The sequence below is a fragment of the Roseateles oligotrophus genome (genome assembly GCF_025717515.1).
Taxonomy (GTDB): Bacteria; Pseudomonadota; Gammaproteobacteria; order Burkholderiales; family Burkholderiaceae_C; genus Paucibacter_A; species Paucibacter_A oligotrophus.
Map to the genome: position 1 here is coordinate 1 of NZ_JAJIRN010000010.1, position 56,224 is coordinate 56,224.

Annotated in this window: 54 protein-coding genes (1 of these 54 cut by a window edge); 24 read left to right on the forward strand and 30 right to left on the reverse strand. The window is 63.5% G+C overall.

What is annotated here, in order from left to right:
* Nucleotides 1–112: 112 nt before the first annotated feature.
* The 6 genes from LNV07_RS20895 to LNV07_RS20920 all read right to left on the reverse strand — a co-directional run bounded on the left by LNV07_RS20895 (nt 113) and on the right by LNV07_RS20920 (nt 7,769).
* Nucleotides 113–1,744, reverse strand: a complete 1,632-nt coding sequence (locus LNV07_RS20895) for an oleate hydratase (RefSeq protein ID WP_263573129.1) — start codon at nt 1,742–1,744, stop codon at nt 113–115.
* A gap of 112 nt (nt 1,745–1,856) precedes the next feature.
* The gene (locus tag LNV07_RS20900) at nt 1,857–3,293 is read right to left on the reverse strand and encodes a wax ester/triacylglycerol synthase family O-acyltransferase (protein WP_263573130.1); all 1,437 of its coding nucleotides are present in this window, start codon (nt 3,291–3,293) and stop codon (nt 1,857–1,859) included.
* A gap of 587 nt (nt 3,294–3,880) precedes the next feature.
* Nucleotides 3,881–4,519 carry a hypothetical protein gene (locus LNV07_RS20905; protein WP_263573131.1) on the reverse strand — a complete coding sequence of 213 codons (639 nt, stop codon included), beginning with the start codon at nt 4,517–4,519 and terminating at the stop codon, nt 3,881–3,883.
* Nucleotides 4,519–5,067, reverse strand: coding sequence for a type II toxin-antitoxin system Phd/YefM family antitoxin (locus LNV07_RS20910; protein ID WP_263573132.1), 549 nt, complete (start codon nt 5,065–5,067; stop codon nt 4,519–4,521). Before LNV07_RS20910 ends, LNV07_RS20905 begins: the two co-directional genes overlap by 1 nt.
* 105 nt (nt 5,068–5,172) lie before the next feature.
* Entirely contained in the window at nt 5,173–6,561 is a 1,389-nt protein-coding gene (locus tag LNV07_RS20915; RefSeq protein ID WP_263573133.1) for a transposase, read from the reverse strand.
* A gap of 206 nt (nt 6,562–6,767) precedes the next feature.
* Nucleotides 6,768–7,769, reverse strand: coding sequence for a sensor domain-containing diguanylate cyclase (locus tag LNV07_RS20920; RefSeq protein ID WP_263573134.1), 1,002 nt, complete (start codon nt 7,767–7,769; stop codon nt 6,768–6,770).
* Between the two features lie 184 nt (nt 7,770–7,953).
* Between LNV07_RS20920 and LNV07_RS20925 the strand changes: the two genes are divergently transcribed.
* On the forward strand, nt 7,954–8,154 hold the full coding sequence (locus LNV07_RS20925) for a hypothetical protein (protein WP_263573135.1): 201 nt from the start codon (nt 7,954–7,956) through the stop codon (nt 8,152–8,154).
* Nucleotides 8,155–8,260: 106 nt separating this feature from the next.
* Entirely contained in the window at nt 8,261–8,833 is a 573-nt protein-coding gene (locus LNV07_RS20930) for a hypothetical protein (RefSeq protein ID WP_263573136.1), read from the forward strand.
* A gap of 33 nt (nt 8,834–8,866) precedes the next feature.
* On the opposite strand, the gene LNV07_RS20935 is transcribed toward LNV07_RS20930, so the two are convergent.
* A complete protein-coding gene (locus LNV07_RS20935) occupies nt 8,867–9,379 on the reverse strand; it encodes a CAP domain-containing protein (RefSeq protein ID WP_263573137.1) in 513 nt (170 codons plus the stop codon).
* Between the two features lie 155 nt (nt 9,380–9,534).
* On the opposite strand from LNV07_RS20935, the gene LNV07_RS20940 reads away from it, so the two are divergent.
* The 8 genes from LNV07_RS20940 (at nt 9,535) to LNV07_RS20975 (ending at nt 17,863) form a co-directional block, all read left to right on the forward strand.
* Nucleotides 9,535–10,806 (forward strand): efflux RND transporter periplasmic adaptor subunit, encoded by a 1,272-nt coding sequence (locus tag LNV07_RS20940; RefSeq protein ID WP_263573138.1) that lies wholly within the window; start codon nt 9,535–9,537, stop codon nt 10,804–10,806.
* Between the two features lie 4 nt (nt 10,807–10,810).
* Entirely contained in the window at nt 10,811–11,518 is a 708-nt protein-coding gene (locus LNV07_RS20945; protein ID WP_263573139.1) for an ABC transporter ATP-binding protein, read from the forward strand.
* A gap of 12 nt (nt 11,519–11,530) precedes the next feature.
* Nucleotides 11,531–12,688 (forward strand): ABC transporter permease, encoded by a 1,158-nt coding sequence (locus LNV07_RS20950; RefSeq protein WP_263573140.1) that lies wholly within the window; start codon nt 11,531–11,533, stop codon nt 12,686–12,688.
* Entirely contained in the window at nt 12,685–13,854 is a 1,170-nt protein-coding gene (locus LNV07_RS20955) for an ABC transporter permease (protein WP_263573141.1), read from the forward strand. The genes LNV07_RS20950 and LNV07_RS20955 overlap by 4 nt, the downstream gene beginning before the upstream one ends.
* A gap of 77 nt (nt 13,855–13,931) precedes the next feature.
* A complete protein-coding gene (locus LNV07_RS20960; protein WP_263573142.1) occupies nt 13,932–14,822 on the forward strand; it encodes a protease-associated domain-containing protein in 891 nt (296 codons plus the stop codon).
* Nucleotides 14,823–15,047: 225 nt separating this feature from the next.
* On the forward strand, nt 15,048–16,757 hold the full coding sequence (locus tag LNV07_RS20965; RefSeq protein WP_263573143.1) for a PEP-CTERM sorting domain-containing protein: 1,710 nt from the start codon (nt 15,048–15,050) through the stop codon (nt 16,755–16,757).
* A gap of 102 nt (nt 16,758–16,859) precedes the next feature.
* The gene (locus LNV07_RS20970; protein ID WP_263573144.1) at nt 16,860–17,276 is read left to right on the forward strand and encodes a hypothetical protein; all 417 of its coding nucleotides are present in this window, start codon (nt 16,860–16,862) and stop codon (nt 17,274–17,276) included.
* A gap of 188 nt (nt 17,277–17,464) precedes the next feature.
* The gene (locus tag LNV07_RS20975; RefSeq protein WP_263573145.1) at nt 17,465–17,863 is read left to right on the forward strand and encodes a hypothetical protein; all 399 of its coding nucleotides are present in this window, start codon (nt 17,465–17,467) and stop codon (nt 17,861–17,863) included.
* Between the two features lie 116 nt (nt 17,864–17,979).
* Here LNV07_RS20975 and LNV07_RS20980 read toward each other — a convergent pair whose 3' ends face one another.
* The 12 genes from LNV07_RS20980 to gspG all read right to left on the reverse strand — a co-directional run bounded on the left by LNV07_RS20980 (nt 17,980) and on the right by gspG (nt 31,624).
* Nucleotides 17,980–21,084, reverse strand: a complete 3,105-nt coding sequence (locus LNV07_RS20980) for a S8 family serine peptidase (protein ID WP_263573146.1) — start codon at nt 21,082–21,084, stop codon at nt 17,980–17,982.
* A 39-nt stretch (nt 21,085–21,123) separates the two neighbouring features.
* Nucleotides 21,124–21,864: an NF038120 family PEP-CTERM protein gene (locus LNV07_RS20985; protein WP_263573147.1), complete on the reverse strand. Its 741-nt coding sequence runs from the start codon at nt 21,862–21,864 to the stop codon at nt 21,124–21,126.
* Nucleotides 21,865–22,253: 389 nt separating this feature from the next.
* On the reverse strand, nt 22,254–22,778 hold the full coding sequence (locus tag LNV07_RS20990; RefSeq protein WP_263573148.1) for a type II secretion system protein: 525 nt from the start codon (nt 22,776–22,778) through the stop codon (nt 22,254–22,256).
* Between the two features lies 1 nt (nt 22,779).
* Nucleotides 22,780–23,193 (reverse strand): type II secretion system protein, encoded by a 414-nt coding sequence (locus LNV07_RS20995; RefSeq protein WP_263573149.1) that lies wholly within the window; start codon nt 23,191–23,193, stop codon nt 22,780–22,782.
* A gap of 2 nt (nt 23,194–23,195) precedes the next feature.
* Nucleotides 23,196–23,663, reverse strand: a complete 468-nt coding sequence (locus LNV07_RS21000) for a type II secretion system protein (protein WP_263573150.1) — start codon at nt 23,661–23,663, stop codon at nt 23,196–23,198.
* A gap of 4 nt (nt 23,664–23,667) precedes the next feature.
* Entirely contained in the window at nt 23,668–25,842 is a 2,175-nt protein-coding gene (locus tag LNV07_RS21005; RefSeq protein WP_263573151.1) for a secretin N-terminal domain-containing protein, read from the reverse strand.
* A complete protein-coding gene (locus tag LNV07_RS21010) occupies nt 25,839–26,405 on the reverse strand; it encodes a hypothetical protein (protein WP_263573152.1) in 567 nt (188 codons plus the stop codon). The genes LNV07_RS21005 and LNV07_RS21010 overlap by 4 nt, the downstream gene beginning before the upstream one ends.
* Nucleotides 26,402–26,977 (reverse strand): GspMb/PilO family protein, encoded by a 576-nt coding sequence (locus LNV07_RS21015; protein WP_263573153.1) that lies wholly within the window; start codon nt 26,975–26,977, stop codon nt 26,402–26,404. Before LNV07_RS21015 ends, LNV07_RS21010 begins: the two co-directional genes overlap by 4 nt.
* The gene (locus LNV07_RS21020) at nt 26,974–28,398 is read right to left on the reverse strand and encodes a PilN domain-containing protein (RefSeq protein ID WP_263573154.1); all 1,425 of its coding nucleotides are present in this window, start codon (nt 28,396–28,398) and stop codon (nt 26,974–26,976) included. Before LNV07_RS21020 ends, LNV07_RS21015 begins: the two co-directional genes overlap by 4 nt.
* A complete protein-coding gene (locus tag LNV07_RS21025; protein ID WP_263573155.1) occupies nt 28,391–29,935 on the reverse strand; it encodes a GspE/PulE family protein in 1,545 nt (514 codons plus the stop codon). Before LNV07_RS21025 ends, LNV07_RS21020 begins: the two co-directional genes overlap by 8 nt.
* The gene (locus tag LNV07_RS21030; RefSeq protein ID WP_263573156.1) at nt 29,932–31,128 is read right to left on the reverse strand and encodes a type II secretion system F family protein; all 1,197 of its coding nucleotides are present in this window, start codon (nt 31,126–31,128) and stop codon (nt 29,932–29,934) included. Before LNV07_RS21030 ends, LNV07_RS21025 begins: the two co-directional genes overlap by 4 nt.
* A 40-nt stretch (nt 31,129–31,168) precedes the next feature.
* Entirely contained in the window at nt 31,169–31,624 is a 456-nt protein-coding gene (gene gspG, locus LNV07_RS21035) for a type II secretion system major pseudopilin GspG (RefSeq protein ID WP_263573157.1), read from the reverse strand.
* A gap of 255 nt (nt 31,625–31,879) precedes the next feature.
* Here gspG and LNV07_RS21040 point away from each other — a divergent pair, with 255 nt between their 5' ends.
* Nucleotides 31,880–32,878: a sulfurtransferase gene (locus LNV07_RS21040; RefSeq protein ID WP_263573158.1), complete on the forward strand. Its 999-nt coding sequence runs from the start codon at nt 31,880–31,882 to the stop codon at nt 32,876–32,878.
* Nucleotides 32,879–33,449: 571 nt separating this feature from the next.
* Nucleotides 33,450–33,887: an SRPBCC family protein gene (locus LNV07_RS21045; protein ID WP_263573159.1), complete on the forward strand. Its 438-nt coding sequence runs from the start codon at nt 33,450–33,452 to the stop codon at nt 33,885–33,887.
* A gap of 139 nt (nt 33,888–34,026) precedes the next feature.
* Here LNV07_RS21045 and LNV07_RS21050 read toward each other — a convergent pair whose 3' ends face one another.
* The 8 genes from LNV07_RS21050 to LNV07_RS21085 form a co-directional block, all read right to left on the reverse strand.
* Nucleotides 34,027–34,326, reverse strand: coding sequence for a hypothetical protein (locus LNV07_RS21050; protein WP_263573160.1), 300 nt, complete (start codon nt 34,324–34,326; stop codon nt 34,027–34,029).
* A gap of 179 nt (nt 34,327–34,505) precedes the next feature.
* A complete protein-coding gene (locus LNV07_RS21055) occupies nt 34,506–34,892 on the reverse strand; it encodes an MAPEG family protein (protein ID WP_263573161.1) in 387 nt (128 codons plus the stop codon).
* Nucleotides 34,893–34,927: 35 nt separating this feature from the next.
* Nucleotides 34,928–35,995 carry an alpha/beta hydrolase family protein gene (locus LNV07_RS21060; RefSeq protein WP_318013780.1) on the reverse strand — a complete coding sequence of 356 codons (1,068 nt, stop codon included), beginning with the start codon at nt 35,993–35,995 and terminating at the stop codon, nt 34,928–34,930.
* 125 nt (nt 35,996–36,120) lie between these two features.
* The gene (locus LNV07_RS21065) at nt 36,121–37,263 is read right to left on the reverse strand and encodes a helix-turn-helix domain-containing protein (RefSeq protein ID WP_263573162.1); all 1,143 of its coding nucleotides are present in this window, start codon (nt 37,261–37,263) and stop codon (nt 36,121–36,123) included.
* Nucleotides 37,264–37,302: 39 nt separating this feature from the next.
* On the reverse strand, nt 37,303–39,003 hold the full coding sequence (locus LNV07_RS21070; protein WP_263573163.1) for an AMP-binding protein: 1,701 nt from the start codon (nt 39,001–39,003) through the stop codon (nt 37,303–37,305).
* A 132-nt stretch (nt 39,004–39,135) separates the two neighbouring features.
* On the reverse strand, nt 39,136–40,452 hold the full coding sequence (locus LNV07_RS21075) for a tryptophan--tRNA ligase (protein WP_263573164.1): 1,317 nt from the start codon (nt 40,450–40,452) through the stop codon (nt 39,136–39,138).
* A gap of 97 nt (nt 40,453–40,549) precedes the next feature.
* Complete coding sequence (locus LNV07_RS21080; RefSeq protein ID WP_263573165.1) at nt 40,550–41,557, reverse strand: aldo/keto reductase; 1,008 nt, start codon at nt 41,555–41,557, stop codon at nt 40,550–40,552.
* Entirely contained in the window at nt 41,554–42,393 is an 840-nt protein-coding gene (locus LNV07_RS21085; RefSeq protein WP_263573166.1) for a PhzF family phenazine biosynthesis protein, read from the reverse strand. Before LNV07_RS21085 ends, LNV07_RS21080 begins: the two co-directional genes overlap by 4 nt.
* Nucleotides 42,394–42,515: 122 nt before the next feature.
* Between LNV07_RS21085 and LNV07_RS21090 the strand changes: the two genes are divergently transcribed.
* From LNV07_RS21090 to LNV07_RS21100, 3 genes are all read left to right on the forward strand, one after another.
* A complete protein-coding gene (locus tag LNV07_RS21090; protein ID WP_263573167.1) occupies nt 42,516–43,427 on the forward strand; it encodes a LysR family transcriptional regulator in 912 nt (303 codons plus the stop codon).
* 234 nt (nt 43,428–43,661) lie between these two features.
* Nucleotides 43,662–44,627 (forward strand): SDR family NAD(P)-dependent oxidoreductase, encoded by a 966-nt coding sequence (locus tag LNV07_RS21095; RefSeq protein WP_263573168.1) that lies wholly within the window; start codon nt 43,662–43,664, stop codon nt 44,625–44,627.
* Nucleotides 44,628–44,739: 112 nt separating this feature from the next.
* Complete coding sequence (locus LNV07_RS21100; protein WP_263573169.1) at nt 44,740–44,865, forward strand: hypothetical protein; 126 nt, start codon at nt 44,740–44,742, stop codon at nt 44,863–44,865.
* Between the two features lie 136 nt (nt 44,866–45,001).
* On the opposite strand, the gene asd is transcribed toward LNV07_RS21100, so the two are convergent.
* Nucleotides 45,002–45,862 carry an archaetidylserine decarboxylase gene (gene asd / locus LNV07_RS21105; RefSeq protein WP_263573170.1) on the reverse strand — a complete coding sequence of 287 codons (861 nt, stop codon included), beginning with the start codon at nt 45,860–45,862 and terminating at the stop codon, nt 45,002–45,004.
* 76 nt (nt 45,863–45,938) lie between these two features.
* A complete protein-coding gene (locus LNV07_RS21110) occupies nt 45,939–46,709 on the reverse strand; it encodes a substrate-binding periplasmic protein (protein WP_263573171.1) in 771 nt (256 codons plus the stop codon).
* Between the two features lie 176 nt (nt 46,710–46,885).
* Here LNV07_RS21110 and LNV07_RS21115 point away from each other — a divergent pair, with 176 nt between their 5' ends.
* From LNV07_RS21115 to LNV07_RS21130, 4 genes are read left to right on the forward strand one after another with little or no spacing between them, the layout of a single operon-like run.
* Complete coding sequence (locus LNV07_RS21115; RefSeq protein ID WP_263573172.1) at nt 46,886–48,040, forward strand: saccharopine dehydrogenase family protein; 1,155 nt, start codon at nt 46,886–46,888, stop codon at nt 48,038–48,040.
* Between the two features lie 23 nt (nt 48,041–48,063).
* Entirely contained in the window at nt 48,064–48,537 is a 474-nt protein-coding gene (locus LNV07_RS21120) for an SRPBCC family protein (protein WP_263573375.1), read from the forward strand.
* Nucleotides 48,530–48,928, forward strand: coding sequence for a DoxX-like family protein (locus LNV07_RS21125; RefSeq protein ID WP_263573173.1), 399 nt, complete (start codon nt 48,530–48,532; stop codon nt 48,926–48,928). Before LNV07_RS21120 ends, LNV07_RS21125 begins: the two co-directional genes overlap by 8 nt.
* Nucleotides 48,925–49,395, forward strand: coding sequence for a DUF2269 family protein (locus LNV07_RS21130; protein WP_263573174.1), 471 nt, complete (start codon nt 48,925–48,927; stop codon nt 49,393–49,395). The genes LNV07_RS21125 and LNV07_RS21130 overlap by 4 nt, the downstream gene beginning before the upstream one ends.
* A gap of 49 nt (nt 49,396–49,444) precedes the next feature.
* On the opposite strand, the gene LNV07_RS21135 is transcribed toward LNV07_RS21130, so the two are convergent.
* Complete coding sequence (locus LNV07_RS21135; protein ID WP_263573175.1) at nt 49,445–50,050, reverse strand: DUF2087 domain-containing protein; 606 nt, start codon at nt 50,048–50,050, stop codon at nt 49,445–49,447.
* A gap of 269 nt (nt 50,051–50,319) precedes the next feature.
* On the opposite strand from LNV07_RS21135, the gene LNV07_RS21140 reads away from it, so the two are divergent.
* The 5 genes from LNV07_RS21140 to LNV07_RS21160 form a co-directional block, all read left to right on the forward strand.
* Nucleotides 50,320–52,380, forward strand: coding sequence for an aminotransferase class V-fold PLP-dependent enzyme (locus LNV07_RS21140; RefSeq protein ID WP_263573176.1), 2,061 nt, complete (start codon nt 50,320–50,322; stop codon nt 52,378–52,380).
* Entirely contained in the window at nt 52,373–53,230 is an 858-nt protein-coding gene (trhO, locus tag LNV07_RS21145; protein WP_263573177.1) for an oxygen-dependent tRNA uridine(34) hydroxylase TrhO, read from the forward strand. The genes LNV07_RS21140 and trhO overlap by 8 nt, the downstream gene beginning before the upstream one ends.
* A 103-nt stretch (nt 53,231–53,333) precedes the next feature.
* Nucleotides 53,334–54,194, forward strand: a complete 861-nt coding sequence (locus tag LNV07_RS21150; protein ID WP_263573178.1) for a dioxygenase family protein — start codon at nt 53,334–53,336, stop codon at nt 54,192–54,194.
* A gap of 45 nt (nt 54,195–54,239) precedes the next feature.
* Nucleotides 54,240–54,965 carry a response regulator transcription factor gene (locus tag LNV07_RS21155; RefSeq protein WP_263573179.1) on the forward strand — a complete coding sequence of 242 codons (726 nt, stop codon included), beginning with the start codon at nt 54,240–54,242 and terminating at the stop codon, nt 54,963–54,965.
* Nucleotides 54,962–56,224, forward strand: the 5' portion of a protein-coding gene (locus tag LNV07_RS21160) for an ATP-binding protein (RefSeq protein ID WP_263573180.1). Its footprint extends 3 nt past the window's final position; the window shows 1,263 of its 1,266 coding nt (coding positions 1–1,263); the start codon lies at nt 54,962–54,964; the stop codon falls past the right edge of the window. Before LNV07_RS21155 ends, LNV07_RS21160 begins: the two co-directional genes overlap by 4 nt.

The window sequence follows — 56,224 nt, forward strand, 5'->3', positions numbered from 1 at the left end:
TGTGGCCTGCGCAGGGTTGTCCTGAAACGCCTACGCGGCGTATCTACCTGCATACGCCAAGCCGTTACCGGCAGGCACCGGACGCTCACGGATCCCTGGGCAGGGTCAGACATCACTGCAGGATTGCTCGCAAGGCGCTCGCCCACTGAATCGGATTAAGAACGCCCGTATACACCGGGGTTACTTCCTTCTCGACGTTCAACAACCGGTACACGCCGATCTGGGCCGATCGGGTTGAATAGTCCACCAGGAATACGCAGTCGTCGGGGATCTCGACGAACTGTCCCAGAAGCGCCAGATTCACCGACCCTTTGGGAACGACCAGGGGTCGGTCGGAGATTTTTCTTGGACTGAATTGGCTCGTGGCATAGGGAAGTGTCGTTGGAATACTCGTCGTGACTTCCTTTATCCTGTCCAGATCATCGATGAACCCCAGATGGCAGACCAGTTCCGTGAGCAGCTCCTCCCCCGTCGATTCAGTCATTGTTTTCTTGATGTAATTTCCCTGGGTGTTCCCGTAGAGGCCATATCCGAACATGACAGTCGTGTCCGGGGGCTGATTCCTGAAGTGCGGTTGAAAGGGAACATGCAAACCCAAGCCCCAGTTCGAGTCGATACAGGACAGTATGTGTTGCTGTCCCTGGATCTTGACCCTCGAGTATTTCCTGATCCTTTCAGCAAGCAGCGGCCCCTTCGTCGTGACGGTAAAAACACCCCATTGGGTCTGGTCGACGTCACCGCTGAAGGCCTCGGGGTTTCCCAAGTCGGGCACCTTTCTTGCCATTCTTTCCCAGAGCGTCCAGGCGCCGTCCATCTTGTCGGTCACCAGGCCCGGAGCCTTGTTCATGCTGCCCGTGCGTGAATCGGCCACTTTCGAGCCGATGGTGATGAAGACAAAGTCGCCGGGGGCCACGGCGATTTCCGCGCTGTTGCCGTTCCTGAGAAGGTGCAGTTTCTCGACTGATTTTCGGGTCTTCGAAGACCTGAAGTCCACATCGGTGACCCTTGCACCGGTCTGGATGTCGACCCCTTGTTTCGACAGCCATCTCTCGATCGGCAGGACGATGCATTCGTAATTGTTGTAAGGGGTATTCCAGCCGCCTATGAGCGTCGTGATATTGGGGGCTTCGTGGAAGAAGCGTCGCAGGTAGCGCCTGCACTCCATGAGGCTGTGCCAGGGCTCGAAGCCGAACATGGAGGCGAACAAGTACCAGAAATTGGTCTTGAAGAACGAGGGGCGGAAGTAGTCATCGATCCTCTTGCCATCGACAGCCTCTTCGAACATCAAGATGAGGGCGATGATGGCGATTCGGTCGATGTGGTCCAGGCCGAGCTTTGTGTGATCGACCCTGGCCCCCTCCTTTCCCACGAGCCTGGTGACGCTGTTCAGACGGTGGGTCTTGTTGAATGCGTATATTTCGTCTTTGACGCTTCTCCACGGCCGCCGGCTCTCGAGGTATTTACCCCCGGACTTCTCCATTTCGTCCTGATCAGCAAGACACGGGATTGCCGAAAGCATGTCGAAGTAACACTGGTAGGCCTTTTCGTTGATGAGCCTTGCCCCCCGCATCGAGTAACTCTTGTTGCGACCCCACTTGCCATCGAGCGCTCCGCCAAGAACATCGCGCTCTTCGAAAAGATGGATATTCTCGCCCTTGATCCCGCCGTCCCGGATTGCGAATACGGCCGCGGACAGACCTGCAATCCCCGCGCCGACGATGTAGATTTGACGCTGCTTCTTCATGATGCGATCTATCTCCGCTTGTCTCCGCTCAGTCGTCGATGAAACCTGCCCATCTAGGTGTGCGCACGCTTCATCATGAGTTCCTTGTCGTCGGTCGATGCCGGCAGGCGGGTCAGGCCGCCGTCCGGTGCGCGGTGCTCGGCCGCGCTCGATTCGTCTTCGCGGCCAGTTCGTCGAGCGCCGCGGCGAGCGCGCTCGTCAATTCGTGTTCATCGGGCACCGCCGCGCGTGCCGTCGTGAAGCCGAAGCCCAGCGCGCCGGCGTAGCTCATCACCGTGATGTTCAGCCCCAGGCCGTGGTCGACGATCGACATCGGCCAGTAGGTGCTCATGCGCGCGCCGGCCGCATACAGCGGCACGTCCGGCCCGTGGATGTTCGAGATCACCACGTTGGCCAGCGGCGGCATGACCTCGCCGATGTGCGCCCGCCCGTAGAACTCAGCCAGCCCGTGCAGGACCCAGGGCAGGCCGATCGACGGGAAGTCCAGCGGCACCACGCCCTTCGCACGATGCACCATCGTCTTCACGGCGCCGGCCGTTTCGTGGATCGCGCGCAGGCGGCACAGCGGATCGGCGATGTGCGTGTGCAGGCTGACGACCGGCATCGTGGCCCGGATCGTGTATTCGGTGTCACCCGCCTCGCGCAGCGAGATCGGCATCGCCGCCGTCAGCGGCTGGCGCGGGACGCCGCCATGCTGCACCAAGTAGCGCCGCAGCGCGCCGCCGCACAGCACGAGCACGACGTCATTGAGCGTGACGCCGTGCGTGAGCGCGAGCGCCTTCAGCGCCTGCAGCGGCAGCGACAGCGCGGCGAAGCCACGCTCGGCGGTGATCTGCCCGTTCAGCAGGGTGTGCGGACCAAAGGTGCAGTTCCGCCCCGGCGGCCGCCTGCCGGCATGCGCCGACGGGCCGAACATGCCGGTGAGCGTGCGCACCAGGTCGGGTAGCTGCCGGACGAGCTTGACGTACTGACCGGCGTCGTGGCGCAACGCGGCCGCCGCGAGTTCGAACACCCCCGGATGTTCGGCAGCGGCGGCGCCCGTGGCCCTGGCGCGCCGCACTCCGGCCGGCCGCGGCGACAGGTCGAACAGCGTCTTCACCAGCATCACACCGGCCTGGCCGTCGAGCGCAGCGTGGTGGCCCTTGATGTAGTAGCCGACTTGGCCGCTGGCCAGGCCGTCGATCACGAACAGTCGCCACAACGGCCGGCGGCGGTCCAGCGGCTCCGCGTGCAGCAGCGCGGCACAGTCTTCGAGCTGCTCGAAGTTGCCCGGCGACGGCAGTGTCACGCGCCGGACGTGGTAATCGAGGTCGACTGCATCGTCCTCGACCCACACCGGATTGGCAAAATGCAGCGGCATCTGCGCCAGCTTGCGGTGGAGGACCGGCACCAGATGCAGGCGCCGACCGAGCTCTCGCTTGACCGCAGCGTGGAAATCGCGGCGGTAGCCTGGGGGGAGATCGAACAGGCTCAGCGACGCGATGTGCATCGGTGTCTGTTCGGTTTCCAGATGTAGGAACGTCGCGTCGACGCCGCTCAAGGCTTTCATGACTCCAGGCTCCTCCAACGTCCGGCGGTCATCCCCTGACCCCCTCCGTCAAACGCAGGGCACCACCACCACGACAGACCGATTCTGGAACGACCCGCTCGCCCGACGATGATGCAGATCAATCGCACGGCGCGCGAGGACAACTCCTTTCGCTGTGAGTTCAATTCATAGGGGCGCGCGCAGGTGCACTCGGAGGGGATGGGCAGGCAGCCCGAGGTAGGGGGTTGACGATTCGCTCGATGACCCGCGTCTCCAGGATCGTGGCGAGATCTTCAGCTCGCTCCCGCATCTCGGGCAGTGTTCCAAGTCGAGCTCGGACAAGCGATCGAGCGCACGGTTGCCCAGTTCATCCATTGACCGGCTCCATACCGGCCTTTCACCAGTGCCCGTTCATGGCCGGGAGCGTGAGGCCGCATCATCGCCAGTAAGCCGCCTTTGGCCAAAACGGTTGGCGAACCCAACGTCAGCTATGCGGTGCTTGTTCGAACTGTCGGCCTGCCGCAGACCCGGACATTTCGAGGGCACAGACTGCGCAGCAACTCAGTGCCCATTGTTGTCGCCCACCGCGCGCGATCGCGCGCTCTAGATCACCGCTTGCGTTCGAAGTCGCGAGCCGCCTTCACGATTGGCTTGGCCCAGTCTGGCGTGCGCTCAAGGTCCTCAAGGGCACGGGGAAAACTGACAGCGCCGTCTTGTGCGTGCAGGACCAGCATCGGGTTCGATACTGGGGCTCCCGGCACCGCATCGGTGCTGTTATCGAAAACGCGCAACTCGCTCAACTTGGGCATCAAGTCGATGAGATTCAGCGGCGCGCGAACCCAGCGCTCGCGGATCTTGGCCTCTGGAATGTCGTGTCCGCCAGCTACTACCCGGGCGGCCACGCGGGCGATGTGCTTCTCCGGCGAGGCCAGACCGCAGAACCAGACCAGAACGTCGTGCGTCCGAGCGGCCGCGGCAATCTTTTGGGTCATCGTCGAGCCGCCCAGGGTCGTCTCGAAGGCGTGACTGAGCCCCGCCGCAACGGCCCGGTCGATCAAGTTCACGCCGTGTTGCCACGCGCACGCATTGGCCTCGCCGGCGGACATACCGCCCTGAACGAGTATGCGGGTGTAGGTATCGGGGTTAAACCAAGTCAGCCCAGCCCTGCGCAGCATGATGTTGCCGCCGATGGAGCTTTTGCCTGCGCCATTGACACCGGCCAGGACCAGAAGAACGGGCCGCCCCATCAGAAGCTTTGTCCTGCAATGACCTCGCCATGCAAGTCGAGCGGCACGCTAAAGGCCTGCCGCAGCCTGTCACTGGCATCTGGCTGCTTGAGCACCGCCAATTCCTCATCGAAGGCACGCGTCAGTTGATCCAACTTACTCTGGTCATCGCGCTGGACACGCTCGGCCAGTTCGGTGAGCAAACTGTATTCACGCAAAGACAAGATCACGGCCTCGGGCCGTTCGTGGTTGGTCATCAACACCTTCCCCGTGGCATCGACGGCATTCATCACACCACGCCAGCCCTCACGCTTGACGTCCGAGATGGGCTTGCGCTGCAGGCGCGCAAACAGCTCCTCGCTTGCAGGCTGAATAGCATTGGCCATGATCGGATCCCCCAAGGAAAGTCGCAGACTGATCGTATTATGGGCCAAATACCCGATTCGTTTGGCAATGGCCCAAATTGGCCAATTTAGGCCAATGTGTCGCTGTACGGACGACACTTTCGTCGGCCGGAGGGCGAATGCCCGCAATGGGCATATTCTGTTGAAAAAGTCGTTGATCGGCACGAACGTGCTGCTGCCAACGCGAAGGCGAATGCGCGCAGCTCACCTTTTCTTCGTCTGAACCAGGTCTTTCGACCCGGTTTTGAGGTTAATCGGTGGGGTTTCGCCTCAAGCGGGCGCACCTGTGCCTTGTGGCGGTGGGCCTTGCGGCACCCGCATTGCCAAACGACGCAGGTTTTGCACCACCGCGGCCATCGTGAACTCGTCCATCGCGCCACTAAGTCCTCGCAGGCGCAAGCGATCCAGCCGCAGGATTCGCTTCAGGTGAGCAAACAACATTTCCACCTTCTTGCGTTGGCAGCGTGAACGCTCGTACTGCTCGGTGGTGGCAATCTTGCGCCCTACATCCCGGGCGGCTTCGTGAACGCTCCGCGCGATCTTGCGCATAGGGGTGTTGGGGCAGCAGCGCTGCTTCTCGGGGCAGTTGGTGCAATCTTTTTGGCTGGCACGGTAGATCACCGTGTCGGCCTTGGTGATGTGGCTGCGCTCAATCTTGAAGACGCGCCATTGGCTGCGCAGAGGGCGACCTTGTGGGCAGGTGTACTCCTTGGCCTGCTCGTCCCAAGTGAACTCGTTGCTTGACAGTGTGTCGTCATCGCGCTGAGTGCGGTCCCAGACAGGCACATGGGGTTCGATGCCCTTTTCGTCCACCATCCAACTCAGCATGGGCGCCGTGCCGTAGGCCGTGTCGCCGATCAGCCGCTCGGGCTTGAGGCCGAACTGCTCCTGCACGCGATCAACCATCAGTTTGGTCGACTCGACCTCGGCGGTGCGGTGCGCCGGCGTGGCCTGGACGTCCATGATCACGCCGTGCTCGGCATCGATGAGGTAGTTCGTCGAGTAGGCGAAGAACGCAGGTCCGCCCGTTGCCGCCGTCCAACTCGCTTGTGGGTCGGTCAGCGAAATCTTCTTGGGTAGCACTTTGCCAAGGGCTTCGTCGTCCAATCCCTGCAGGTACTCGCGCACGGCGCGGGTGCATAGCACCGGATCTTTCCAGTCGACAGTCTCGGTGCCGGGTACACCGCGCTGGCTGCTGGCATCGGCCGCCACGATGCTGGCGTCTACTGCAAAGCCCTCGGCCTTGACGAGGCCGGCTGCCATGCAGCGACGCACGACCTCATCGAACAGCCAGCGGAACACGCCGCTGTCACGGAAGCGTCCATGGCGGTTCTTCGAGAAGGTGGAGTGATCGGGCACGGCGTCTTCTAGGCTCAGGCGACAGAACCAACGGTAGGCCAAGTTAAGGTGCAACTCCTCGCACAGCCGGCGCTCGGAGCGGATGCCGTAGCAGTACCCGACGACCAACATACGGAGCATCAACTCGGGGTCAATGGACGGGCGGCCGATCTGGCTGTAGTGCTCGGCCAAGTGCTCCCGCAGGCCAGCGAAGTCGAGGCAGCGGTCAATGCCGCGCAGCAGATGATTCTGGGGAATGTGGTCTTCAAGGTTGAACGAATAGAACAACCGATCCTGCCCACTCGCTTGTCGTCCCATCATCTCGGTGCCCTCCAAGATTCGATTTGCTAACGCGTTAATTGTACGGCATTCAACCTAATCGAGGTGGGGACTTTTTCAACAGAATAGGCACCAAGCTGCCGGCGGCAAACCACCTTGGTCGCACCTGAGTCACCTGACTTTGAATCCTGCATCTGGCCCGACTCCGGGCTCGAAACATCGGCAGGGTGCGGGCGGATTCCAAAGGACTAAAACAATCCTTTTTGCAGGGCTGGCACAAACATGTGAAACGTATTGCGCCCCGCCTTCTTTGCCTGGTACATGGCTGCGTCGGCAGTGGGGCACAGGTCATCGAAGCCTTGCTGCCCTTCGTTCATCAAGGTTGCGCCGATGCTGACGGTATTTGTGCATTGAATCTCACCAAGCACATATGGCTGGGCGAGAGACAGCAATATCTTCTCGGCAATAGCACGCGTCTTTTTCGCTGCTTCGATGGCGTCTGTGCCGAGGTTTTCCAACATCACCACAAACTCGTCACCTGAAATGCGCGCCACCGTGTCGGCCTCTCTTACCGCCAACCTCAGGCGGGCCGCGATTTCCTTCAACAACAGATCACCCACCTCGTGCCCGTACTGATCATTGACGGCTTTGAAATTGTCCGCATCCAGAAACAACAACGCTCCGATTTGCTGGGTTCTCTTGGCGCTATGCAGTGCCTGACTCACCCGGTCTATAAGAAGGCGGCGGTTGGGGAGTTGGGTCAACGCATCAGTCATCGCCATCTGGTGCAAGCTCGCGTTCAGCTGCTCCAATTGTTCCTTTTGGCCGGACAACTCGAGGTTTAGTCGCTTCAGCTCTTCCTCTTGTTGTCGCCTTGCGTGGATGTTGTAAGTTACGCCAATCAAGTGCTTAGCGTCCGGTTGATCCGCTCGTTTGACGATTTTTCCGCTGTTGGCGTACCAAACCCAAGCGCCCGACTTCGCTCTTATTCTGAATTCGCATTGGTATTTGGGCGTCTTTCCGCTCGCGTGGTCATTGAGCGCATTTCTCATCCGGTCGACATCCTCTGGATGAATGATCGCGAAGATGTTGTCCATGCAGTCGCCCGCTTCCTGCTCGGTGTACCCGAGTTCTGCATAAACCTTGGTGGCTTTTCGGGTGACCTTACCGCTGACGAGTTCGTTTTCCCAAACGTCCAAGTCAGCCGTCTCCATGACCACTTTTAGGAAATCTTCCCGTGGCATCTTCATTGGTTGTGTCTTCCTTGCAATGTCATGGCGTTGGTACTCGAAAGAGAAATTTAACTACATCGAGAAAAGTTTGGCGTACGGTGGAGGGTTAGCAGCGCAAAATATGCCGACATTGTCGGTCTAAGCATCAGCTGTTCTGCGACGTTCAAATGGCCTGAATATGCCGCCCATAAAGCCTTCTCCCTTGCGCCGTCTGCTCGCCCAGCGTCCCATCCGCCTCGAGCATGAGCAAGCCCGCGCTCTGATCGCCAGCATTGATGCTGGCGGCATCCCTTTGTACCCTGCCAAGGTGAACCAGATCGCACGCGAGTTGGGCTTGGAGGTCTCGCGTGATGCGCCGGTGGAGGCCACTGTCGCGCGCCTGCGCAAGCTGCTGCAGGGGTGAGCAACTCGTCAAAGAACATGCCCCCAATATTCGATCGATCTCCCGCCAAATCACCATTGAACTCGGTGCTTGGCTTTCTGATCCCTGCCTATTTGCGCAGATTGCTATGAACGATTCGGACGACCCGCTATGGCTGAACAGCCCCATCAAGCTGCGCATCTTTCGGGCCAGCTGCTACCTGTTGGTGCTCAGCATGGGCATTGGCTTGATGTGGGCCATCACGGGCTCGGTCTGGGGCGCCCTGGCCGGCGCCACAGCTGCGGTTTTTTGCCTTGCCAGCGCACAGCAGTGGATACCGAACTGGATTGAAGCGGTGTTGCGCGGCGCTGGCGCCTGGCAGTGGCGTCACCGCGAGGGCGTGCACTACAACTTTGCCGGCGTGTCGCTGGATGTGTATGACGACGGTCACCACATCTGGCTGCATGAGCGCGGTCTGCGGGAGTTGTTGGCGCTGGAACGCGACCCGGCCCAAGCCTTCAAGGCCCGTTTTACCGGCCAATGGCGCGAGACCCATGAGCTGGGCCTGAAAGGTGTCGGCCTTTGGCTGAACGTAGCGGCCGTGCACCAGCACCTCGCCGAAGCACGCGAGCGAATGGACCCCAAGCGCTTGAAACTGCGCGCCTACTTGGACCGCGAGATTCTGCAACCCGCGGCGAAAAGGCGCGAGCGCGGGCTGTGAGCCGGAGCGCGCTTGGCGATCAAGCCCGGCGCTTCAATCGCGAACGCTGCGCCCGAGATTCATCACCCAGTAACGCCCATATTTGCCGGGGCCGCTGGCGCAGGCCAGTGCGACGTCTTGAAACTCGGCCTGCATGATGTTGTCGCAATGCTTGGCGCTGCTGCTCCAGGTTTGCAGCACCTCGACCAGACTCTCCTGGCCGGCGGCCAGGTTTTCGCCAACCCGGAAGGCAAGATAACCGTTGCCGCGCAGTCGTTCGCGCAAGGTGCGCCCATTCAGGGCCAGATGGTTGAGCTGATCGCCCTGCGCCAACTCCGCCGCATGACCCTGGGCCGCCTGCTCCAGCCTAGCCTCCCAACGCAAGGGGCCGGCGGCGACAAACGACTGTTGCCCGCAGGTTTGCGGCTGGGCTCTAAACGCATTCAGATAGTTGAGCACTTGCTCGACCGCCACCTGGTCCTGGCAGCCATGCTCCGCGGCTTGAGCCAGCATGGGCGCAAGCCACAAGGGCAGCAGCAGCAAGATAAACGGGCTATTTAAAAGCATGGACTAGGCAGCAGCGATCGCTCGACGAAGGGCGAATCGTACCCGGCCGGCTACCGTTGGCGCCATGCAGAGGTGTTTCATCGCAGCCCCGGTCAAAGCAGCGGCGAACGTGGCAACATCCACCCCGTTCATCAAATCCTAGGCGAATCCCCACCATGGACGACGCAACTCCCGCATCTTTGGGTCAATTGAAAATTGACCGCCAGGCGCCGACAAGCAAGATCAAACGTCGACGCAAGACCAGGCCCTTGGTGTTGGGCGGCGCGTTGGCGCTGGGTCTGGCGGCTCTGGTCTTGATGCCGTCCAAGCCCGAGGTGCAGACCAGCACCGTGCTGCAAAGCTACCCCTCGCAGCAATACCTGCAGCTAACGGCCTCCGGCTACGTGGTCGCGCAACGCCGCGCGGCGGTGGCCTCCAAGGGCAGTGGCCGCTTGGTCGAGCTGCATGTGCGCGAGGGCAGCCTGCTCAAGAAGGGCGATCTGATCGCCCGCCTCGACGCCAGCGATGTGCAGGCCGCGATTGGCACGGCCATGGCGGGCGTGCGGCAAGCCGAGGCGGGCGTGCGCCAGGCACAGGCGCAGGCCCGCTTGGCAGATGTGGAGCTGGGCAATGCCGAGGCCGAAGCACAGCGCAGCAAGAGCTTGCAAGCGCAGGGCTTTGTGTCCGCGCAGGCGTTTGACGCCAACCAACGCCGGCTCGATGCCGCCCGCGCCGCACAGGTGGCCGCAATGGCCAGCGTTGCTCAGGCGCAAGCCAGCCTCGGCCAGGCGCAGGCCTTGCTGAATGTACAGAACGTCAACCGTGAGCAGACCGAAATCCGCGCGCCGTTTGACGGCGTGGTGCTGAACAAGAACGCCAATGTCGGCGACATGATCACGCCCTTCTCGAACGCTTCGGGCTCGCAGGGCGCCGTCGTCACCATGGCCGATCTCAGCACGCTGGAGGTCGAGGCCGATGTGTCGGAAGGCAGCCTCGCCAAGGCGACCAAGGGCCAGCCGGTCGAAATCACGCTCGACGCCTTGCCCGAGAGGCGCTTCACCGGGCAGGTGGCCGGCATTGTGCCGACGGTGGACCGCGCCAAGGCCACGGTGATGACCAAGATCCGCTTCGACCAGCTCGACCCGCGCATCCTGCCGGAGATGAGCGCCAAGGTCGGTTTCCTGTCCAAGGCGCCGACGCCGGCCGAGCAGCAGCCGGTCTTGGCCGTCAACCCCAAGACCCTGCTCGAGAAGGACGGCAAGCAATGGCTGCTGCGCATCAAGCGCGACGGCGACAAGGAGTTGCTGGAGGCGGTCGAGGTCAAGGCGGGCCGCAAGCTCGGGGATGTGGTCGAGGTGACCGGGCCGCTCAAATCGGGCGAGCGCATCGTGCTGGCACCCAGCGCCAAGCTCAAAGACGGCGGCCAAGTCACATTGGCGACCAAGTAGCATCATGAGTGAAGCAAGCGCCTTGATCCGCATCCGCGATCTCTCCAAGTCCTACCGGCGCGGCGGGCAAGAAATCCCGGTGCTGCTGGACATTCAACTCGATGTGCCGGCCGGCGACTTCATCGCCTTGATGGGCCCCAGCGGCTCGGGCAAAAGCACCTTGCTCAATCTGATTGCGGGCATCGATCAGCCCAGCAGTGGCCGCATCGAGATCGGCGGCATCGACATCGCCACGCTCAGCGAAGCCAGCCTGGCCAACTGGCGCGCCGCCCATGTCGGCTTCATCTTTCAGTTCTACAACCTGCTGCCGGTGTTGACGGCGTTCGAGAACGTCGAACTGCCCCTGCTCTTGACCGATCTGTCGGCCAAGCAGCGCCGCGCGCATACCTTGGCGGCGCTGGAGATGGTCAGGCTGTCCGATCGAATGGATCATTACCCGAACGAACTCTCGGGCGGTCAGCAGCAGCGGGTGGCGATCGCCCGCGCGCTGGTCAGTGACCCGACCCTGATTGTCGCCGACGAGCCGACCGGTGACCTCGACCGCGTCACCGGCGCCGAGATCCTGGACCTGCTGCAGCAGCTCAACCGCGATCTGGGCAAGACCATCGTGATGGTCACCCATGACCCCAAGGCCGCCGCGCGCGCAAGCCGCATGGTGCATCTGGAAAAGGGCGTGCTGGTCAGCGAAGATCAAATGAACGCGCAGGCCTGATCAAGCGTCACCATGTTCATCTTCAAGCTCCTGCTCAAGAACGCCTTTCGGCACAAGCTGCGCACGCTGCTGACCATGGTCGGCCTGGTGGTGGCGATCTGTGCATTTGGCCTGTTACGCACCATCATCAGCGCCTGGTATGCCGGCGTCGAGGGCAGCAGCAGCACGCGCCTGGTGACGCGCAGCGCGATCTCGCTGACCTTCCCGCTCCCGATGAACTATGCGCAGCGGCTCAAGGGCGTGGACGGCGTGAGCAGCATTTCCTGGTCGAACTGGTTCGGCGGCGTCTACCAGACCGAGCGCAATTTCTTCCCGCAGTTCGCCGTCGATCCGGTCAGCTATCTGGCGCTTTATCCCGAGTACCGGCTCAGCGATGAGGAGCGGCTGGCCTTTTTGCGCGACCGCCAGGGGGCCATCGTCGGCCGCAAGCTGGCGAATAAATATGGCTGGAAAATTGGCGACAAAATCCCCATCCGAGGCACCATCTACCCGGGCACCTGGACATTCACCTTGCGCGGCATCTGGGACGGTGCCGAGGCCAAGACGGACGAGAGCCAGTTGCTGTTTCACTGGGCGCTGTTGAATGAATCGATACGCAAGCTGGCGCCGAAGCGCGCCGACTTTGTGGGCGTCTACATGCTCGGCATCAAGGACCCGCAAAACGCGGCCTTGATTTCGCAGCGGGTTGACGCCGGCTTCAAGAACTCGCTGGCCGAGACCTTGACCGAAACCGAATCGGCCTTCCAGCTCAGCTTTGTCTCGATGAGCGAGGCGATCCTGCTGGCGATCGAGGCGGTCAGCTACATCATCATCGTCATCATCATGGCGGTGATGGCCAACACCATGACGATGACCGCCCGCGAGCGCCTGGCCGAGTACGCCACGCTCAAAGCCTTGGGCTTTGCGCCCGGCTTTGTCGTCAAGCTGCTGTTTGGCGAAAGCCTCATGATCGCGCTGCTTGGCGGTCTGGCCGGCATTGCCCTGACGCTGCCGCTGGCGGCGGGTTTCGGCAAGGCCATAGGCTCCTTGCTGCCGGCGTTTCATGTCTCCGGCCTAACGATGACATTGCAGATGCTGGCGGCCTTGGTCGTCGGTGCGGTGGCGGCCGCCTGGCCGGCGTGGAAGATGAGTCGGATTGATATTGTTCAGGGGCTGAGGCACGTCGCGTGAAACAGATTCCGCTCTCCTATATCGCGCGCAACCTCTGGGTGCGCCGCGTCACCACCTTGCTGACGGCCGGCGGCATGGCGCTGGTCGTCTATGTGTTCGCCACCGTCTTGATGATGAGCGAGGGCATCCGCGCGACGCTGATCGCGACCGGCCAGCCCGACAATGTGATCGCCTTGCGCAAGGGTGCCGGTGCCGAGATCAATAGCGGCGTCGACCGCGTCCAGGCCAATATTCTGGAGAGCCTGCCCGGCATCGCCACCGACGCCGATGGCCGACCGCTGATCACCAAAGAGCCGGTGGTGCTGAACAATCTGCCCAAACGCGGCAGCGGCAAACCCAGCAATGTGACGGTGCGCGGCACGAGCGAACGCGGCCTGCAATTGCGCCCGCAGGTGCAGATGATGTCTGGCCGCATGTTCCGCCCAGGCAGCTCGGAGATCATCACCGGCAAGGCCATCGCGAGCGGCTTTCAAGGCGCGGGCCTCGGCGAGACGCTGCGCTTTGCCGGCCGCGACTGGACGGTGGTCGGCGTGTTCGACGCCGGCCGCACCGGCTTTGACTCCGAGATCTGGGGCGACTCCGAGCAGATGCTGCAGGCCTTCCGGCGCGGCGCTTTCTCCAGCGTCGTGTTCCGACTCGCCGATGCGAGCCAGTTCGAGGCGATCAAGGCCAGGCTTGAGGATGACCCGCGGATGACGGTCGAGCTCAAGCGCGAGACGGTGTTCTACGCCGAACAAAGCGAGGCGCTGGCCAAGTTCATCAGCATTTTGGGCACGGCGCTGTCGGTGATCTTTTCGATCGGCGCCATCGTCGGCGCAATGATCACGATGTTCGCGGCGGTGGCCTCGCGGGTCGGCGAGATCGGCACCTTGCGGGCCTTGGGTTTCCAGCGCGGCGCGGTGCTCTTGGCTTTCATGCTGGAGTCGCTGCTCTTGGCCTTGGTCGGCGGCGTGATCGGCCTTGCCGCCGCCTCGCTGATGCAGACGGTGAATATCTCGACCACCAATTTCCAGACCTTCTCGGAGCTGGCCTTTCAGTTCAAGCTGACCCCGGCGATTGCCTGGCAAACCCTGCTGTTCTCGCTCTTCATGGGCTTTGTCGGCGGCTTCATACCGGCCTGGGGCGCGGCGCGGATGAAGATCGTGGATTGCTTGCGGGCCGCTTGAAGCCAGCGCCAGCGTCGCGCGGTCGGCCGCTGCGATGACATTCAAGGTTAGCCCTAGCTCCACTCCCAAGAGAGGGGGTGCAACCCAAACCCGGCACGCTGTACTCCTACGCCCTGGCCAACAAGATCGCCGGCGCCTACCTGGGCACCGCCAATGCCGCGCAGATCAACGCCAACTTCAACAGCAACCTCGGCAACGCCGGCTGCCTGGATGGCACCTTCTTCTATCTCGGCCTGGACAGCAACCACGGCGCGAATATCGACTTCGTGGTCACGCTCCTGCACGAGATGGGTCATGGCATCGGCTTCCAGACCTTCACCAATGGCAGCACCGGCGCGCAAAACGGCGGCTACCTGGCGATTTGGGATCACTTTCTGTACGGCTCGACGGCCGGCAAGCTCTGGAAGGACATGACCAACGCCGAACGCCAGGCCTCGGCCCTCAGCATCGACAAGCTGGCCTGGACCGGCGCCGGCGTCACCATCCCTTCGGTGCGTATCACCCAAGCCGATGGCGTGGCGCTGCTGGGCCAGTTGGCCAAACGCACCCGCACCTCATCGGGTGTGGTGGGCGCCTTCAACCTGGTCGGCTCACAATACTCGGGCGCCGACCCGCTGGGCCGCATGATGATGTTTGCACCCAACCCCTACCAGAGCGGCTCCTCGGTGTCTCACTTTGACACCTCGGCCTTCCGCAACCAGCTGATGGAACCCGCCATCAGCGGCGACCTGACCCAGTCGGTGCTGCTGCCGCAAGACCTGACCTTCAAGTTGCTGCAGGACATCGGCTGGAAAGTTCCGACGAACGCGGGCCGGGCAGGAATGCTCGGCTTGCCTGGATCAAAACGGCAGGGTGTGTTGAGCACCCTGCCGTTTTTTCATTGCCGCCTTCTGCCGCCCATGCTCCTAGTGGAATTCCCTCGTCGGCGTTTCCACCTAGGGGAATATCCCTGCGACTCGAAACACTAAACCCCCTCGTTTAAGGGGGGGCACTAAAGCTCGCATCTCGATACCCTGACGGCAGACACAAACCGTTGATCGCCGGCCACCCGGCGGCCTGCAAGGTGTTGGTCGCCATAGTTAGAAATTAACCAGGAATTTGCTGGCTAAGGCGATGCGCAGAGTCCAGCAACCGACCAGGAATGCGGGCTACTTCGGGTCAATTGATCCAGTTTTTCAGAGAAATCCCTATCCATGAACAAAATTCAATCTACATCAAAATACCGGCTGGCGTCTTTGGCAGTCGCTGTATTGACGTTGGTCGCCTCACAAGCCCAAGCGCAGGTCGCCAAGCCCTATTTCGAGTTCAAGAAACCCAAAGCAGTTCTCTCCAGTCTGGATGTATCGGTTGGCGACATTACTCCGGCTAGCCAGGTCTTTAACGCCAGCGGCGCCTATGTGATGGGCTTTGAGGGCATCAGCCAATACGACCTGACGGCATTGGGGAAAAACGCAATCCCGCCCGATACCATTGGCGCGGTTGGCGCGAACCAGTACATGACGACGACCAACGGGGTCTACGGCGTCTATGACAAGTTCACCGGCGTGCGCACCTCGCGCGTGACGGACACCGCATTCTGGGCCGCAGCCGGCCAAGTCGGGGCCAGCGGTGACTCGCGCGTGATGTACAACTCAACGGCCAATCGTTGGATCGCGATGTCCTTCGGCGCCAATGTCAAGGATTTGCAGATTGCCGTTTCGGACACCTCCGACGCCTTGGGCAGCTGGAAGTCCACCAAGTTTGAAGGTTATGCAGGTATGGGTTTCGGCGGCACCGCCGACTACCCAACCCTGGCGCTGGACCGCAATGCGGTCTATATCGGCACCAATAACTTCGCCCCTGCGACTGCTGGCGGCGCCAACAGCTTCCGTGGCACCACGCTGAACGTGATCCCGCTCAACAGCCTGTTCAGTGCAGCGCCATCGACCGAGAACATGACGCGCTTCTTCACGCCTTATGACGGCGCACCTGGCGCCATCAATGCGGATCGTGGCTTTGCTATCCAAGGCGTCAACAGCAACAAAGCCGGCTCCTCGGGCAAGGTACTCGCCACCTCACTGTTCAACGCCGACACCATGACCTACAAGGTCAACGGTTTGCTGCCGAATTCGGCCACAGCGGCATCCTTGTCTGCTTCGGTAGGCATCGGCGAAAAGGGCTTTGAGTCGCCCAGCGATGCGCACCAGCCTTCGGTCGCCATCGCGGCCAATCGCAATATCGTAGCCGCCGGCGACGAGCGCACCAGCAGCTCCATCTATGAGGCCAATGGCCGCATTTACATGGTCAAGACGGTCGACCCGACCGTCAATGGCGTGGCCGATGAATCACGGATCCGCTACACCGTGCTCGACGCCAACACCAACGCCATTCTTGACCAAGGCGATATCGGCCAGGCCGGCTACGACTACTACCAAGGTTCGATCGCCGTCAACGATGCGGGCCAAGTCGTGATCGGTTACAACCGCTCCGGCCTTGACGCCCTCACCGGCAAGATCAGCTTTATGGGCCAATCCTTCAGCACGGGCGTCGATGGTCATTTGATCTCCAAGAGCGGCGAGCTGCTGCTCAAGGAAAGCCTGACCGACGACTATCACAACGGCAGCGTCTTCGGTCAGGCCTCGGTCGGCCGCCAGCGCTGGGGTGACTACAGCTCGGTATCGGTAGATCCAACAGACTCGAGCAAGTTCTACCTGATCGGTGAGTTTGCGCGCGAGTACAACAATGACGCGGGCGGCCATCCAGGCGGCAGCGGTGGTTCGCGTTGGGGCACCTGGGTTGCGGTTATCGACGCCAACGTGGCGGCCGTTCCTGAGCCAAGCACTTGGTTGATGCTGGTTTGCGGCATGAGTGCCGTGGGCTTTGTGGCAAATCGTCGCCGTCGCAACGAAGGCAGCGCCAGCTAAGAAGCCAAGCGCAGTTCTTTAAATAGTTCAAACGCGGGCCGGGGTTATCCTCGGTCCGCGTTTTTGTTTTTTGGCGATCAGTTTCGAACACAAGAGGTTGATATGAACGAGCGGCATTTCAAGTTAGGTTTTTTCGGAGGGCTGATGATGGCAACACAGATGGTTTGCGCCGCTTCAGCGGATCCCGCAATCGACGGCACCTGGGGCGGCGATCGCCTGCAGCTGACGATAGACGCCAAGGGCGGGCGGCTGGAGTCCGACTGCGCCAGCGGTGGTTTTGCCGGCCCCTTGGTCTTGGGCAAGGATGGCCGCTTTGTCGCATCCGGGCACTTTACCCAGCACCAAGCCGGCCCCGATCGTGCCGACGCCGACACAGCAGCGACCCAGGCCAGCTACGTCGGCGAGGTCAAGCCAGACGGATCGAGCATGACCTTGTCGATTAAGTCGGCGGGAGCGGAGCCCGCACAGGTTTTCACCTTGCGCAAAGGCGTGAAGGTCAAGCTGGTTCGCTGCCTTTAAGCTTGGTCCTTGCTCGCTCCAATGCCGAAGCAAGCCTTTGTTCTGCACAGATACAACCGGGGCTTGCCAGCGCGCCGCAACTGGGCGAGCATGTCGGCATGAATCTATCAGCCAGAACACATCGCCTGCTCTGCAAGAGCGGTCTCATCGGCCTTCTGATCGCAACGGCCGCTTGTGCCGAGCAACCCATGAGCAACGCCAACCCGAATCCAAAGGCAGACATCAAGGTTCAAGGTCAGGCCGAACCGGCCAGCCAGAGCTTGTGGCGGCAAATCCAGGCCGAGGTCGGCGACGCCGCATGCGACGGCCCGCAGCAATGCCACAGCATTGCCATTGGCGCCAAGTCCTGCGGCGGGCCGGACAGTTATCTGGCCTGGTCGAGCAAGCATACGGATGCGAAGAAACTACGCAGCCTGGTCGAGCGCCATGCCGAGGCACGCAGAGCCGAAAACGCGGCCTCGGGCATGGTGTCGGACTGCCGCCTGGTCACCGATCCGGGTACGCGCTGCTTGCCTAACTCCAAGGGTCAGGGCGTGGTTTGTGTGTTGAATGAGGGCCACCGGGGCGGTGGCGGGTCCGCCATCTAAGCGCATTTCTTGCTTCAATAAAAGAAGGGCTGCATGTCGCAACATGCAGCCCTTCTTGCATTTTTGCCAAGCCTCGGGGTGGGCGCATGGCCCACCCTAGCACGGCAGATCAGCGCTTACTTGCTCAGCTTCACAGCCTTGTCACTCTGCGCCAAAGGAGCAGCTCCGGTCTCGACACGCAAGGCGGTCGTGGCTTGCACCTTGCCGCTGGCGTCCAGGAACTGGGCCGCACCCAAATAACGCTCGCTATTGGCAAGACCCGACCAGCTCATGCCGACCACCGCATTGCCACCCGACACAACCTTGCCTGGCAATGCGACCTTGAAGTTGCCGCCCATGTCGGCGCTGGTCACGAGCCAGCTCGACAGCTGGTAGCTCATCGAAGCCTCTGGGCCGGCATACGCATGCACGCAAACCTTGTAGTTACCAGCCTCAGGGCTGGTGATTTGCATCGCTTCGTTCGAGCCACCATTGCCCGAGTCGCCCACCTTCACGCCGGCCGCGTTGACCATCACTAGGTCAAAGTCGTCCGCAGCGCCATGGCTGGTGTCTTGGTTGCGCAGGGCGAAGCGAGCCACCACCGTGCCGGCAGCGATCGTCACCTGGTGCACCTTGACGTTGGCGGTATCGACACCGGCCTTGCAAACGTTCAAGGCATTGGCGGCGTCATTCGGCGCGAGCGTCACGCTTTCACCCAAGCTTGCGGCCTTCAGCCCACCCTTGATGGCCGTCATGCGGCCGGCAAAGCCGGTCTTGACGTTAAACAGCTTGCTGCCGCTGACGCGGTCGCTGGTCAACTCGGCCGGGGCGACGATGGCCTTGCCGACCTTGGCGGTCAGCGGGCTCTTGACCACATGGCCGGCGCCGTCGCTCCAGGTCACCGAACCATAGTTCCACTCGTTATCAACGGCGGTGGTGGCGGTGATCTTGACCGTGAACGTGGCCTTGGCACCAGGTGCCAGGGTCAGCGTCGAAGGCGTTACCACGGTCGTGAAACCGGGCAAGCTGGCGCTAGCGGTATAGGTGGCGGATGCCGCGCCGACATTGGTGACCGTGCGGGTCATCGTCACCGGCACAGTGCCCAAGACATTGCCGACCGTCATCGAAGGCAGGTTCAGGTTATAGGTCTCGTCGAGCGCGCCGCCTACGCAAGCGGCACCGCTCAAGCTGCCAACCTTGCACTGGTACTTGGTGTAGTCCGCAGCGCCCAGATCAAAGACCAGGCCTGGATCGGCGGCCTTGTTCGGGTCCACATGGCCGGCACCTTGCGACCATGGCGTCATGCCGTTTTGCATGCCGGTCAGGCCGTCATCCAAGGTGTTGTAGGTGGTCGTCATCAACGCCGACTTGATCATCGCAGGCGTCCATGAAGGATTGCGCTGCTTCAGCAAGGTCGCCAAGCCGGCCACGTGCGGCGAGGACATCGACGTGCCTTGGTAAGAAGCCCAAGCCGGCAGGCCAGCGGCTGCGCCGCTTTCGATCGCGAGCTTCTCGGCTTCGGTAGCGCCGGGCGTCACGCTGGCGACCACGTCCACGCCAGGCGCGGTCAGGTCGGGCTTGAGCACATTGCCATCAAAACGGTTCGGGCCGCGCGAGGAAAAGCCGGCCATCTTCGGCGCGGGCGTGGTGCCGATGAAGAACTTCGTGATCGCAGCTGTTGGCGTTGCAGCTGCCGCATAGGTTTTGACCAAGGCGCCGTCGGCGGCGCTGATGTGGACGGACGGAATGCTGTGAGCATCCGCGACCAGGCCGGAGCCGTTATCGACCAGCACCATGCCGACACCGCCGGCGTTTTGCACGGCCAGGCTCTTGTCGACACGGGCATTACCGCCGCGAGTGCAGACCACCACCTTGCCGGCCACCTTGGCCGGATCCAGCAAAACCTGACCAGCCGGCGCTGCGGCGCTGTAGCAGAGGTTGGCATTGCCGCCGCCAACACCGGCTGCTTCGGCCAGCAACATATCCGTGGCAGTCAAATCATTCAGACTCAGCGTGGCGCCGGTATAGGCGGCACCATTGCCCAGGGTTACCGTGCCCTTGAAGGCGCGATCATGGGTGGACGCAGCGACCGTCGTCAGCCATGGGCTGATGTGAGCCACTTCATTGGCCGGGCCGCTATTGCCGGCCGAAGCAGCGACAAACACGCCCGCATTGGTAGCGCGCAAGAACGCTTGCTCGGCAGAGTCATTGACGCTGGTGCCGCCGCTGATCGAGAAGTTAATGACGTTGACGCCGTCTTTGACCGCTTGATCGATCGCGCTGACGATGTCGGAGCTGGTGCAGCTGTTCTTGCCGCCGGTTGGCTCGGTCGCCAGGGGGAAGGTCCAGCAGACCTTGTAGGACGACACGCGGGCACGCGGAGCCATGCCGGTAGCAACACCCATAGGCACGCCGTTGACGACGGCCGTGGCACCCCAGTTGCCGGCCACGGTCGAGGCCGTGTGGTCACCGTGGCCGCCATGGCCGACGCTGCCGCCGATCGAGTCACGGGCTGAATTGTCGAATTCGGTCCAGTGGAAGGTCGGGTAGTTAGCGTGCATGCCGGCGCTGAAGTAGCGTGCACCGACTAACTTGTTATTGCACTTGATGTTGCCGGCGGTGTCGCAAGTGCCGCTGAAAGTTGCCGGCGCAGGGCCGTAGTTCTGCGCGTCGGCAGGGTTGAAGCTGGGCACGCCGTTGGCGTCCACGCGATCGGCAAAGGCTGGGTTCTCGGGCCAGATACCGCCGTCGATGATGCCGACAACCATGCCTTCGCCGGCATTGCTGCGGCCGGACAACTGGCTCCACAGGCCGCCGGCCTTGTCCAGCCCCAGGAAGGTCGAGGTCGAAATCGTCAGCAACTGACGCATCTCATCCGGCTGCACCGACAGCACGCCGGCATTGTTCTTCAGCGTCGCGACTTCGGCGTCGGTCAGCAGCGCGGCAAAGCCGTTCAGCACCGTGGTGTAACGGGCAAACACCTCGGCATTGGCCACCGTCGAGGCGACCAGGTTCTGCTGCTCACCCAGGTATTGGACATAGTCCTGCACCGCAGCAGACTCGAAGTTGATGCGGGCAGTGGTGGCACTGCGGGTCTGTGCTGGGGCCAGTTGGGGAGCGCTGGCGACGGGCTGCGCTTGCAGCTGGACGATGTAGGCGCGGCGGGCTTCCTGGGCTTGTGCGCTGGCGGCAAGGCCGGCCAACAGAGCCACGGCGGCCAGGGAAATTGGACGAAGTTTCATTGATCTATTCCTTGAATGTGTTTGACTTGACCGAGACGCTCAGGCGGCCTTGCGGCGACGGGCGATGGCGCCGACGGCGGCCAGACCCAGACCCATCAAGGCCCAGCTGCTTGGCTCGGGCACGGCTGCGGTCATCGTGATGTTGTCGATAGCGTAATTGGCCAAATTGGCGCTGCTTGTGCAGCTGCCGGCGGCATTACAGGCATAACCGCGAATCCGGATGTAGTTGACATCCACGTTGGCAATGCTGGCCGGCGCCACCAGGCTCGCGAAATTGAAGGTGCCGCCTGTGGGCCCAGCCAAAGGCATCTGGACGCCGGAGAACAGCGTTGCATTCGCGGCACTAAATCCTGCGATGACCAGAATCCCGCTGAGGGCGGGGTAGATGGTGCCGTTGACTTCGCCGACGCCGATGATGGAGGCATCCAGTCCGGTCATGCGGAAATTGGCCCCGTCATTGCGGCCGAAATAGAAGTAGCCGTCATCCACCATGCCGATGAATTTGCTGCTATTGCCCTGTGGGCAGCTCATGCCAGGGCCGCAGGTATCGGCCAGATTGCTGCCATCGATGACGCTCCCCACCAAATCGCCAGCCACGGCGCCGACGCCATAAGACTCTGTCCAGAAGTCGCCGAAAATGTTTTGGCCACCGGCACCTGTAATGAACGGTGAGTCTTGTGGCTGCTCGAAGTCCAGCACCGCCGCCTGGGCCAGGCCCAAGCTGGCCAACATGGCGGCCGCAGCCGTCGCCTTGATCATCATCGACATCTTGATCTTCATTTTTTGCCTTAAGTCCCAATGGTGGGGGTGAAGTGATCCACTGTTTGACTGGCACCGATGATTCTTGAAGATAGCAAGAGACCGGAGCAGCCGACCGTTCTAGCCATGAGTGAATGTTGTTAGCTCAGCTCATTGCTCGAGAGGTTTGGATTCTGCCGAGACAGGCCTGCAACTCCATCCCGAATTGCCCGCCCCCCATGCCGGGGGGGAGAGGGTTTTTACCGAGCCCGCGGAGGCAATTCGAGTCATTTCAGCGGTTATAGACGAGCCTGCTTTTTTCACCAGGATCCACCTGACATCCGGGTTATCCCCCGATGTCACGGTTTGGCGAAAAAACATCGCACCGAAAGAGTGTCTTCAGCGGGGCTTTCGATTGGCCGCTGGCTTGATCAAGGAATTGGGCTTGACGCCGGACCAGGGCTTGGGATGGCCATGTTTTCCGGCGAAGCAGCGCTGGCGTCACCGGCGGCCTTGTTCGTGTTGGCCGCAAACACCCAGTCTTGCGCCGTGGCGATCGCCGTGCCGTCGGCTTGTAGCTGCCGCAGCAGCGGCCGCTCGGAGCGGCTGTGCACGGCCGAGAAGGTTTTGGGGTTGGCCACATCGGGCACCAGCACCCAGTCGGCTTTGCCGGTAAAGGGGTCGGCATAGGCGCGGCGCAAATGGTGGTGGGTCTTGGGGCCGCGCCGGTCGGCGAGCAGATCCTCCAGGCTGCCAGGGTATTGCGCCAGGCCCGGCGAGGTCTTCAAGTAACTCGCTATTGCCTGGGCAATCTCATTGCCTCGAAACTCCAACTCGCGTTCGCGCTCGCGCTGCGCGGCGGTGCTCCAGGCTTGACCCAAGGCCGCCAAACCCGCCGCCGTGATGGCGACGAAGAAGAGCAGGCCGAGATAAGTGAAGCCTCTTTGCCTGGACATCTCACCAATCCGCAAATAGCCGCCCATCGCTGGCGCGGCCGGCGGCGCCGCTGCGCACGTCGTAGACCTGTCCGGTCGCGACCGCATCGGGCGGCGGCGCCAGCACCACCCAGGCCTCGCGGCTGCCGGTCAGCGGGTCCTCGGGGATCTCGCGGATATAGCGGGCCGTGGCCAGCTCCTCCAGCGAATCGGGGTAACGGCCTTTGTCGGCGGCATATTGATCGAGCGCGTCGCGCATGGTGCTCAGCGAGCTGCGCAACGCGGTTTCTTTGGACTTTTGCAAGCTATTGAAATAACGCGGTGCGGCGATCGAAGCCAGCAGCGCCACGATCGCCATCACCACGATCAACTCGATCAGCGTGAAGCCGCGCGCCCTCGGGGGGCCGTCCATATACTCAGGGGCGAGGGGTTTCATTTCTACCAATCCTTGTAGCGCGAGCCGTCCAGCGCACGGCGCTCGGAGCGCGAAAAAACATCGAACACATCGCGACCGGGGCGAGGCTCATCGGGCGGGCTATCGGCGGCCCGCTGGCCCCAGGTTTCGGCCGGCGCCAGGCTGGGGTCGGCGAACGGGTCGCGCGGCAGCCGGCGCAGCAAATAGAGCTTGCGGCCATCGACGCTGCGCGCATCCGGCACGCCCGCCACCAGCGACTGCAGATTGGGCGGGTAGCCGCTGTCCTCCGGGCTGGCCTTTATCTGGCCGGCCTCGACGGCTTTTTTATAGGCGTCAAGCGCGCCACGCAGCGTCCGCAAGCCGGCCCGCAACTCATGCTCGCGGCTGCGCTGCACCGTCAACTCCAGCAGCGGCCGCGCCGAGCCGGCCAGCATCGCCATGATGGCCAGCACGACCAGCATTTCAATCAAGGTGAAGCCGCGCTGGTACATAAGGTCAGCGTGGCGCATCCACGGTCAACAGGCCCGAACCTTCCATCCGCACGGACGCGCTCTCGCCATTGAGCCCGCTGGCGGACAGGCCGCTCAGGCCGATATTGAGCACCTGGCCGTTGGCGGCCGGCAAGGCCCGCAACACCACCACCCGCTCACCGCGCGGCGCCAACTCGACCGGCAAGCGGCCCGAGTTGGCGCCGGCACTCGCCGCCGCCGGCTGCAGCCGGGTCGGGTCATATTCCAGCTCGCCCTTGACGGTCAGGCCGGAGTCGTTCTTCAGCGTCACCGAAACGGTGCCACCCGCGGCGACCTGCGGCGTCACGTCCAGATGCACGGTCGCCTCCTGATTGACGGCCTCGGCCGCAGCTGCGGCGGCCGGCGCGGGGCGCGCCAGCGCAGCCGCTTGGCCGGCCCCGACCGGCGCCACACCGACCTTGGTATTGGGTTTCAACAGACTGCTGAAAGCGCCCGGCGAAGCGTCGGTGCCGCTGGCCATGCGGGTCATCGCCACATCCGGCAAGGCCAGGCTGCGCACGATGCGCGGCGTGATCAAGAGCACCACCTCGGTCTTGTTGCGGGTGGAGTTCTGCACACCGAACAGAGTACCCAGCACAGGCATCTCCGAGAGGCCGGGGATGCCGCTGGCCGAGCGGCGGTCTTCGTCGCTGATCAAGCCGGCCAAGACTTGCGTCTCGCCATCGTTCAAACGCAGGGTGGTGGAAGTCTGGCGGGTGCCGATCTCATAGGCGGTGGTGCCGCCGGGGCCGGTCACCTGACGGATCAGATTGCTGACCTCCAGGCCGATCTTGATCACCACATCGTTGTCGAGCTGGATGCTGGGCTCGACATCAAGCTTCAGGCCGATATCCAGATAGCTGACATTGGCCGCCACCGAGGTGGAGCCGGTGAAATTGGTGGTGGTGGTGAAGACCGGCACCTTCTGGCCGATATGGACCTTGGCCTTTTCCCGGTTGCGCACGCGAATCTTCGGGTTGGCGAGGATGTTGCCATTGCCCGAGGTGCCGCGAATCGTCGCCGCCACGGCCGGGTTGGCGATCGTCGCGCGGAAGTCATTGTGGCGACCCAGCTCGACCTGCCCCTCCACAAAGGGCAAACCAAAGTTAACCTTGTCCGGCCATTTCAGGCCCAGGTCGGTGACGCGGTCGGTCGACAACTCCATCACCTCGACCTCCAGCATCACCTCGGGCTCGGGCAGGTCGATCGAGGCGATCAACTTCTCGACCAAACGCATCACTTCGGGGGTGTCACGCACCACCATCAGGTTGAGGCGCTCGTCGATATGGATGTCACGCACCTTGGTGATGGTGCGCACCATCGCCTGTACCTGCTTGACATCGGCGTTAGCCAAGAAGAGCGTGCGGGTGATCAGCTCCTGATGCTCGCGCTGTTTGGCGGCCGTATTGGGGAAGATCAGCACCGAGCTGTCGTTCAAGAGCTTGCGGTCCAGCCCTTGGGTGGACAGCAGCACGCGCATCGCCTCGTCAAGCGAAACATTGCGCAAGAAGATCGTCACCTTGGCGTCGGCGCGCACGTCCTTGTCGAAAACGAAGTTGATATTCGAGCTGCGCGACAAGGCCTCAAAGACCTGGCGCAGCGCCGCATCGCGGAACTCCAGGGTGACCGGCTTCTGGAACGCCGGCCCCATGTCCGTCGCGGCGGCCTCCAGCGGCCGCGCCTGTGCCGATTGGCTCAACAGCAAACGCGCGCCGGCGTGGCCGGGCGACTCGGCCAGAATCTCGCGCGCCAAGGCCTCGGCCCGATCCGGCTTGCCATCGCGCAGCGCCTGGCGGGCCAGCACCAACTTGGTCTCCTGACGCCGGCCGCGCTCCAGCTCGGCCTCGAACCAAGTAATGCGTGGATTCTTGGCGTCCACTTCGCGCAGGCGCTGCAGCGCCTCGGCGGCCTCGTCCCAGCGGCCGGCCGAGCGCAAGCCCTCGATTTGCACCAACAACCTTGTGGTCAGCTGCGAGGCGATGCGCAGCTGCGCGACACGCAGCGACTGCTCATGCGGGTCGAGCTTGCGCGCGTCGTCAAGCACGGCGTAGGCTTGAGGTAACTGATTAGCTCGCACCAAATCATCCGCTTGGCGCAGCGCCGGATGCGCGCAGGCCGCCAGCATTGCGGCGACGGCCAGGGTCAAAATAAAGGACTTCATGAGGGCTTGAACGAAATGGTTTGGTTGAGCTTGGCGGGCAGCCAGGTCAGGCTGAGCCCGCGTTCGGTGACGTGATCGACCCGCCATTGGCCGTCGATCACGTCGCCGGCCTTGACGGCCAGGCTGCGTACCGGGCCGGCCAGCAGGGCCTGCGCTTGATCGCCTTCGACCAGGCGGCCGATCAATTGATAGGGGAAGGCCGGCGCCACCGGCACAGGCGGAGGCGCCGGCGCTGCGGCAACTTGCTTGGGGGCGGGCGGCGGCGGTGGTGGCGCCCAGGCCGCGAAGTAGCCTGCGGCGGGCACGGCCCAAGCTTCGCGTTCGACAGCGGCCCAGTTGGTGGGAACCAAGGGCTCTGCGGTCGAGGGCGCAGTTGCGCGCGCAGCCGCCGGCAGAGCAGATGAAGGCGTAGCGGCACGCCGCTCACCGGCCACCGGCTTGGCCAGCGACTCCTCGCCATCCGGGCTCAAGGCCGACCACAGCGTGGCCGCCAGGGTCAGAGCCAGCGCGACACCCAGTGCCAGGCGACGCTGGTTTGAACTTGCTTGCTGCGCCTGATTCATGATTTGCCGCCTGCGCTACGGGGGTCGATGCGGGCATGCAGCGACCACAGCAGCTCGGCCTCCAGTTCGGGCGCATTGGGGTTGTTGCGGCGCAGCTTCAGCGCATCGAGGCTGAGTGCGGGGTCATGGCGCAAGGCCGCATCGATAAAAGCGCGCAGCTGCGCATAGCCGCCGGTCAAGGGCATGCTGATGCGCAAGCGCTCCAAGCCGGCGCCGGCGTCGACCGTCAGGCGGTGCTCGGTGCGCGCGCTGACCAGCCCCATGCGCAGGGCGATTTCGAGCAAATCCGCCAGACGTTGCTGGCGCGACTCGGCCTTCGGCAAGGCCTGCTGCCATTGCTGCGGCGTCGCCGGCGGCGCGCTCGGGCCATTCAGCAAGCCCGCCGCGCGCTGGCTGCGCAATTGGCTTTTCAAGCCATCGGCCTCGGCCCGCAAACGCGCGCCCTGCTCGACCCAGCGCTGGCCACCGAGCAAGAGCAAGGCGGCCAGCAGCAGTGCAGCAGCACCGAGCAGACCGGGCCAGCCCAAGCCCCTGACGGCTCGTTTCAATTCGATCACGTTCATGCCCTTCATGGCCTTTCGTCCTTGGGCGCGGAGGCCGCCAGCGGCGCCAACTCGAGCTTGAGCAGGCTCGGCCGCAGCTTGGCGCTCAACTCGAAGCGCTGGCCGACCAGCCCTTGCTCGGCATTCTGAAAACGGCTCAAGACCACATCGCGCCAAGCCGGCGCGGCGGCCAGTCGGTCCACCAGCGACAGCGCGGCGGACTTATCCTGCGCCAAGCCCTCCAGGCGCAGCTCTTGCCGGGCGGCATTGAAATCCAGCGCCAGCCAACTCAGTTCGCCCGGGCTCGCGGCCTCCGCACCGGCCTGCTCGACATTGGCCAACAAGGCCTCCCAGGGTTGGCGCAACAAGGCCTGCACCTCGGCGGCGCTGCGCTGCTGCTCCAAGTCGGCCGACTGTTGCGGCGCGGCCTTGGCCGACGGGGCCGGAGGCTTGGGCGCGCCGGTGGCGGCCTGTTTGAGTTCGGCCTGCACTTGCGCATGCTCGATCGTGGCTCGCTGCAATTGCTCGCGGCCGTCCCAAGCGCTCCATCCTCCCGCCAACAGCGCCAGCACACCCAGGCCCAGCATCGGTGCGGCCAAGCCCGAACGCGGCGGGCGGGCGCCCAGAAAATCAGGCTGCGGCAGCGCCGGCTTGTGTGTCGTCGCGGGCACATCAAACCAAGCCAGCTCGGGCCCGCGACCGTCCAGCCGACCCGCTGCCTTCAGACCCGGCCAGCCCAGTGAGGCGAGCAGGCTGCCAGCGTCCAAGCCGTAGCCGCCGACCCATATCTTGGCCTGATGCGCCGGCTCGCCGGCCGCACAAAGCTCGCGCAAGGTGTCGGCCAAGGCCGCCTGCGTGGGCGCGGCCAGGCGCAGCTGACGCAAACTCTGCGGCCGGCCGTCCTGCAGCAGCAGCCAAGTCAAGACCTGACCATCCACCCAGGCCAGCGCGGCCTTGGGGGCATGGAACCAATCCGATTGCTGCTCCGCCAAGCGCCGCAAGAGTGGCGCCCAGGCCGGCTGCACGCGGCGCAGCGAGACATCAAATTGCCGCGCCGACGCCTGCAAGGCCGCCCCGGCCGCACCATGCAGCGCGCTGGCGCCACATTGCTCGGATTCGCCCCCGCCGTTGACGCGCCAGGTGGCGATTGCCCAGCTCTTGGCGGCGGCGCCGAAGTAATGCCCGAATAGCTGGCGTGCATAGGCCTGCAATGCGCCCTCGTCCTGCAAGGGCAGGCCGGGCTCGCAAACCAGTTCATGCAGCAATTGCGCCGAAACGGTGATCTCGGCGGCCGCGCCGGCATGCGCGCGGCACCAGTCTGCGAAGGCCATGCTTTTCGCATCGCCGGCTTGGCTGACGCCATCCGCGCCGAGGAATAGCGCTTGCGGCGCGGCCACCCGCGCGAGCAGGCGCCGCCGCAGTCGAGCAAAGGAATATGACTTGCTATTCATCGAGGGTGACCCGTTCCAATTCCTCGAAGGTGGTCTCGCCACGGCAAACCGCCGCCAAGACCATGCTGCGCAAGGGCTTCATGCCGCGCGCACGGGCGGCTTCCTTGATTTGCGACATCGGCGCGCGCGCCGCGATCAGGTCGCGCAGCGCGTCATCGAGTTTCAGCAACTCGGCCACCGCGCGCCGGCCCTTGTAGCCGGTGCCACGGCAATGGCCGCAGCCCTCGCCTTTGAGGAAATTCGTGTCTTTCGCATCGCTCAAGCCGTAACGTGCCAGGGTTAGGGAATCAGGCTGAAACGGCCGCGCGCAATGCTTGCAGGTCAGCCGCACCAAGCGCTGCGCCAGCACCGCGTTCAGCGCCGAGACGACGTTGTACAGGTCCAGCCCCATATGCATGAAGCGGCCGATCACGTCGAAGGCATTGTTGGCGTGCACGGTCGAGAAGACCAGGTGGCCGGTCAGCGCCGCCTGCACCGCGATCTGCGCGGTCTCGGCGTCACGGATCTCGCCGACCATCACGCGGTCGGGGTCGTGGCGCAGGATGGAGCGCAGGCCGCGCGAGAAGGTCAGGCCTTTTTTCTCATTGACGGGAATCTGCACGACGCCGGCCAGTTGGTATTCGACCGGGTCTTCGATGGTGATGATCTTGTCATCGCCGGTGTGGATCTCGGCCAGCGTCGCGTACAAGGTCGTCGTCTTGCCGCTGCCGGTCGGCCCGGTCACCAGCAACATGCCATGCGGCTGGCGCGCTTGGGCGCGGATGGCGGCGCGCTCGTCGGGCGGGAAGCCGAGCGCATCCAAGGTCAGGCTGCCGCCCGCCTGCTCGATGCGAGCGCGGTCCAAGACCCGCACCACCGCGTCTTCGCCGAACACGCTGGGCATGATGGACAGCCGGAAGTCAACCACCCGGCCCTGCACCTTGAGCTGGAAGCGGCCGTCTTGCGGCAAGCGGCGCTCGCCGATGTCCAGCTCCGACATCACCTTCAGCCGCGACACCAGTTGCTCGGCCACCGCCGCGCCGTCGACCGTGCGCACCATCGACATCACGCCGTCGACGCGAAAACGGATGGCGGCACCGCGCGCCGTGCATTCGATATGTACATCGCTGGCGCCGTCTTGCAGCGCGTCGTACAAGGTCGCGTTGAGCAGGCGCACCACCGGGCTGGCCTGCTCGGACATCATCAGCGCCGACAACTCCAGTGCGCCGCCGCCGGCCTCACCGTCGATGATGGCTTCCTCGACATCGGACAAGGCGCGGAAATCGGCCTCACCAGCACCCAGCCAATGGGTGATGGCGGCCGCCTCGCAGCGCAACCAGCGCACCGGCTCCTGCAAGCGCGCCTCGACGCTTTGCAGCAGCAGCGGGTCGGCCGCGCGGTCGCCCAACAGCATCTTGCGGCCGCCGGCACCCAGCGCCAAGACCGCACGCCAGCGCTGCGCCTGCGCTTGTGGCCAATGCTCGAAGTCGAGTTGCCAGGGGCCGAATTCGGCCGGCAGCACATCGGCGAGCGAATGATTGCCAATGACCGCGTTCACTGGACTTGCTCCACAAGTTGAAAGATCGGTAAATACATCAAAACAATAATCCCGCCTATCAACACACCCATGATCAACATCAGCGCCGGGTTGATCGCCCGCGTCAGCAGCTCGGTCAGGCGCGCCGCTTCTTCGTCGTGAAAGGCGGCCGCGCGCTCCAGCATCGCCGCCACCTCGCCGCTGCGCTCACCGACCCGCACCATGCGGCGCGCGACCGGCGTGGCCAAGTCATTCGCCTCCAAGGCCTCGGACAAACGCTCGCCGCGCTCGATCTGCGCCGCCGCCGCGGCCACCGCCGGCCGCCAGGGCTCGGCCACCACATCCTGCACGATGCGCAGCGAGGCCAAGACCGGCACGCCCGAGGCCAAGAGCATCGCCAGGCTGCGGTACAAACGCGCCAAGGCCAGCACGCGCAGCCTCGGGCCCAGGCCGGGCATCGTCCACAAGCTGGCCTGCACACGCCGGCGCAGGCCCGGCTGGCGCCACACCGCGACCGCCAAAACGCCAAGCGCCGCAATGCCCGCTAACACCGCAAAGGGGTGCGCACCGGCGGTTTGACCAAAGCCGATCAAGACCCGCGAGGCCCAAGGTAGGTCATTGCCCAGCCCATCCAGAATGCCGGCAAAGCGCGGCAGCACATAAAGCAGCAGAAACAGAATCACCGCGCCGCCGACGCTCAGCAACATCAAGGGGTAGACGCAGGCGGCGATCAGCCGCGCGCGCAGGCTTTCGACCCAGGCCAAGTAGCGCGCATGCTGAGCCAGCGCGGCGCTGAGCTGGCCGGTGCGTTCATTGGCGGCAACGATGGCGCAGATCAATTCGTCAAAGGCTTGCGGCTGTTCGCGCAGGGCGACCGAGAGCGCCTGACCCTGCTCGATATGGGAAATCACCGCATCCAGCGCCAGCCGCACCGACTCGCTGGCTTCTTTTTCGCGCAGGGTGTTCAGCGCCTCCAGCAGGGAGATACCGGCGTCCAGCAGCACGGACAGCTCCTGGCTGAACAGCTGCAAGGGGAAGGCTTTGCCGGCGGCGCGACCCGAGCCACCCGCCTTGGCGGCGGCCAGTTCCTGCACATCCAGCACATGCTGAGGCGCGACGCCAAGCGCGGCCGCCACCGACTGCCGGTCGGGGGCGTCAACGCGTTGCGTGCGCACCCCGTCGGGGTGGAAAACTCGGGTCAGATAAACAGGCATGGCAAGGCCGCAGCGGGCGCTCTCAAAGCTCTACAAACATTCACCAACTGACCAGATCGGCATCTTCACCCTCGCCGCCGGGCCGGCCGTCGCGGCCGAAGGACAGCAGGTCGTACTCGCCATGTTCACCGGGGGAGCGGTACTGGTAATCGTTCTTCCACGGGTCCTTGGGCACGGCCTTGCTCAGATAGGGGCCGGCCCAGCGCGGCTCATCGGCCGGCTTGGCGATCAGCACCGCCAGACCCTGCTCGGTCGTCGGGTAGCGGCCGACATCGAGCCGGTATTGATCGAGTGACTTTTGCAGGCCATCGATCTGCGCCTTGGCCGCCTTGACCTCGGACTTGCCAATTTGGCCAAAAAACTTCGGTCCCACATAGCCCGCCAGCAGGCCGATGATGACCATCACCACCAGCAGCTCAAGCAGGGTGAAACCGGTACTCCGGTTCGCTAAACCGCGCGACTTCTTGTGACTCTCTAGATTGACGACTGAAACCATGACCAATTCACATTTACTTCTTGAAAGATTGAATGCCGACCGCCAATTTGGCAGCGTTTGCCCTCTCTAGGCCCGCACTATTCCATTCGAATCGCTGCGCCGCAATTAGGACTTGACCACCCCCTCATCTAGAGGGAATGTGACACTGTAACGGTCGAGCATGACAATCTGGCCGCGTCCGGCGGGCCAGGCCGCGCCACCCAAGCCCTAAAATCGCCCGCCCGGCCAGCCCCCGTTTCGGGCTGGCCTTTTCTTTTGAACCACACCCTCCTACGCCCCAGCCCGCCTCGCCCAAGCCATGACGCGCAGTTTCGAAGCGACCTGCCGCGCTGGCGGCAATTGGTCACGGCGGACTGGCTGGCGCGGCTGTTGGCGGGCGAGCGCTTGCAGGCGGTGCCGGCCGGACCATGGTGCTTGTTCGAAGTGGGCAGCGGCGCGCCCGTTGAATTCTTGCGAGCCCATATCCCCGGCGCCGCTTACCTGAACACCGAGCAACTGGAGCGAGGCCCGTATTGGAACAAGCTACCGGACGCCGAATTGCTGAGCTTGCTTTTGAGTCTGGGAATCCGCCATGACAGCACGGTGATTCTCTACGGTCGCAATAGTTGCGCCGCCGCACGCGCCGCGCATTTGCTGCTCTATGCCGGCGTCAGCGATGTGCGTTTGCTGGATGGTGGCTATGCCGCTTGGCAGCGCAGGGCCGGGCCGACCGCCGCGGGCGCTCCCATTCGCTATCCGCCACAGGCCGACTTCGGCCGCAAATTCCCCGCCTGCCCGCAATACCTGAGCGACCTCGCCCGAGTTCAAGCCGTGGTGAGACAGCCAAGCCTTGCCAAGCTGGTCAGCATCCGCAGCTGGGATGAACACATCGGCCTGTGCTCCGGCTATTCCTATATCGAGGCCAAGGGCGACATCCCAGGTGCGCGCTGGGGTCGGGCCGGCAGCAGCTGTGACGTCAACAGCATGAGCGCCTACCAGCATGCCGACGGCACGCTGCTGCCGGCCGCCGAGATTCGGCGTTTCTGGGCCGAAGCCGGCGTCAGCGCCGACAGCCCCTCGATCTTCTACTGCGGCACCGGTTGGCGCGCCTCGCTGGCGTTCTTCTATGCCTGGCTGATGGGTTACAAGCAAATCAGCGTCTTCGACGGCGGCTGGCTCGAATGGAGTAGCCAAGGCTCGACCGATTCGGTTTTGGATGCTAGCCCATGGTCTGCGCCCACGAAGCAAGCGGACGCCCCTTGCGACACGCCATAAAGGCCAGGAAACGACGGAGGGTCAGCTTGATCTTTGGCCGACTGATTTGTGTCCAAGGCTGCAGTCCGTGATTGCGCCTTGGGCGGCAATACGCAAGCGCATGAATGATGGACCCCATGACATAACTCTTAAAGCTTGTGGCAACATACGCCCAGCCTTCTCCAAGGAGTCCCCGATGTCAGCTGACCCAATTTCTCCGCCACGAACCCCAATTCGCTGGCCGTTCCGCTGTTGCGCGGCATTGATCTTGGTGCTGACTTCAATAGGTGTTGCCGGCGAGATCTGGCGGATTTGGCAGTCCTCCGAGATAGGAGTTTCTGCCATTCATTTGGCTTTTCTTCCCGGCCTTGCTTGGTTCGCGAACCTTCTAATTCCTGCCGCAATGCATGGCCGCGTTGCGACACAAACCGAGTGGCCGTTTGCGTCCGAGAGAGTGATGTCGGCCTATTTCATACTTGCACTTCTACTATTCCTGCAGCTTCCGAAATGATGACATTCTGATTACTTCAAGTTATGCGCTGGGCGGTGGCACTCGAGCCTGCCGAAGCAGAGCAAATCCGTTCACCTACCTATGCATATCGAAGAACGCATCCACATCGCAGTCCCGCCCATGGTCATCGACCGCATTTGGAGCGAAGTTGACCAATGGCATCTTTGGGACCCGGACACCAAACAAGCCCGGCTCAACGGGCCTTTCACAGTTGGAGCAAGGGGCCGGATTACCCCCAGCAAGGGCATGGGCGTGCCGATGGTCATCACCGAGCGGACCGAAGAACGATCGTTCACCGTGGAGGCTTACATCCCACTATTTCGCATGCACTTCGAACACAAGGTGCTCCCGATTGCCGGTGGGTCGGAAGTGGCGCACCGCGTGTGGTTCACCGGTGCCCTAGCCTTTCTGTTCGGGCCAGGCCTTGCCAAGCAGGTTCGCGAGGGGCTTCCTCGAACCATGCAGTCACTGAAAGCCTATGCAGAGCAAGGCCATAGGCAGCTCGACAAAGACGCCTAAGCCATCGTTCAAGCGGGACTGCTTTTAAGCGCTCCGCTTGCTACGGTGGCGATGCCTGCATCAGGCCTTGCAGGAGGCAGACTCAACCGAGTTGCGCAGAAAACAAGCAAACGACTCTCGCTGATATCGCAACACTTTCTCAGGCCACCACCCATGCGAGGAAGCAGAGGGCCAAGACAACCGGCGTCAGCTTGTACATATGAGCCACCACCTCGGCGTCCTGGTGCTCCCACAAAAACGCAGCAGCATCGACACTTGGATCGGAACAGCATTTGGCCGAATTCGATGTGCAATCGCAGTGGCGCCCCTGCTCGCAATTGCCCGAGCAGGCACAGGGCATGTGCCTCATGTGCGGCAGATGCCAGGCCTCCGGTTCTTCGCGCTGCTTGCGGGCACGGTCTGAGTCTTCGGCCAACGGTGCGTAAATCAAGGTGTTCATGGGGCGACTCCAGTCTCGTTGTCGATCGCGAAGCCTTCATCGGTGACGACATCGCAACTGGAATATAGGTTTCACCCTGGCCCGCTGTTACCCCGCAAATCAGGGGGAACAACGCCCGGATCGGCGGCGACCGTGATCGACTTCACGCATCCTTCCGCCGCCTTTTGTCGCCCAGGTTTTTAGCCGAGCATCGCCCTCAGCACGCCGATCAAGGCCGCCGTTACCAACAGCACGATAGGCGTCAGGCTGAGCATGAAGCCCAATGTCCGGCTGGCCGGATCGCGGGTGTAGCGCAGCGCGTACAAACCGCGGCCACCCAGATAGACCAAGCCCAGGCTCGCCATCCATTGCGGCGACCAATATTGCGCGGCCAACCATTGCGCCGGCAGATAGGCCACCAGCAATTCCAGGGTATTCATCTGCACCCGGTAGAAGCGCTCGAAGACGGGGTGGCCGGTGGTGGCCGGCGCCTGCACACCATATTTGCTGCGCGCCCGCCCGGCCAGCACGGCGAAAAAAATGTATTGGGCAATGGCAAGCAGGCTGACAAGGGTAACGAGATGCATGAGCGGCTTTTGAATATAGGACTAGGAGTCTGCGCTTAGTTCAGCAAATGCCGTTTGAAAAAATCGGCGATTTTGCGATCGATCTCGGGCAAGACAGCCCGCTCAAAGCCGGGCGGATCATTGAGCAAGTCGCCCAAGAGGCCGCTCAAACCCGGCGGCAGCGGGGATAGAAAAGCCCCATGGCCACCCAGCGGCAGATCGGCCAGCCATTCACAGCCGTTGCCACAGGCCTTCAAGACCGGATCGCTATGCCATTGCGGATTCAGCCAGCGGTCTTGCCGGGCCGTCACCAAGGCCAGCGGCATGCGCGGGTGAGCAAAGCTCGCCATGTCGAAGTCGGCGGCGGCCGGCACCGCCGCCACCGCCGCAGCGATACGCGGATCGGCATAGCTCTGCGGCTGCGCGTCGGCGAACTTGAGCGCAATGACTTTGCTCGCAAACCACTGCTTGGGGCCGTCCAGCCAGCCACCGTTCAGTTGGGTCGTCAGACCCACGCAGAACTGAAAATCCACAAGCAGATTCGCTTCGCAATGGGTGCGAAAGCCAGCCGGCGACCAGCGCCCGCCGGCCAGACTCAGCACCGTGTGGCCACCGGCCGACATGCCGTAGGCGCCGACCTTGTCCAGCGCCAGCAAGGGTGCGAAACGCGCGTCGGCCGCCACCGCATCGATCGCGCGCGACATTTCGGCCGGCCGCAAGGTCCACGAATCCGGGCCGGGGCGGCTCGGGTCTTTGTAGTTGTCCGCCCGGTGTTCGGGCATCGCGACGACAAAGCCGGCCTCGACCAAGGCCCGCGCCAAATCGGCATGCACGACGGGCGAGCCGCCCGAGCCATGCGAAATCAACACCAAGCGACCATTGCCGCGCTGCGGCGGCGCGCCGGGCGCCACCCGCAAACTCATGGACCCCTGCTTCAGCAGCCGTTCAGGGTCCGGCGTCGGGTAGAAAACCGTGACCGGCCCGGCCAGTTCTGCGGCCACCGGCCCGGGCGGGACGGCGATCTCGGTCATGCCCAGATTGGCAAGCGCCGGCAGTTGGGCCAGACCCAAGCCCAGCCTCACGCACAGGAATTTCAGCTTGCAAATGACATCCAACAGTTTCATCTCCAGACTCCAAGCAGTTTTATCCAAGGCGGGTAGCCATTGGATTTTTGAGTGCTGCAGCATGGCAAAAGCCGGCCCGTCGGTCTGGCCGAAAGCCGCGATTGCAGCTTTCGCACAGGCCGATTTCAGGAATCGGCCTGCGCTTGTTGGCGGTATTCGCTCGGGGTCAGGCCGGTGGCGGCCTTGAAAGCGCGGTTGAAGGGGCCAATGGACTGAAAGCCCGCCTCCAAGGCGATGGTCAGCACCGCGGTCGAACGCCGTGCAGGCGCGGTCAGCGCCGCTCGGGCCTCATCCACGCGGTAGCTGTTGACGAAACTGCTGAAGTTGCGCTGACCCAGGCGCTGATTGATCAAGCGGCGCAAGCGGTACTCGGGCAATTGCATGCGCTCGGCCAAGCGGGCGAGGGTCAGATCTTCACTGCGATAGAAGCGCTCCTCCAGCATCAAGCGCTGCAAGCGCATCAGCAAGGCCTGCTCGGCCGCATCGGGGGTCTCCTGCACAGCGGGCGCGCTTGCAGCATCGGTCAAGGGCGCCTCAAGCGCGGCTTCGGTCGAGTCTGGCGGCGCGGCCAGCAAGCCCGTCACCGGCAAGCGCAGCAAGCCCCAAGCCAGCACCAGCGTGATCAGCAACAAGCCGGCCATGTCCAGGCTGGCCGACAAACCCGACAGCCTGCCCTGCGGTGCCTGCAGACGCACGGCCACCATCGTCGCCATATAGGCGCCGCCGGCGATCACGACGAAAGCCCGCAGGCGCCGCCGCCGTTCGACCAGATCACCCCGCCAATGGCGCAGCGCCGTCAACGCGATCAACGCGCCGAACAAGAGCGGCAAGAGCCGCTGCAGCAGCACGGCAGCGGCGGCCAGCGGCCAATGCTGGGTCTGACCGGCCAACCAAGCACAGTTCAGGAAGCTCAAGAGCGCCGTCGCCAGCCAAATCAGCCCATGCTTGGGGCTCAAAACAAATTCATCATCAAACAGCGCGCGGGCAAACAACCAGAACAGCGGCGCATTGCCAACCGACACCGCGACCCAGGGCGCCTGCCCCAGGCCGGACACGCCGGCTTCAAACAGCGGAGCGGAACTGATGACCTGCACGATCAGGCCCAAGGCCAGCAAGGCCCCCAAGACGGCGGCGCTGCCGCGACGAATGGCCGCTCCGCGCAGCAAGTTGGCACCCAGCAAGCCCAGCAAAACGACCACGCCGCCGCGCAAAGCACCGTCTAAGGTGGCTGCTATGAGGTCTGCGGGCGGAGCGAGGGGGATGGGCATGGGGCGATGATAGATAGAGCGCCACCCGGCGCTCAAATTTCAGTCGCCGAACACGACCTTTTTGCGCTCGCTCACCCAGCCCTCGAGTTGCGGGCCGTAAACCTCCTCGACCCGATTTCGCTTGATCTTGAAGGTCGGCGTGATGAAGCCGTTGTCCACCGTCCAGGGTGTCTTGATGACGACCAGGCAGTCGAGTTGCTCATGCGGGTCGAGCTTGGCATTGATGTCATCCAGATGCGCACTCAGCTTGCTGCTGAGTTCGGCGCGCTCGGCCGCCGTGCCGCTATGGCCGGCGGCATCCGGCGACAGCATCACCACGCCGACCGGCTGACCCATGCTGGCACCCGTCACCACGCAGGCCTCAACAGAAGGGTGCTGGCCCAGGCGATCCTCGATCGGCGCCGGCGCCACATATTTGCCCTTGCTGGTCTTGAACAGGTCCTTGACCCGGCCGGTGATGCGCAACAAGCCCTTGGCGTCAATCTGCCCCTTGTCGCCGGTGCGCAACCAGCCGTCTTCGGTGATCACCTCGGCGGTCAACTCGGGCTGCTTGTAGTAACCCAGCATCAAAGCGGGGCTGCGCATCAGCAACTCGCCCGAGGCCGGATCGATGCGGGTTTCGATGCCGTCATAGGCCGGGCCGACGGTGCCGATCTGATCCTCGCCCGGCAGCGTGATGTGCGAGACCGCCAGGTTCTCGGTCATGCCGTAGCCTTCGCAGATATTCAGGCCCAACTTTCGATACCACTGCAGCAAGGCGACCGGCATCGGTGCCGCGCCGCCGGCGGCGATCCGGCATTGGTCCAGGCCCAGCGCCTTCATGATCTTGCGGCGCACCAGGCCGCCGATGATGGGCAGCGAGAGCAGGAAATCGAGCTTCTTCTGCGGCATCTTGGCCTGCACGCCCTGCTGGAACTTGACCCACAGGCGCGGCACCGAGAAGAAGATGGTCGGCCGGGCGCGCTGCAGATCGGCGGCAAAGGTGTCCAGGCTGTCGGCAAAGTAGACCGCAAAGCCGGTGCGCAGCCAGCCATGCTCGACCAGCACGCGCTCCACCACATGGGCCAGCGGCAGGTAGGACAGCATGCGGTCGTCCGCGCTCATCGGAATGCGCTTGAGCGCGGCGCTGAGCGCCCAGGCGAACGCGCCAAAGGAATGCATCACGCCCTTGGGCGCGCCGGTGGTGCCCGAGGTGTAGATCAGCGTGGCCAAGTCATCGGCCTGGCGAATAGGCTCGCCCGCCAGCGGCTGATTGCGCGCGCAAATCGCATCCCAGCCTTCATAGGACTTTTTGGCATCGTCCGGTGAAAGCGGGTAGCTGATGCAAGGCAGCCCTTCGGGTATGCCGGGCTTCATGCCGGACCATCCATCGAGCTTGCCGACGAAGCAAGCCTTGGCCTCGCTATGGGTCAAGATTTGCCGAATGGTCTCGGACGCCAGCGTCGGATATAGCGGCACCGACACATAACCGGCCATCCAGATAGCCAAGTCACTCATCAACCACCAGGCGCAGTTCTTCGACAGAATCGCCACCTTGGCGCCGGGCTCCCAGCCTTGGGCCTTGCCTTGCGCTTGAAGGTGCGCGGCCATGCGCCGCACCTGATCGGCCACCTGGGCCCAGGTGAACTCCTGCACGACCCCGGCCCCCATGGGCTGAGTCAAGGCGACACGAGAACCCAGGGTGCGCTCCCAATGATAAAAGCGCTGCAAGGCCAAGCTATCGGCGGGAATGGTCGGCATGGGGTTGTCTCCGTTAGGTCTCTGAGGTTCAGAGATAAAGGCTAGCCAAGGTTGCCTCCACAGCCTAGCGGGTTTATGCGGGTATGTGGCTGATCAGAGTCAAGCCTCTAAGTCTCTTTTGATGGCAATTGATCATTCGGCGTCGCTCGCTTGAAGCGCGGCCAAGGCCCCGGCCACCGCAGCAGCGCCCACGCCCGCAGCCAGTTGCACCGGCGCCTCGGCCAGGGCGGCAGCACCTTCGCGCTTCAGGCGCGCCACCCATTGCCCGGCATCGCGTCCACCCGCGAAGCCCAAACTTTGCAGCAGCGGACTGCCGTCGGCGGCGTTGAGCTTGAAGTAGAACTGCCCATCGGCCTCGCGGAATTGTTTAAAGACCGGCAGCGCCGCCTTTGCCGCCTTGACCGCTGTGACCTGCGCTGCCGGTGCCGCGAAGCTGCGCAGGCCAACCGCATGCCGCAACTCCGCCAACAAGGGCGCGGCCACCGCACGCGCCTTGGCGGCGCCCTCTTGCAGCGTCGCCTCGATCAACTCGGGTTGCGCCATCAAGGCCTCATAACGGCTGCGCAGCGGCGCGATCTCGGCGTCGATCAAGTCGAACAACTGCTGTTTGGCCTCGCCCCAGGCCAGACCGGCACGCAAGTCGGCGCGGAACTGCTGGCGCTGCGCGGCGCTGGCGAAGGCATCGTAAATCGTCACCAGAGTCTGGCCCTCGGGCTCCTTGGGCTCGCCGGGCAGCTTGGAGTCGGTGACGATATGAGCGATTGCTTCCTTCAGCCCCTTGGCGCCGCCTTCAAACAAGGGAATCGCGTTGTCATAGCTCTTGCTCATCTTGCGGCCGTCCAGGCCCGGCAGCAAGGCCACATCCTCTTCGACATTGGCCTCGGGCAGCACAAAGAAATCGCGGCCCTTGCCGAACAAATGATTGAAGCGCTGCGCCACATCGCGAGTCATCTCGATGTGTTGAACCTGGTCACGCCCAACCGGCACGCGGTGGGCATTGAACATCAGAATATCGGCCGCCATCAGGATCGGGTAGCTGTACAAACCCATGGTGACGCCGGCGTCCAGATCCTCGCCGGCGGCGGCATTGGCGTCGGTCGCGCCCTTGTAGGCATGAGCGCGGTTCATCTGGCCCTTGGAGGTGACGCAGGTCAGCAGCCAGGTCAACTCGGGGATTTCGGGGATGTCGCTCTGGCGATAAAAGGTCACCCGCGAGGTGTCCAGGCCGGCCGCCAGCCAGATCGCGGCAATCTCCAGGCGTGAGCGATTGATGCGCTCCGGGTCATCGCATTTGATCAAGGCGTGATAGTCGGCCATGAAGAAGAAGCTCTCCACGCCGGCCTCCTGGCTGGCCAGAATCGCCGGCCGCACCGCGCCGACATAGTTGCCCAGATGAAGGGTGCCGGTGGTAGTGATGCCGGTCAGGACGCGTTGGAGTGGGCGGGGCATAGCGCTTTGGCTCATGGTGTTCGGAGTTCTGCAAAAGGCTGACAAGTCCACATTGTCCCAGTTGCTGATGGTCCTGCGGCGCCGGCCACGCGGCCGCTTAGGTCCGAGCCGACTCGATGCCGACCCAGCCGCCCTCGGTATAGCGCTCGCCGGCCACCGCGCCGGGCGCAAACAAGGCATCCAAGGCGGCCATTTGCACGGCATTCAGGTCGATGCGACAGGCCGCCCAATTGCTGCCCAGGTGAGTCTGCCGCCGGGTGCCCGGGATCACCAGCACATGCGGCTGCTTGTGCAGAATCCAGGCCAGCGCCAGTTGCGAAGCCGGCATGCTCCAGGCCGCCGCCAAAGTGGCAAGCCGCTCCGCCAAGGCGCGATTACTTTCGCCCGCCTCACCATTGAAGCGCGGCAGCATGCGGCGGAAGTCATCCGGGGCCAGGTCTTGCGTGGCCGGCATCGTCGCACTCAGCAGCGCCCGGCCGAGCGGACTGTAGGCGACAAAGGCCACGCCCAAGGCGGCGCTGGTCGGCAGCATCTCTTGCTCGGCAGCGCGCTCCCAGAGCGAATACTCGCTTTGCAAGGCCGCCACCGGATGTACCGCATGGGCCCGACGCAAGGTCTCCGCGCTGACCTCGGACAGGCCGATCGCCGCAATCTTGCCCTCCGCCTTCAGGGCGGCCAGGGTCTCCATCACCACCTCGATGGGCACGGCCGGATTGCGCCGGTGCAGGTAGTACAGACCGATCTGTTCCAGCCCCAGGCGCTTGAGCGAAGCTTCGCAAGCGGCTCGGATATAGGCGGGCGAGTTGTCGATATGGCGCTCGTAGGTGCCGGGCGGACGATTGATGCCGAACTTGGTGGAGAGCAGCAAGTCGGCACGCTGCGCCGGCTTCAGCTCGGCCACAAAGCGCCCCAGCAATTGCTCGTTATGCCCGGCGCCATAGGTGTCGGCGGTGTCGAAATGGCGCAGGCCCAACTCGAACGCGGCATGCAAGGTGGCCAGCGATTCCGCGTCATCATGCGCGCCATAAAACTCGCTCATGCCCATCAGGCCCAGGCCGATGGCGGGAACCTCCCGACCGGCGAGGCGTCTCGTGGTGTGACTCATGACATCAAGCGCGCTGCGCCGGAGACCCGGATAGAACTGCCGGCAGCCGCCGGAATTTCGGCCCGCAAGAGCGAGCGCGCGCCCATATCTTCACCTTGCACGATGTCGATCCTGCCGCCATGTGGCCAGCCCAAATCGCGCAAATATCCCGCAAACGCAGCGGTGGCCGCGCCGGTGGCCGGGTCTTCCAGCACACCGCCGGAAGCAAAAGCATTGCGGGTGTGAAACAGCTGTGGCGTCTCGATATAGGCCAGCAGGATGGTGGTCAAGCCGGCGGCCTGCATCAGCTTTCTTCCTTGGTCCAAGTCATAGTTCATCGCCGCCAGCCTTGCGCGTGATTTCAAGGCAAGGACCAGATGGTCGGCACCGCCATGAGCGAGGCCCGGCGGCATACGCGGATCCAGATCGTCAGCATCAAGGCCGAACAACGCCAGCGCCGCCGCCAGCAAGGCCGGATCGGCGGCCGCGCTGCGCGTCGGCGGAGATTGCAGCGCCGCTGCGAAAAGCTCCCCCTCCTGCCTGCCCTCGACGCTGATGGTGGCGCTATTGAGGATCAGGTCGAACAGCCCGTCACCCTGCTTGAGCGCCAGCGCAGCGCCCAGGGCGATGGTGGCGTGGCCGCAAAAAGGCACCTCGTTTTCGGGCGAAAAATAGCGCACCCGCCAGGCCTTGCCCCGCGGCTGAGCAAACACGGTTTCGGAGAAGCCCAGCTCGGCGGCGATGCGCTGCATTTCGGCGTCAGCGGGTAATTGATCGGCGATCAACACGCCGGCCGGGTTGCCGCCGGCTTGGCCGTCGGAGAAGGCGGAAATTTTTTTGAGAACGTTTGTATTCATGTCTGTGTTGGCTGAGGGCTTGATCTGTTGCGCATCTTGCTCGCCGAATGCGTGAACCGCCAGCCTCGCCGTCTTGCACGCCCTGTGCAGCCGGACTGAACAATGGCGTCGACAATGCCATCATGGCCGATCCAGACTTTCAGCATTTGCGTATCTTCTTTGCCGTTGCCGAGGCGCGCAGCTTTCGGGGCGCTGCGCTGAGTCTGGGGCTCAGCCCTTCGGCCGTCAGCCAGGCAATGCGCCGACTGGAGCAAGAGTTAGGCGTCGCACTGTTGGCGCGCAGCACCCGCAGCGTGGCGCTGAGCGCGGCCGGGGAACAACTGCTGGCGCAGGCCGGCCCGGCCTTGCAAAGCATCAAGCAAGCCTATGCGGACCTGGGCGAGTTGAGCGGCGAGATAGGCGGCACGCTGCGGCTGTCGGTGCCACGCAGTGCGGCGCGGTTGGTGTTGGCGCCGATCGTGGCACGCTTTCTGGCCGCCCATCCGGCCGTGCATTTTGAGTTGCACACGCAAGACGTGATGGTCGACATCGTCGCGCAGGGCTTCGACGCCGGCGTACGCTTTACCGAACGCCTGCCGCTGGACATGGTGGCCGTGCCGCTCGGCGAGGCGCAGCGCTTCATCGTCGTCGCCGCGCCGGCCTTGCTGGCGCGCTCGGCTGTTCCGACCCATCCCCGCGAACTGCTGCAAGCGCCTTGCGTGCGCCAACGCTTCGCCAGCGGTGCGATGTTCCGTTGGGAGTTCGAGCGCGCAAATGGGCAGACCATGGAACAGCTAACCCTCGATGTCGGCGGCGCCTTGATGGTCGATGACCAAAGCGTGGCCTTGGCGGCGGCGCTCGAAGGCGCAGGCTTTGCCTATGTCTATGAATGCGCGGCGCGAGAGCATCTGGCGGCCGGCCGCCTCATGCAAGTCTTAGGCGACTGGTGCCCGGCGGGCACCGGCTTCTCGCTCTACTACCCAGGCCGCAGCCAGAGCAGCCCGGCGCTGCGCGCCTTTGTTGCGATGCTGAAGGTTCATCCTCCTAGCCATTGACCATCGCCTCGCCCGGTTGAATGTAGCCATTCAAATTATCTTGCCGGACAGGCACAAAAATGTCGCAACTGCGATTAATCAATCGTCAGCCAAGTGGCGCCGTCTACCCTGTGACTAGGCTGACTCAGGCAGGGTGGCCTCGACTCGTTACGAGCACCGTTGAACTTTTTGGGCAGTCCATGCCAAGACGACAACGCCCGCAAGTCAACACAAACTCCATGGAGATTGGCGATTATGCAACCTGACCTCGTTTCACCAAGGCTTGTCGATGTCAAACCCTCTTTGCTTCAATCCATATGGAAATACCTGAAGCGCCTACGCAAGTTCAATCTGGGTCCGATTGCATTCGCCTTTAAATTCGAACGTGCGGTTCACGTTACGCCCATCTCGCGACGCCGGATGCGACAAGCCTTGCCCCACGAATCCCGCGCACGAAGCCTGCAAGCCGGCACATTGCAGACTCTACATCCCGAGCCTTCGCCAAGCCCGGCCGCTCGTGAAATCGCCTTGATAGTTGGCGTCGGCCCCGGACTGGGCTACGCCCTTGCGCATCGTTTGGCCAATGAGGGCATGGCGGTTGTGATGGCCTCCCGAAACGCCGCTCGACTGACCCCGCTCGCCCGCGATATTGGCGCAAAGGGAGGGACTGCCTTCGCCTATGGTTGCGACGCCACCAATGAGCAGTCGATTGCCAGGCTGTTTGAGCATGTCATGGCCAACCACGGGATCCCGAATTTGGTGATCTATTCGCTTCAATGCTTCGGGCCAGGTGAGGCGATGGACGTCGAACTGCCAGCCTTCGAGGATGGCTGGCGGCACAATTGTCTGGGCGCCTTTTTGGTCGCCAGGCAGGCTGCGCGTGCCATGGTACCGGCCCAACGGGGCACGATCATCCTGACCGGTTCGACCTCCTCGCTACTCGGTCGCGCCGGGCACCTGAATTTGGCGGTGGGCAAGTTCGGACAACGCGCCATCGCCCAGGTAATGGCACGTGAACTTTGGCCCAAGGGCATCCATGTCGCGCATTTGGTGATCGACGCAGACATTCGGGAAGGTGCGGACCATCCGGACAAGGAGAGGCAGTCCGATCCGGTCCATGTCGCCGACTTGATGATCGGACTGCATCGTCAGGCTCGGACTGCTTGGACCAGCGAGATCGACGCACGGCCTTGGAATGAAAATTTCTGGGAACACTGCTGAGACCCGCCTCATTGGCTGCCGATTCCATAACGAAGAAGCGTAATTTCAGGTCATCCCTCCAACCCATGCAGAAAGAGTTGCAGACGCAAACCGCAGCAAGCAACATATCCCCGTGGTTTTCGATCCCGGCATGCGCTTTGCCGAGAGCCTGCCGCGCACACTGCTCGGCAATCCAATTCAAACTGGTGGCCTGTTCCGCTTCGACTTAATCAGCCAAAACTCGTTGCCGGCGATCTGATTCCATCGGTGTTGAATGGCTCCAGTTGGTCCGGAGCTGCCACAGGGGGCCGACAGTTGGGAATCGGCTCGCATGGACTGCAGCCCTTGCTGCCCGGCCTCGCTGCGATGGTCAGCCCTTGCCCCTCTTTTTGCCCTCAGCGATTCGCCATCGCCTCGCCCAGCCGCACCGCACTCCCCGGCCGCCCCAAATCTTCACCGACCCAGGCCGCGTTGAAGGTCCAAGGCCCCTTGGGGAATAGCATCACGACGGTGGAGCCAAGCAAGAAGCGACCCATCTCCTCGCCCTTCTTGAGCTGAATCTGCTGATCCCGGTAATCCCACTCGACCACTTTGCCGGGGCGCGGCGGGTTGACGACACCATGCCAGCTGGTGGCCATGCTGCCGACGATGGTGGCCCCGACCAGCACCAGCACCCAGGGACCATGAATGCCCTCGAACACGCAGACCACCCGCTCGTTCCGCGCAAACAGACCGGGCACGCCACGCGCCGTCACCGGGTTGACCGAGAACAGGTCACCCGGCACATAAATCATGCGCATCAAACGCCCGGCCGCCGGCATATGGATGCGGTGATAGTCGCGCGGACTCAGATAGATATTGGCGAAGATACCGTCATCGAACTGCGCGGCCAGCGCCGCATCGCCGCCGACCAGGGTCGTGGTCGTGAAACTGTGGCCCTTGGCCTGGAAGATCTGCTGGCCGTCAATCGCGCCGAATTGGCTGATTTGGCCATCCACCGGGCACAGCAGCGTCGCGTCGGCCAGCGGCCTGGCGCCAGGTTTCAGCGCACGCGTGAAGAACTCGTTGAAGCTCGGATAGGCGGAGATGTCGGGGTTGGCCGCCTCGGCCATATTGACGTTGTAACGAGCCACAAAGCGGCGAATGATGGCGGTCGTGATCGCCCCCATGCGCGCTCCGGCGACCAGGCCGCCAAAGCGGGTGATGGCCTGTTTAGGCAACAGGTATTGCAGCAGCACGGCGGAGCGATCGGACACGGATTGATTCCCTCGGGGACAAGGCTGGCGATTGTAGCGAGGGGCAGGCAAACCCGACCCTCAGTCCGTGCCGCCGCTAGCGCTCAAGCCGGTAACGTCGCAACAGCGCGGCGTATTCCGCCGTATTTTTGTACTCACTCAAGGCCGCAGCGAATCGAAGCGCCAAGTCCTCGTCCTTCTTGCTGCGGGAGAAGGCGATGTAGTTGTGCAGCGACAGGATGGGGGGCTTGAGCGGGGCCACCTGGGCCAATTCCGGCTTGCCCTTGAAGGCGCCGACAAAGTCACCCCAGTTAACGACCGCAATGTCCGAGTGGCCAGCCTTCAGCATCCGGACCACATCTTGCATATTGTTGCCCTCCAGCTTCTTGAGTGCGTCAAGCTCCACGTTGCCGAAGGCAAAGCCACGCACCACGATGGGCCTGTGCTGCGCAAGAAAGCGTGCCAAATTTCCGTCAAACGTGATTTGGCCCGCCTGTTCCTTCAAAACAATGAAGCGGACCTCGGAGCTGCTCAGCACATTGCCATCCTGAAAGATCGCCCAGGCCTCCCGATCTGGGGTGCGGGTGATATAGGTCACCGCGTCGGCCTGCCCCTCCTCGACCATACGCAGCGCCCGCTTCCAGGGCAGACTATCCCATTTGACGCTGACGCCGAGTTTTCTTGCCGCCGCTTCGACCAGGTCGATGTGCAAGCCGGTCAAGCGCCCGTCGACCAGCATCTCGAAGGGTGGATAGGACTCGTCGCCTCGCACCACCGTGATCTCGGTTTGGGCCAGCGCCGCTGCGCCAAAAAGGCTGTTCAAGCCGGCGCAGAAAAGCACAGCGAATACGCGCGCAATCTTCGTCATATCAACCTTTCCGAAATGCCTACCGTCCTTAGCCGGCCCACCTACTTACAGACAAGTTCTTAGTGGAGCACAAACCGGGTCGTCGAGCCAGCCAGGCTGTCGCTCAAGTCGTTTGATACGGCCAGGAGTGACAAGGACCAGGATAGGCTGTGCGCTCGGCCTATAGTGCGGGCTGCATGAAACAAAAGGGCAGGGAAAAGATGCCGCTGAAGGTGATGGTTCTGGGAGGCTATGGCAATTTCGGCGCGCGCATTTGCCGAGCATTGGCGCTGGACTCGAACATCGAATTGACCGTTGCCGGACGGGACGGCGAACGCGCGGCGGACTTCGCCGCAGGGCTCGGCTTCGCACAGGGCGCGGCGGTCGATATGCATGCGGCGGACTTTGCGCAAGTGCTGCGCGAGCGGCACATCGAGCTTGTGATTCACACCGCCGGGCCGTTTCAAAGCCAAGACTATGGCGTGGCAAGAGCCTGCGCCCGAGCGGGTGTGCATTACATCGACCTGGCCGACGGACGGCGCTTTGTCTGCGATTTCTCCAGCGCCTTGCATGCGGATTTTGTGGCGGCCGACCGCCTGGCCATCAGCGGCGCCAGCACCGTCCCGGCGCTCTCATCGGCCGTTGTCGACACGCTTTGTGAGGGTTGGCAGCGGCTCGACACGCTGGACGTCTGCATTGCCCCGGCGCAGACGGCGCCGCGCGGCGTGGCGACCCTCCGCGCGGTGCTGAGCTACTGCGGCGCGCCCATCCAGGTTTGGCGCGAGGGCCAATGGCAATCGCAGATCGCCTGGGCCAAGCCCAGGCAGGTGTTGTTTCGGCGCTTGAAGCCGAGGTTGGGGGCGCTGTGCGACATCCCCGATCTGGAGCTGTTTCCGGCGCACTATCAGCTGCGCCAGCGCATGGAGTTTCGAGCGGCCTTGGAGGTCGGCTTGTCGCAACGCGCGTTCGCCTTGCTGGCTTGGCTGCGCAGCGTCGGCTGGCTCAAACAGCCTGCCCGTTTGGCCGCCCTGTTGAATGTCAGCGCCAAATTGTTCGATCCGCTGGGCTCTCGCCTGGGTGGCATGGTGGTGCGAGCCACGGGGCTGGACGCAGATGCAAAGCCGGTCAAGCGGGCCTGGCATATCGCAGCGGACAAGGATCACGGCCCGGAGATACCTTGCATGGCCGCCATCTTGCTGGCCAAGCGCTTGGCCAAGGGCGAACACATGGCCGCTGGCGCCTACCCCTGCGTGAGCCGCCATACGCTGGCGGAATTTGGCCCTGAGTTCGCAAAGTGGGGCATGGTGACGGATCTGGTGGAAGAGAGATGTGAAGGAGTAGGCGTGCCATGACGCATCGGCGTTTCAACTTTGCGATGCCGGCACCTGCTGCTATCGTTTTTGATGCATTCCACTTTCATCAATGGCGCCATCGGTGGGACAGCTTGGTCGGCACGACGCTTGTCGTCGGAGGAGCGCCTTGCCCCTGTGTTGGCGCGATCACAGAAAACACAGGCAGCGCTTGGCTAAGTCGGCTGTCTATGCGCACGCAGTTCATAGCGTACGACCCACCTCACTTGGCTGCGGCTTCCATGCTGGGTCAATCTTTTCCGTTTGGGCGATGGGCCGCATCCATGCGCCACCAAGACCAAGCTCCAGGGCATTCGGTGCTTATCTACAGCTACAACTTTACAGTGGGTCCAAGCGCGATAGCACGCCTTGCTCGGCCCCTTGTGGAGTGGATTTTCGAGCGCCAGACCCGCAAGCGCTTCGCTCGTCTAGCGCTCTTCCTGGTCAGCCATGCGCATGAAATCGAGGCATGGCAACGCGAGAGAACTATCTATGAGTAGGCAAGCAGCGCCGGTGGTGAGTCTCGCTAGGTCGGACACGCGCGGCTTGCGCCTTAGCTTGGTGTTTGTATGGCTCTGGACGGGCGCGGTCAGCATCTGGGAGTTGCAAGGCCAAAGCCGTGTTCTGCTATTGGCCGGGGGTGTTGCAGACCTCCGCCTAGCGAGTGCTTTGATTCTGGGCGGCGCTGCGCTGGATCTGCTGCTCGGCGCCGCCTTGTGGTTCAGACCCTCGCGGCCGGTCTATCTCCTCACCTTGGCAGCCATGCTGGGCATGACTGTCGTAGCCACTTTGTTGAGCCCCGACCTGTGGTTGCACCCGCTGGGGCCCTTGAGCAAGAACCTGCCAATCGCCGCCCTGCTATGTTTTCTGGCACGCCAAGAAAGCCGATGAACAGCTACCTCTTGGTCAAATGGCTGCACATCCTGTCCAGCGTCTTGTTGGTGGGGACGGGATTCGGCTCCGCCTTCTATATGTTCTTTACCAACCGCAGCCGCGACATCGCCGCACAGGCCGTGGTCTCGCGTTTGGTCGTACAGGCCGACTGGTGGTTCACCACCCCGGCCGTTCTTGTGCAGCCGCTCTCCGGCATGTGGCTGGCGCATTTGGCCGGCCTGCCGCTGAGCACCCCGTGGATATCCTTGTCCTTGGGGCTCTATGTCTTGGCCGGCTTGTGCTGGCTACCGGTGGTCTGGCTGCAAGTGCAGATGGCTGCGATGGCAAGAGCCGCGCAAATCTCGGGCGACGCACTACCTGCGCTTTATTGGCGTTATGTCAGGTGGTGGGAAGGCTTGGGCTACCCGGCGTTTGCCGCCATGCTGCTCGTCTTTTTCTTGATGGTGGTCAAGCCGAGCTTGTGAGCGGAAGTCGAGCCGGGTGCGATGACCTGACCCTAGCCATCGGCAAAAGCTAAGCGGCCCCGCTGCGCACCCGCAACTCCCGCAACAGCGGCAATAGATCCTCGTTCGGCCGGGCGGCGAGCTTGCGGTAGGCGCGGCCGCCATCGCTGCGCGCCAATAGCTTCATCTCGACCAACTCGCGCCGCAGCGTGCAATGGTCACCGAAACCATGGTGCGCATTCAGCACCTCATTGACTTCGGGCTCGGTGTAGACACGCCGGCTGTCGAAATGCAGCCACATGCCCCAGATCGCATAACGCTGAACCTGATGGCGACTGGGCCAGCGCACCAGACGACCCTGGGCATCGAATTGCCGCAAGGCGCGGTCGGCCAGCTCACTCAGCTCGGGGTGGCTTGGGCCGCGTGCCGGCGGCGCATGCACCGGCGTCAACTTTGTAGGAGCCTGGGCCAGCGCAGCGGGCTGCTGCGCGGCGGCACGCAAGGCCTGGATATTGCGATGGCCGGCCGCTCGGGCCAGCATATTCAGCAAGCTCAGATGGCTGGGGGCTGCGTCCGATTCGTCCGCTTGACTGCGGTATTCGGTGAGTTGCTGACGCAAGGACTTGGCAAAGGCCGAAATGTCATCGGCGTGCAGGGCAAATATTTCACGAGGCATGGTCGAAGATCTCCACATCACGCGCGCTCATGATCGCCACAGGAGGGCGATGCTGGTGCTTGCCGGCTTCCAGCCGGGCACACGCGAAAGTGGGCACAGCCTGGTCAAAATATCTTCTCATTGCCTGGCAGGTTTAGCTCACGGTCAAACGAGTTGCCGTGCGGCAAGGCCTGGGTGTTCTGCCGACCCGGGGCCGCAGTATAGGGCAGCAAAGGGGCAGCAGGTACGATTGCTATCCCGGCGCCCCTGCCCACCCATTTGCCCACCCCATGGAAATCTATCTAGACGCCAATGCCACCACGCCGGTGCTGCCGCAGGCCAAGGCCGCGGCCATTCAAGCCATGGTGGAAGACTACGGCAACCCCAGCAGCGTGCACAGCACCGGACTGAAGGCGAAGGCGCTGATCGACGGCGTTAGGGCCAGGGCGCAGCGCCTGCTCGATACCGGCGATGGCGCCTTGCTCTTCGTCAGCGGCGCCACCGAGGGCATTCAGACCGCGGTGCTGTCGGCGCTGAACGCTCTGCGCGGCAATTTGCAGGCCGAGTTCCTGCTCTATGGCGCGACCGAACACAAGGCGGTGCCCGAGGCGCTCAAGCATTGGAATCAGGTGCTGGGTCTTAACCTGAAGATCGAGGCTATCCCGGTCGACAGCCAGGGCCGACATGACCTGGCATTTTTGCGCCAGCATGCGGCCCGCGCCGGCCTGGTCTGCACCATGGCGGCCAATAACGAAACCGGCGTGATCAGCGATCTGGACGGCATCGAAGCGGCGCTGGCCGGCAGCAAGGCGCTGTGGTTGGTCGACGGTGTGCAAGCCTTGGGCAAGCTGCCGCTGCGGCTGCAGGCGCGCCGCATCGACTACGCGCCCTTCTCCGGCCACAAGCTCTATGCACCCAAGGGCATAGGCCTGCTTTATGTGCGCGCCGGCGCGCCGTTCACGCCGCTGATGGCGGGCGGCGGCCAGGAGGGCTCGCTGCGCTCGGGCACCGAAAATATGTCGGGCATCGCGGCCCTGGGTGCTGTGCTGGCGGCGCTGGACGATGGCCAGACGCTGCGCGACTCGGCCACCCTGCACGGCTTTCGGGCGCGCCTGGCGGCGGCCTTGAGCGAGGCCTTCCCCGGCCTGGTCTTCAACGCGCCGCTGGACCTGAGCCTGCCCACCACCTTGAACTTCGCCGTGCCGGGCCTGAGCTCGCGCCTGCTGCAAGACCTGTTCGACGCCGCCGATGTGCGCGTCAGCGCCGGCTCGGCCTGCAGCGCCGCCAAGGCCGCTCCCAGCTTCGTCTTGCAGGCGATGGGCCTGCCGGACTGGCAGGCGGCCGGCGCGGTGCGGCTGTCGATAGGCCCGGCCGTCGACGAGGCGTTTATCGACGAGGCCTGCGCCCGCATCCGTGCCTGCGGCGAGTCGTTGCGCCGCCATTGCCTGAGCCCGGAGAACAATTTCCCGACCGTCGGCGACGGCATCACCCGCTATATGCAAGACGGCGCCTGCTGCTATTTGCTGGCCGACTCGCTCGGCAAGGCCTGCGTCTTGATCGACGCCCGCCCGGAACAGGTTTGCCGCCTGGCGCAGGCCTTGACCTGCCAGGGCTATCCGCTGCTGGCGGTCTTGAGCACAACGGGCGAGGCCGAGCATGCCGAAGCACGCGATTTGCTGGCCGAGACGATAGGCGAGCTGATGCCCGGCGCGGCCTGCGATGCCTTGGGTTGGCCGCTGGACAAGGCCGCGCTGGAACTGGGTGCCAAGCAGTTGACGCGCGCAGTTAGGCCGCAGGGTCAAGTCTTGCTATTTAGCGGTGCCGATTCGGCCGCGCCGGCGCTGGCCTTCACAGGCCTGAGCGAGCCCGCCGACCTGGGTGCCTGCGTGGGGCCGAACACCTTGTTGGCACCGGCCAGGGACGAGGCGCAACAAGTGGCTTATTGCCTGGCCGGCGCCGAACCAGCGCAAGAGCAAGAGAGCGCCGCGCAACAGGTGCAAGGCGCGCAACTCAAGGCCTTTATCAATTACCACCCCGATGCGCTGCTGGTCGATGTGCGCGAACCCTATGAGCAGTTCCTCAGCCAAACACCCGACCTGGTCGGTGCGCAAATGGAGGCAATGCCTTTGTCGCGCCTGCTGAACGCGATTCAGCCCTGGCTGGCCGAGCAGCCGCAGCGCCCGTTGCTATTCTTCTGCCGCACCGGCAACCGCAGCCGCCAGGCCGCGCAGGCGCTGACCCGCCTCGGCCACAGTCAAGCCTGGACGCTGGCCGGCGGTTTGGCCCTATTGCCCCATTCACCGGCCGAAGCCCAGGCCAAGCATCAACCCGACCCCGCTCTGTATGTCTGATATTGCCCCCACCGAAGCCCATATTCACTCGTCCTTCTATCGCTTTGTCGCCTTGGCGGAGCCGGAAGCGGTGGCCGCGCGGCTGCGCGAGTTGAGCCAGCCGGACACCGGCATTGGCGGCAATATCTTGGTGGCCCCGGAGGGCATCAGCGCGGCGATCGCCGGGCCGGCGCAGGCGCTGGCAGCCTTCGAGCAGGCGCTGCAAACCGACCCGGTTTTTGGCGGCGCCTTTGTCGGCATGGTGTTCAAGCACAGCGCTTGCACGACCAAGCCCTTCACGCTGATCAAGGTGCATACCAAGCCCGAGATCGTCGCCTTTGGTGTGCCCGGCGTGTCGGGCTTGCCGGATGCGAGCAAGCCCGACACGCATGTCTCGCCGACGCGCTGGCGCGAGCTGATCAAGGAGCCTGACGTGTTGGTGCTGGACAACCGCAACAGCTTCGAGTTCAAGCTCGGCCATTTCGAGGGCGCGGTCGACCCCAAGGTCGCGCATTTCCGCGACTTCCCGGCCTATGTGACCGAACATGCCGATGAGTGGAAGGCCAAGGGCCAGCGCATCGCGATGTATTGCACCGGCGGCATACGCTGCGAAAAAACCAGCGCCTGGATGCAGGATCAAGGACTGGATGTCTACCAGCTCGACGGCGGCATCGTCAGTTACTTCGAGGCCTTGCCCGATGCCGCAGCCGACTGGAAGGGCGAATGCTTTGTGTTCGACAAGCGCATCGCCATCGACACCCATCTGCAAGAAACGCCCACCACCGCCGAAGATGTTTATGCCGGCGAGCCGGATGAAGCCTGGCGGCTGGCCAGGGCGCGCCGGCTGGACCCGGAGCCCGGTAACCGCTAGCGAGGAGGCTGCATGTGTCGGCGCCGACACAAACTGCATATACCGCGGCAACGTTGCCTTGCTCCAATTCACTGGCCCAAGCACAGTGAGCCCGGAGAGCAAGATGACGACGCAAGCACAAGACCCCCACGACCAAGGCCTGAGCGCCGATCTCGCACGCATGCAGGTGCAGGGCCTGCAACGCCGCCAAGCCCTGGCCTGGCTGCTCGGCGCCAGCGGCCTGAGCCTGATCGGCTGCGGCGGCAGTGACAGCAGTGAAGCCGCCGCCAGCGGCGGCACGACCAGTGGCACTGTCACCGGCACGACGACCGGCAGCTGCAGCCAGATCCCGACCGAAACCGCTGGCCCCTACCCGGGAGACGGTTCCAATAACGCCAACGGCAGCCTTGCCAATGCGCTGGCCTTGAGCGGCATTGTGCGCAGCGATATACGCGCCAGCATAGCCGGGGCCAGCGGCGTGGCCGGCGGCGTACCGCTGACGCTGACCTTGCGCCTGGTCAACAGCAATGCCGGCTGCGCCGGTTTGGCAGGTTATGCCATCTACCTCTGGCATTGCGACCGTGAAGGCCGCTACTCGATGTATTCCAGCGGCGTCACGGCCGAGAACTATTTGCGCGGCGTGCAAGTGACAGGCAGCGACGGCCTGGTGACCTTCAGCACCATCATCCCCGGCTGCTACGACGGCCGCATGCCGCATATGCATTTCGAGGTCTACCGCAGCGCCAGCACCGCGCAGTCCTACGCCACCAAGCTGCGCACTTCGCAGATCGCCTTTCCGACCGATGTGTGCAGCAATGTCTACAACAATGCGCCCGGCTACAGCGCCAGCGTGAGCAATCTGGCCCGCATCAGCTTTGCCACCGACAATGTCTTCAGCGACGGCGTCGGCCTGCAAACGGCCAGCCTCAGCGGCAGCGTCGCGCAGGGCTATAGCGGAGCGATGACGGTCGCCATTTCTGTCTGAGGCTTGAGGTATCGTCGTCCTCAGCCGCCACCCAAGGACGACACGATGCCCGCTCACCATCATCTACAACTGCGCTGTCTGGTGGTCGACGATGACCTCGACATCCGCGAATCGCTGCAAAGCTATCTGCGGGGTTTTGGCATGAGCGTCGAGGTGGCGGCCGGCGCCCGCGAGATGCAGCGGCGCATGACGGCGGAGGACTTCGATGTCGTCGTGCTGGACCTGATGCTGCCGGACGGCAATGGGCTCGATCTATGCCGCTGGATTCAGACCCATCATGCCCGCAGCGCCGTCATCATGCTGACCGCCCAGGGCGACCCGATCAGCCGCGTGCTGGGCCTGGAGATGGGTGCCGACGACTACCTTGGCAAGCCGTTTGAGCCGCGCGAACTGGTTGCCCGCATCAACGCGCTGCAGCGGCGCATGGGCAAGGGCGCGCGCGAGGTGCAGACAGGCCGGCGGGTCAGTTTCGAGCAATGGACATTCGACCGCGTGTTGCGCCAATTGGAGTCGCCGGCCGGCGTGATGCTGGCGCTGTCGAATGCCGAGTACCGGCTGCTGAGCGCCTTCATCGAGCGGCCCGGCCGCATCTTGACGCGCGAACAGTTGATCGAGCTGACGCGCGCGCCTGGTGTTGAGATCAACGATCGCAGCATAGACTTGGCCGTCTCGCGCCTGCGCCAGAAGCTCGGCGACACGCCGCCGCGCCTGATACGCACGCTGCGCGGCGAGGGCTATCTGTTTGACGTCAAACTGCTCAGCTCCTCATGAACCGCCGGTGGCGCTGGGGCGACAAGAAGCGGGCGCTGCGCTGGCTTCGCCGTCTTCTGGCCGACACGCTGGGCAAGCGCCTGTTCCTGCTGATGTGGGGCGCCTTGGTGCTCAGCCATCTGGTCGCTTATGTGGCCGTGCGTTGGGCCTATCTGCCTGCCGGGCCGGGTCTGGTCGCCGGCATGCCGACCTTCCCGTCGCTGCCGCCCACCCCGGGCTTGCTTGAGCGCCAGGGGCCACGCCCGCCCATGCCGCAGTCTTCTGCACCGGCCGGGTTTGAGCATGAAGCACTGGCGCCACCGCCGCCCGGCCGCCACGAGCCGGGCGGCGGGAGGCAGATGCCCGGACGAGGCCTGCCCGCCGAAGCCTTGCTGCTCGACTATGGCCTGCGTCTGCTGGTGATAGGGCTGGCGGCTTGGTGGGGCTCGCGCTGGCTGGCCGCCCCGGTGCGCCGCCTGGTGAGGGCCGCCGACGGCCTGGGCGCGGCCATCTCCAACGCGCAGCCGCCGGCCGCGCTGGACGAGCACAGCGGCACGCTGGAGGTGCGCGAGGCGGCTCTGGTATTCAACCAGATGGCGCTGCAACTGCATCAGCAATTCAAGGCGCGCGGTCTGTTGATGGCGGCAATCTCGCATGATCTGCGCACGCCGATGACACGCTTGCGCATGCGCCTGGAAACCCTGCAGCTGGCCCCGCAGGCCTTGGCCCGCTCGGTCGCCGATCTGCATGAGATGAACGCGATGGTCGACCAGGCGCTGGCGCTGTATCGCGGCCATGCGGTCGTTGAAGTCGAACAGAGCTGTGAGCTGACGGCCTTGCTGCAATCGCTCTGCGATGACCTGGCCGAGCAAGGCCAGGCGGTCAGCTTCGTGCCGCCTGGCCCCGACGCTGCCACCGCCATTTGCAAGCTGCAAGTGCAAAACCTGCGCCGCATTCTCGACAATCTGATCGGCAACGCGCTGCGCTACGGCGGGCAGGCAGACATCACCATGACGGCAAGCAATGACGGAACATGCAGCGGCTGGCTGATCAGCGTTGCCGACAAGGGCCCCGGCATTCCCACGGAGCAGTTGGAAGCGGTGTTCCAACCCTTTTACCGGACGGAATCCTCACGCATGCAGCCCGACTGCAGAAGCAGTGGCGGCAGTGGCCTGGGCCTATATATCGCCCGTGACCTGGCCGGTCTGATGGGCGCCAAACTCAGCCTGCACCCGCGCCCCGAGGGTGGCCTGTGCGCGAACTTGTACTTGCCGCAGCGC

Bases quoted from the DNA above. Each gene is read 5' to 3' on its own strand.
- LNV07_RS20895 (WP_263573129.1), bottom strand. From the start codon at position 1,744: ATGAAGAAGCAGCGTCAAATCTACATCGTCGGCGCGGGGATTGCAGGT.
- LNV07_RS20900 (WP_263573130.1), bottom strand. From the start codon at position 3,293: ATGAAAGCCTTGAGCGGCGTCGACGCGACGTTCCTACATCTGGAAACC.
- LNV07_RS20905 (WP_263573131.1), bottom strand. From the start codon at position 4,519: ATGGGGCGGCCCGTTCTTCTGGTCCTGGCCGGTGTCAATGGCGCAGGC.
- LNV07_RS20915 (WP_263573133.1), bottom strand. From the start codon at position 6,561: ATGATGGGACGACAAGCGAGTGGGCAGGATCGGTTGTTCTATTCGTTC.
- LNV07_RS20920 (WP_263573134.1), bottom strand. From the start codon at position 7,769: ATGAAGATGCCACGGGAAGATTTCCTAAAAGTGGTCATGGAGACGGCT.
- LNV07_RS20930 (WP_263573136.1), top strand. From the start codon at position 8,261: ATGAACGATTCGGACGACCCGCTATGGCTGAACAGCCCCATCAAGCTG.
- LNV07_RS20935 (WP_263573137.1), bottom strand. From the start codon at position 9,379: ATGCTTTTAAATAGCCCGTTTATCTTGCTGCTGCTGCCCTTGTGGCTT.
- LNV07_RS20940 (WP_263573138.1), top strand. From the start codon at position 9,535: ATGGACGACGCAACTCCCGCATCTTTGGGTCAATTGAAAATTGACCGC.
- LNV07_RS20945 (WP_263573139.1), top strand. From the start codon at position 10,811: ATGAGTGAAGCAAGCGCCTTGATCCGCATCCGCGATCTCTCCAAGTCC.
- LNV07_RS20950 (WP_263573140.1), top strand. From the start codon at position 11,531: ATGTTCATCTTCAAGCTCCTGCTCAAGAACGCCTTTCGGCACAAGCTG.
- LNV07_RS20965 (WP_263573143.1), top strand. From the start codon at position 15,048: ATGAACAAAATTCAATCTACATCAAAATACCGGCTGGCGTCTTTGGCA.
- LNV07_RS20970 (WP_263573144.1), top strand. From the start codon at position 16,860: ATGAACGAGCGGCATTTCAAGTTAGGTTTTTTCGGAGGGCTGATGATG.
- LNV07_RS20975 (WP_263573145.1), top strand. From the start codon at position 17,465: ATGAGCAACGCCAACCCGAATCCAAAGGCAGACATCAAGGTTCAAGGT.
- LNV07_RS20980 (WP_263573146.1), bottom strand. From the start codon at position 21,084: ATGAAACTTCGTCCAATTTCCCTGGCCGCCGTGGCTCTGTTGGCCGGC.
- LNV07_RS20985 (WP_263573147.1), bottom strand. From the start codon at position 21,864: ATGAAGATCAAGATGTCGATGATGATCAAGGCGACGGCTGCGGCCGCC.
- LNV07_RS20990 (WP_263573148.1), bottom strand. From the start codon at position 22,778: ATGTCCAGGCAAAGAGGCTTCACTTATCTCGGCCTGCTCTTCTTCGTC.
- LNV07_RS20995 (WP_263573149.1), bottom strand. From the start codon at position 23,193: ATGAAACCCCTCGCCCCTGAGTATATGGACGGCCCCCCGAGGGCGCGC.
- LNV07_RS21000 (WP_263573150.1), bottom strand. From the start codon at position 23,663: ATGTACCAGCGCGGCTTCACCTTGATTGAAATGCTGGTCGTGCTGGCC.
- LNV07_RS21005 (WP_263573151.1), bottom strand. From the start codon at position 25,842: ATGAAGTCCTTTATTTTGACCCTGGCCGTCGCCGCAATGCTGGCGGCC.
- LNV07_RS21010 (WP_263573152.1), bottom strand. From the start codon at position 26,405: ATGAATCAGGCGCAGCAAGCAAGTTCAAACCAGCGTCGCCTGGCACTG.
- LNV07_RS21015 (WP_263573153.1), bottom strand. From the start codon at position 26,977: ATGAAGGGCATGAACGTGATCGAATTGAAACGAGCCGTCAGGGGCTTG.
- LNV07_RS21020 (WP_263573154.1), bottom strand. From the start codon at position 28,398: ATGAATAGCAAGTCATATTCCTTTGCTCGACTGCGGCGGCGCCTGCTC.
- LNV07_RS21030 (WP_263573156.1), bottom strand. From the start codon at position 31,128: ATGCCTGTTTATCTGACCCGAGTTTTCCACCCCGACGGGGTGCGCACG.
- gspG (WP_263573157.1), bottom strand. From the start codon at position 31,624: ATGGTTTCAGTCGTCAATCTAGAGAGTCACAAGAAGTCGCGCGGTTTA.
- LNV07_RS21045 (WP_263573159.1), top strand. From the start codon at position 33,450: ATGCATATCGAAGAACGCATCCACATCGCAGTCCCGCCCATGGTCATC.
- LNV07_RS21050 (WP_263573160.1), bottom strand. From the start codon at position 34,326: ATGAACACCTTGATTTACGCACCGTTGGCCGAAGACTCAGACCGTGCC.
- LNV07_RS21055 (WP_263573161.1), bottom strand. From the start codon at position 34,892: ATGCATCTCGTTACCCTTGTCAGCCTGCTTGCCATTGCCCAATACATT.
- LNV07_RS21060 (WP_318013780.1), bottom strand. From the start codon at position 35,995: ATGAAACTGTTGGATGTCATTTGCAAGCTGAAATTCCTGTGCGTGAGG.
- LNV07_RS21065 (WP_263573162.1), bottom strand. From the start codon at position 37,263: ATGCCCATCCCCCTCGCTCCGCCCGCAGACCTCATAGCAGCCACCTTA.
- LNV07_RS21070 (WP_263573163.1), bottom strand. From the start codon at position 39,003: ATGCCGACCATTCCCGCCGATAGCTTGGCCTTGCAGCGCTTTTATCAT.
- LNV07_RS21075 (WP_263573164.1), bottom strand. From the start codon at position 40,452: ATGCCCCGCCCACTCCAACGCGTCCTGACCGGCATCACTACCACCGGC.
- LNV07_RS21080 (WP_263573165.1), bottom strand. From the start codon at position 41,557: ATGAGTCACACCACGAGACGCCTCGCCGGTCGGGAGGTTCCCGCCATC.
- LNV07_RS21085 (WP_263573166.1), bottom strand. From the start codon at position 42,393: ATGAATACAAACGTTCTCAAAAAAATTTCCGCCTTCTCCGACGGCCAA.
- LNV07_RS21090 (WP_263573167.1), top strand. From the start codon at position 42,516: ATGGCCGATCCAGACTTTCAGCATTTGCGTATCTTCTTTGCCGTTGCC.
- LNV07_RS21095 (WP_263573168.1), top strand. From the start codon at position 43,662: ATGCAACCTGACCTCGTTTCACCAAGGCTTGTCGATGTCAAACCCTCT.
- LNV07_RS21110 (WP_263573171.1), bottom strand. From the start codon at position 46,709: ATGACGAAGATTGCGCGCGTATTCGCTGTGCTTTTCTGCGCCGGCTTG.
- LNV07_RS21115 (WP_263573172.1), top strand. From the start codon at position 46,886: ATGAAACAAAAGGGCAGGGAAAAGATGCCGCTGAAGGTGATGGTTCTG.
- LNV07_RS21120 (WP_263573375.1), top strand. From the start codon at position 48,064: ATGCCGGCACCTGCTGCTATCGTTTTTGATGCATTCCACTTTCATCAA.
- LNV07_RS21125 (WP_263573173.1), top strand. From the start codon at position 48,530: ATGAGTAGGCAAGCAGCGCCGGTGGTGAGTCTCGCTAGGTCGGACACG.
- LNV07_RS21130 (WP_263573174.1), top strand. From the start codon at position 48,925: ATGAACAGCTACCTCTTGGTCAAATGGCTGCACATCCTGTCCAGCGTC.
- LNV07_RS21135 (WP_263573175.1), bottom strand. From the start codon at position 50,050: ATGCCTCGTGAAATATTTGCCCTGCACGCCGATGACATTTCGGCCTTT.
- LNV07_RS21140 (WP_263573176.1), top strand. From the start codon at position 50,320: ATGGAAATCTATCTAGACGCCAATGCCACCACGCCGGTGCTGCCGCAG.
- trhO (WP_263573177.1), top strand. From the start codon at position 52,373: ATGTCTGATATTGCCCCCACCGAAGCCCATATTCACTCGTCCTTCTAT.
- LNV07_RS21150 (WP_263573178.1), top strand. From the start codon at position 53,334: ATGACGACGCAAGCACAAGACCCCCACGACCAAGGCCTGAGCGCCGAT.
- LNV07_RS21155 (WP_263573179.1), top strand. From the start codon at position 54,240: ATGCCCGCTCACCATCATCTACAACTGCGCTGTCTGGTGGTCGACGAT.